This is a genomic window from Mesorhizobium sp. B2-4-3, from assembly GCF_006442815.1.
Taxonomy (GTDB): Bacteria; Pseudomonadota; Alphaproteobacteria; order Rhizobiales; family Rhizobiaceae; genus Mesorhizobium.
On the sequence record NZ_VFVL01000014.1, the window covers coordinates 1 to 57,061 of the forward strand.

Sequence of the window (57,061 nt, forward strand, 5' to 3'; positions counted from 1 at the left end):
CAGTTCCAGCGCTAGCATGGGAAACTGTTCGCGATGTCTTCGCACACCTGTTCGCGATGTCCCCAGTCCATACACCCACAAGTGGGGGAGATGTCCGGCAGGACAGAGGGAGGCGCCGTAGAGCACCCACTTATCCTGAAATCTCCTCCGGAAGGAGCGCCCCATGAACATCCTCGAACGCTACCACGCCATGGAATACGGCCCGGCGCCGGAAGCCCGCAACGAGGCAGATGCCTGGCTTGCTGGGCGCGATTTCTCAAAGGCGCTGTTCATCGACGGCGCCTGGAAAGCGGCGGCCAGCGGCAAGACTTTTGAGACCAGCGAACCGTCCTCAGGCAAGCTGCTTGCCAAGGTCTCGGATGCGGGCGCCGCCGATATCGACGCCGCGGTCGCGGCCGCCGCCAAGGCGCTGCCGAAATGGAGCGCCAGTTCAGGCTACGCCAGAGCAAAAATGCTCTACGCCATCGGTCGCGCCATGCAACGCCATCAGCGCCTGTTCGCGGTGCTGGAATCGATCGACAACGGCAAGCCGATCCGCGAAAGCCGCGATATCGACGTGCCGCTGGCCATCCGCCACTTCATCCATCATGCTGGCTGGGCGCAGACGCTCGAGAAGGATTTTCCCGACCACAAGCCGGTCGGCGTCGTCGGCCAGGTCATCCCGTGGAACTTCCCGCTGCTGATGCTGGCCTGGAAGATCGCGCCGGCTCTTGCCGCCGGCTGCACGGTGGTGCTGAAGCCAGCCGAATTCACGCCGCTCACCGCCATCCTGTTTGCCGAAATCTGCGAGCGGGCGGGCGTGCCGAAAGGCGTCGTCAACATCGTCCAGGGCGGTCCTGAAGCGGGCGCCGCCATCGTCAATCATCCCGGCGTCCAGAAGATCGCCTTCACCGGCTCGTCCGAGGTCGGCAAGATCATCCGCAAGGCGACGGCAGGCTCGGGCAAGAAACTGTCGCTGGAGCTTGGCGGCAAGTCGGCCTTCATCGTCTTCGAGGATGCCGATCTCGACAGCGCCGTCGAGGGTCTGGTCGACGGCATCTGGTTCAACCAGGGCCAGGTCTGCTGCGCCGGCTCGCGCCTCCTGGTGCAGGAGGGCATTGCGGAAGCCCTTATCGCCAAGGTCAAGGTCAGGATGAGCCGGCTGCGCGTCGGCAGCCCGCTCGACAAGAACACCGATATCGGCCCGCTGGTCGACCGCACCCAGCTCGATCGCGTCAAGGGCCTGATCGCCGAGGGCGCGAAACAGGGCGCCGTCTGCTGGCAGCCCGACGCCGCGTTGCCGACAACCGGCTATTATCATCTGCCCACGCTTGCGACGTCTGTTTCGCCGGCTAATATTCTGGCGCAGGAAGAGGTCTTCGGGCCGGTTCTGGCGACGATGAGCTTCCGCAACACCGAGGAAGCGATCGAGCTTGCCAACAACACGCGCTACGGCCTCGCCGCTTCGGTGTGGAGCGAGAACGTCAACCTCGCCTTGCATGTCGCGCCGCAATTGAAGGCCGGCGTCGTCTGGGTCAATGGCACCAACATGTTCGACGCCGCCTGCGGCTTCGGCGGTTATCGCGAGAGCGGCTTCGGCCGCGAAGGCGGCCGCGAAGGCATGTTCGAATATCTCACCGCCAAGCTGCCGGTCGGCCCGGCCATCAAGCCGGCCGCGGCCGGATCGGCCCAGCCCGTCGAGCAGGCCGACGGCACGGCCATCGACCGCACCGCAAAACTGTTCATCGGCGGCAAGCAGGTGCGGCCGGACGGCAACTATTCTCTGGCTGTTGCGACCGCCAAGGGCAAGCTGGCCGGTGAAGTCGGCCTCGGCAACCGCAAGGACATCCGCGACGCCGTCGCCGCCGCGCGTGCCTGCAAGGCCTGGCCGGATGCGACCGCCTATAACCGCAGCCAGGTGCTCTATTATCTTGCCGAAAATCTTTCCGGCCGCGCCGACGAGTTCGCCGCGCGCCTTGTCCAGTTGACCGGCGTGACGGCGAAGGCCGCGCGCGAAGAGGTCGAGCAGTCGATCGAGCGGCTGTTCCTCTATGCCGGCCTCGCCGACAAGTTGGAGGGCCGTGTTCACCAGCCGCCGGCCCGCGTCGTCACCTTGGCGCTGCATGAGCCTGTCGGCGTCGTCGGCATCGTCGCGCCGGACAATCAGCCGCTGCTCGGCTTCATCTCGTTGGTGGCGCCGGCGCTCGCCATGGGCAACGCCGTGGTCGCCGTCCCATCTGAGCGCCACCCGCTTTTGGTGACCGATCTCTACCAGCTGATCGAATATTCCGACATTCCGGCCGGCGCCATCAACATCGTCACCGGCCGCAGCGCCGAGCTCGCCGGCGTGCTGGCCAAGCATGACGATGTCGATGGGTTCTGGGTGTTCGTCGATGCCGACACCTGCGCCAAGGCGGAAGCCGACTCCATCGGCAACTTGAAGCGCGTCTGGACCGGCAATGGCCGCACGCTCGACTGGGCGTCGGGCGAAGCCGCCGGCGAGGCTTTTCTGCGCCGCGCCATCGAGGTCAAGAACGTCTGGGTTCCCTATGGCGACTGAAGCCCCTTCGCACGAGGCGCGTCCGCAACCTTGCGGCAACGATAGTCGGCGCGCCGGAGCCGGTCTGGCTGCTGCCGCGAAGGTGATGGCGTTCGGGCTTGACGCTCGCGCACGTGTTCTTTAACGAGAAAAAACATCTTTATCTGTGAAGCAGGGACTTAGGCCGCACGATGCTGGCGGTCTGGCACACGACGCAGGGGCTGGCCATCGATAGACGCGGACGCACGAAAGCAATTTCAGGAAAAGTGTGAGCGGCTTTCCGTCCGGAACTGCGTCAAGACAAAGAGATAGAGCGGTTCGCCGTTTCCGTGAAACGGTGAAGGCTCCAGGCAGGCGAGGAGAAGAACATGGCGGATTTGGCAGGCAAGGTGGTCGTCGTCACCGCGGCGGCGCAAGGCATCGGCCGGGCGAGCGCGCTGGCCTTCGCCAAGGCGGGCGCCACCGTTTATGCCACTGACATCAACGAGACGGTCCTGGCCGAGCTTGCAAAGACCCCCGACATCAAGACCCGCAAGCTCGATGTGCTGAACGACGCGGCCGTCGCTTCCGCCTTCGCCGAGATCGGCCGGGTCGATATGCTGTTCAACTGCGCCGGCTTCGTCCATGGCGGCTCGATCCTCGAGATGAAGGACGAGGATCTCGACTTCGCGCTCAACCTCAACGTCCGTTCCATGATCCGCACCATCCGTGCCGTGCTGCCCGGCATGCTGGAGCGTGGCGACGGCTCGATCATCAACATGGCGTCGCTTGCCAGCTCGCAGAAAGGCGTGCCGAACCGCTTCGTCTACGGTCTGACCAAAGCAGCCGTGGTGGGCCTGACCAAAGCGGTCGCCGCGGACTACGTCGCCAGGGGCATACGCTGCAACGCCATCTGCCCGGGCACGGTCGAAAGCCCGTCGCTGCAGGACCGCATGCATGCGCAGGGCGACTACGAGGCGGCCCGAGCGGCCTTCATCGCCCGCCAGCCCATGGGCAGGCTTGGCACGCCGGAGGAAATCGCCGATCTCGCCGTCTATCTTGCCGGCGCCACCTACACCTCGGGGCAGGCCTATAACATCGACGGCGGCTGGTCGATCTGAGGGATCGGAAAGGGCTGGCGGGAGATCGGGTCCTGCATCGATCAGTCTGAAAATCCCTTTCGCCAGATCGCCCGATGCGGCGTTCGCGCTTGCCGGGGATCAGGTCGATGGCTACGGTCCGCCCGGCTCTCGCAACGTCGCCCCAAGCGAAACGAATTTTGCAAAATGGCTTTAGGCCGCACCTTAGGAGAAGAATGATGAAGTTGTTGCGCTATGGCGAAGTCGGCAGCGAAAAGCCCGGCCTGCTCGATGCGGATGGGACGATCCGCGACCTTTCGGCTCATGTCGCCGACATCGCCGGCACGACGCTCCATCCGGCTTCGCTGGAGATGCTGTCGAAGCTCGATCCGAAGTCGCTGCCGGTGGTTTCCGGCAAGCCGCGCCTGGGCGCCTGCGTCGCCGGCACCGGCAAATTCATCTGCATCGGCCTCAACTATTCCGACCATGCCGCCGAGACCGGCGCGACGGTGCCGCCCGAGCCGATCATCTTCATGAAGGCAAGCTCGGCGATCGTCGGGCCGGATGACGACGTGCTGATCCCGCGCGGCTCGGAAAAGACCGACTGGGAAGTCGAGCTCGGCGTGATCATCGGCAAGACGGCGAAATATGTCTCGGAAGACGACGCGCTGGATTACGTCGCCGGCTACGCCGTCGCGCATGACGTGTCCGAGCGCGCCTTCCAGGCCGAGCGCCAGGGCCAGTGGACCAAGGGCAAGTCCTGCGACACCTTCGGCCCGACCGGCCCGTGGCTGGTCACCAAGGACGAGGTCGCCGACCCGCAGAACCTGAAGATGTGGCTGACCGTCAACGGCAAGACCATGCAGAACGGCTCGACCAGGACCATGGTCTACGGCGTGAAGTATCTGGTCTCCTATCTCAGCCAGTTCATGTCGCTGCATCCGGGCGACATCATCTCCACCGGCACCCCGCCCGGCGTTGGCCTGGGCATGAAGCCGCCGATGTTCCTGAAGGCCGGCGACGTCGTGGAGCTGGGCATCGAGGGGCTCGGCCAGCAGAAGCAGACGTTCAAGGCGGACGTGTAAGGCGCAGACCTCCCCTTCCCCCCTTGTGGGGGAAGGTGGCCGCGAAGCGGCCGGATGAGGGGTGTTGGAAGGATCTCGGCGCGGCAGGACCAAGCGGCTCGGGTCCTTCGATTTTGAGGGCGCACTCCGCTGGATCACCCCTCATCCGTCTCGGCGCTGCGCGTCGATCCACCTTCTCCCACAAGGGGAGAAGGGGAAGCTGCCGCTACTTCAACACCTTCCCATCCGCCCCAAAGCGATACGTCTTCGCGGCGTCCGGCGTCGCGTAGAGCGTCGAGCCCGGCTCGGCATTGTAGACGCCGAAGATGCGTACGGTGATCAGTCCGGCCGTCTCGCAGTCGAGATAGAGGTTGGTGTCGGCGCCGAGATGCTCGGCGTGCACGACGGTGCCTTTCCAGGCGCCGGACTTCGTGTCGACCGTCAGATGCTCAGGCCGCACGCCGATGGTCTTGGCCGTTTCGCCGAGCCTGGCGCCGTCGATGAAATTCATCTTCGGCGAGCCGATGAAGCCGGCGACGAATTCGTTGGCCGGCGCATTGTAGAGCTCCATCGGGCTGCCTATCTGCTCGATGCGACCGGCATTGAGCACGACGATCTTGTCGGCCAGCGTCATCGCCTCGACCTGGTCGTGGGTGACGTAGATCATCGTCGCCTTGAGGCGGCGGTGCAGCTGCGCGATCTCAAGCCTGGTGTTGACGCGCAAGGCGGCATCGAGGTTGGACAACGGTTCGTCGAAGAGGAACAGCTTCGGCTCGCGCACCACGGCGCGGCCGATGGCGACGCGCTGGCGCTGGCCGCCCGACAGCTCCGCCGGCCGGCGCTCGAGATAGGGCTCGAGCGACAGCATGGCGGAAGCGATCTTGATGCGCCGCTCGATCTCGGCCGCCGGGGTGCCGGCCTGCTTCAGGCCCAGCGCCATGTTGTTCTTCACCGTCAGATGCGGGTAGAGCGCATAGGTCTGGAACACCATGGCGATGCCGCGTTTCGCGGGCGGCGTGACGGAAACGTCCGCGCCGTCGATCAGCACGCGGCCGGAGGTCGAGTCCTCCAGCCCGGCGATGACGCGCAGCAGCGTCGATTTTCCGCAACCGGACGGGCCGACGAAGACGACGAATTCGCCGTCCGTCACCTCGAGGTCGATGCCCTTCAGCACCTCGACCGGCCCGAAAGCCTTCTTCACATTCTCGATCTTCAGCGAGCCCACGGCTTCGTTCCTGTTCTAGAGTTTGACGGCGTTGCCGGTGCGCACGCTCTCGTCGGCGGCAAGGCAGACGGCGAGCGATTTCACGGCATCGTCCATGTGGCGGGTGAGGTCGATATTTTCGCGGATGGCCTTGAGCAGGAAGGCCTGCTCCAGGTCGCAGAGCTCCTGGTGGCCGGGCTCGCCTTCCATCGACAGCAGCTGATCTTCCTTGGCGAATTTGCCGTCTGGCCCGGTCGCCGCGCTGTGCAGCCGGATGGTCGAGGTCTTGGTATGGGTGTCGATGTCGTCGGACTTGACGCCCTCCTTCATCACGATCGACACGCAGCCCTTGGGCGACATGACGTCCTTCACGAAGAAGGCCGTCTCCGAGATCATCGGCCCCCAGCCGGCCTCGTACCAGCCGACCGAGCCGTCCTCGAACAGCACCTGCAGGTGTCCGTAATTGTACATCGAGGGCGCCACCTCGTCGCTCAGCCGCACTCCCATGCCGCGCACCTCGACGGGTCTCGAGTCGGTGATCTGCAGCATCACGTCGAGATAATGCACGCCGCAGTCGACGATCGGCGACGTCGTCTGCATCAATTGCTTGTGCGTCCCCCAGGTGGGCCCGGAGGATTGCTGGTTGAGGTTCATGCGGAAAACGTATGGACCGCCGAGCTTGCGCGCCTCGGCGATCAGCCGCACCCAGGAGGGATGGTGGCGCAGGATATAGCCGATCACCAGTTTTTTGCCGTTGGCCTTGGCGGCATCGACGACGCGTTGCGCGTCGGCAACCGTCGTCGCCAGCGGCTTCTCGACGAAGACATGGCAGCCGGCCTCGAAGGCCCTGACCGCATAGTCGGCATGGCTGTCGGAATAGGTGGCGATCGCCGCGACATCCGGCTTCTCGTCGCGCAGCGCGTCCTCGAAGGAGCGTCTGATGCCGTAGCTCCCGAGCCCGTCCGGCAACGGCACGTCGGAACGGTTGACGAGTGCGGCGATCTCGAAGCCCGGATTGGTGTGATAGGCGAGCGCATGGCTGCGGCCCATGTTGCCGAGCCCGGCGACAACAACGCGAAGGGGTTTTTCCGAACTCACTTGACGGCTCCCGACGTGATGCCGCGGATCAGCTGCCGCGAGAAGATGACATAGAGGATCAGCACCGGCAGGATCGCCAGCGACAGCGCCGCCAGGATCGCGTTCCAGTTGGTGACGAACTGGCCGAGGAACAGCTGCGCGCCGAGCGTCACGGTCTTGGTCTCTTCCGAAGGCGCCAGGATCAGCGGGAACCACAGATCGTTCCAGATCGGGATCATTGTGAAGACGGCGACGGTCGCCATCGCCGGCCGCACCAGCGGCAGCACAAGGCGGAAGAAGATCGTGTATTCCGAGAGCCCGTCTATGCGGCCTGCGTTCTTCAGGTCGCTGGACACCTGCCTCATGAATTCCGACAGGATGAAGATCGCCAGCGGCAGCCCTTGCGCCGTGTAGACCAGGATCAGCGCCGTCAGCGTGTTGACCAGCCCGCTCGCCACCATCAATTGCAGAATGGCGACGGTGCCGAGCCTGATCGGGATCATGATGCCGAGCGCCAGGTAAAGACCCATCAGCGTGTTGCCGCGGAAGCGGTATTCCGACAGCGCGAAGGCGGCCATCGCCCCGAACAGCAGCACGAAGAACAGCGAGGCGACGGTGACGACGAGGCTGTTCTGGAAATAGTGGAAGAAATCGCCCTGGCCGAACACCGTGGTGTAGCCGATCAGATCGAAGGTCTTCGTCGTCGGCGGCGTCAGCGGCGCGCCGAAAATGCCCGCGCGAGACTTGAACGAATTCATCACCACCAGGATCACCGGAAACAGCGCGATCGCCGTATAGGTCAGAAGGATCGCATGCGCGCCGATGGTGCGGGGAAGCGAACGGGTGGCTGTGCTCATGGCGCGCCTCAGAACTGGTAGCGACGCAGGCGCGTCTGCACGAGGAACAGGTAGACGCAGACGCCGGCGAGGATGATCAGGAACATGATGGTGGCGATCGCGGCGCCCATGTTGGGGTCGCCGACCTGCAGTTGGAAGCCGAAGAAAGCGCGGTAGAGGAAGGTGCCGAGGATGTCGGTCGAATAGTTCGGTCCGGCGAGCGCGCCTTGCGCCGTGTAGATCAGGTCGAAAGCGTTGAAATTGCCGACGAAGGTCAAGATCGAGATGATGCCGATCGAGGGCAGGATCAGCGGCAGCTTGATCTTCCAAAACTGCGCCATGCCGGTGACGCCGTCGCATTCGGCCGCCTCGATCACCTCGTCGGGGATCGACAGAAGCGCCGCGTAGATCAGCATCATCGGGATGCCGACGAACTGCCAGACCGAGACCAGGCTGAGCGCGGTGAGCGCATATTGCTCCTTGCCGAGCCATGGCGTGAACAGGCTCTTCAGGCCGACGAAATCGAGCAGATGCGGCGCCACGCCCCACAGCGGCGACAGGATCAGCTTCCAGGCAAAGCCGACGATGACGAAGGACAGGATCGTCGGCACGAAGATCGCCGTGCGGTAGAAGGCCGCGAAGCGCAGCCTGGGGCTGGAAAGCAGCGCCGCCAGGAGCACACCGATCGGGTTCTGCACCAGCATGTGGATGATGAAGAACCAGACATTGTTCCTGAGCGCATTCCAGAAATTCACCGACCAGTTCGGATCGCCGAACAGCGTGCGGAAATTGCCCAATCCGACAAACACCTGGGATTGTTCGATGTTGCGGAACAGCGAGAGCTGGAGGGTGCCGAACAGCGGCAGGATCATGAAGGCGGTGTAGACCAGCACCGCCGGCGCCAGGAAGACGCCGACATGCCACCGGATCGGTCTTTTCGCTCGCGTTTCTGCAGCCATGAGTTCGGTAGCCATGAGTTCGGTTCCCCGCCGTCTCTGGGTTCCAGTTCGGTTGATGCTAGCTGATGCCTCGATGCACGGCTTGGCTGTCCCCTTCGAGGAGAAAGACAAGGCCAGCGACAGATCGGCTCCGTCTTCCCCGCAAGGTGAGGGTAAGACCGGGAGGCTGCGCCGACAATCGCTATCTGGAACTCGTTTGAATACCGGCCGGGCATATGCCCGGCCGGTCCGTTGCCTGAGCTTGTTACTTCGCCGGCTTGTACCAGCTGTCGAGACCGGTCTGCAGCTTCTTGGCCGCGGCCTCCGGCGTGTCGGTGCCGTTGATCACATTGGCCGATTCAACCCAGGTCTCGTTCTCGAGGTTCGGCGTGCCGCGCGACAGGATCTGGTAGGTCGAGCGGATCGTCGACTTGCACTTGCCGCGCCAGGAGACGAATTCCTGAGCCAGCGGGTCTTCCATCTTCACCGGCGAGGAGTTCAGGCTGAAGAAGCCCGGCAGCGCGTTGGCGTAGATGGTGGCGAAATCCGGCGAGGCGACCCAGGACAGGAACTTCTTGGCCTCTTCCGCATGCTTCGATGCCGCATTCAGACCCATGCCGATGTCGGTGTGGTCGGAGATGTAGCAGGTGTCGCCGGCCTTCTCGACCGGCGGCGGGAAGGCGCCCATCTTGAACTGCGCCTGGGTGTTGAACAGGCCGATTTCCCACGAGCCGGCCGGGTAGATGGCGGCGCGGCCGAGCGTGAACAGGTTCTGGCTGTCCGGATAGGTCTGCGCCTCGAAGCCGTCGCCGAGATAAGGCTTCCACTTGGCCAGTTCCTCATACGGCGCGACCCAGTCCTTGTCGGTCAGCTTCTGCTCGCCCTTGATCAGCGCCGCGCGGCCGTCCTCGCCCTTCCAGTAGTTCGGGCCGATGTTCTGGTAGCCCATGGTCGCGGCTTCCCAGAGGTCCTTGGTGCCCATCGCCATCGGGATGTAGGTGCCGTCTGCCTTGATCTTGTCGAGCACGGCGAAGAACTCGTCGCGGGTCGTCGGCACCTTGAGGCCGAGCTTGTCGAAGGCATCCTTGTTATAGATGAAGCCGTGGATGACCGAGGCCATCGGCACGCAGAAGCTCGACTTGCCGTCGTCGGTCTGCCAGGCGGACTTGGCGACGGGCGAGAAGTTCTCCATGCCCGGCAGCGAGCTCAGGTCGGCGAGGTTGCCCTTCTTGAACAACTCAAGCGACTTGTCGAAGGGGCGGCAGGTGATCAGGTCGCCCGCCGAGCCGGCGGCGAGCTTGGCGCCGAGGGCCGCGTCATACTCAGTCGGGGCCGAAGGCGCGAACACCACCTTGATGCCGGGGTTCTTGGCTTCGAAGGCCGGGATCAGCTTGTCCTTCCAGATGGTCAGGTCGTCGCCGCGCCAGCTTTCGATGTTGAGCGTCACGTCCTCGGCCAGCGCCATCCCGGTCGTGCCGAGGATGCTTGTGCCGAGCAGAAGGGCCGTCAGTAGTTTGGTCGTCATCTTCAGTCTCCCTGTTGACCTTTTTCAGGTTCCGTTTTGAGAACAGGGGCTCAGCGCCCCTTGCTCCCCTCGCAAGCCCGTTTCACCTCGATGGAAATCGGGATGAAACAGGCCCTACTTCTTTGTTAGGGCAAGATCTTTTCCGAAAAGCGGGTTCCACTTTTCGGGATCATGCCCCAGCGCGGAAAGCGCCGGCCGAAGCTTCTGGCCGGTTCCTTCCAGTATCTTCTCGGCCGCGTCGGCGTTGGCGGCGCCGGCGGCGAGCAGAATGGCGGTCTTGACGACGCCACCGCTTTCCTCGAGCAGGCGGGCGGCGTCGTCGCGGCTCTTGCCGCTGATGGCGGCGACCATGCGCACGGCGCGGTCGCGCAGCTTGATGTTGTCGGCGGTGAGATTGACCATGTAGCCGTCATGGACATGGCCGAGATGGATGGCGGCGAGCGTCGACAGCATGTTGAGCGCGATCTTCTGCGCGGTGCCCGCGCCCATGCGCGTCGAGCCGGCGATCAGCTCCGGCGGCGTTTCGAGCAGGATGGCGACATCGGCTCGGCTGAACAGCGCGGCGCCGCGGTTGTTGGCGATGGCGATGGTGGCGGCGCCCCGGCGCCGCGCGTCCTGCAGCGCCTGGACCGCATAAGGGGTCGAGCCGCTGGCTGAAATGGCGATCAGGCAGTCGCCCTTGCCGATATCGGCCGCTGCGACGGCCGCCGCCGCTTCCCCGGTGTCGTCCTCCGGGCCGCCTGCCAGCGTGCGGAAGGCCTCGTCGCCACCGGCGATCAGGATGGCGATGCGGTCGCGCGCAATGCCGAAGGTGCCGGGCAGTTCCAGCGCATCGGCAACCGCCATCAGGCCGGAGCTGCCGGCGGCCGCATAGGCGAGCCTGCCGCCGCTCTTCAACTGCTTCGCGATGAGTTCGGCGGCAACGGCGATTGCCGGGATGGCGCCGTGCACGGCCTTGCTGGCCTCGATCTGGGCATTGGCCAGGAACGCCAGAATGGCTTCTGGAGCCTGGACATCCAGCCCCTCGGCATTCTGGTGGAGCGCTTCCGTGCGCGTCTCGGCCATCCATTTTCCTCCAACTGAGCGAACAATACCAAAAAAATACCACTTGTCCACACGCATTAACGAATTTCAGGTACGGGAACTTGCTTTCCGGCAAATTACCGTGAGTTTTCAATAAAATACGGGTTAATCTTTTTGAACCGAAATTAACTCTTGGCTATTGGTACTTTATTGGTATTATCTCGACCGAGGAGAAAATCGCGTGAAATTCGTGCTTGGCATCGATGGCGGCGGCACCAGCTGCAGGGCGGCCCTTGCGACCGTCGACGGCGCTGTCGTCGGCCGCGCCAAAAGCGGCGCCGCCAACATCCGCACCGACCTTACCGGCGCTCGCGCCAACATCGTCGAGGCGGCCAGGCAGGCATTCCTCGCCGCCGGCCATGATCCGGAGCTGATCCCGCAAACGCCGGCGATACTCGGTCTCGCCGGCGCCAATGTCGGCACCTACCGGCAGCAGCTCGAAGCGATCCTGCCTTTCAGCCGGAGTCGCGTCGAAACCGACGCCGAGATCGCGCTCGAGGGCGCGGTCGGCTCTGGTGACGGCGCCATGGCCATCCTCGGCACCGGCACCGCCTATATGGCGCGTAAAGCGGGCAAGTCGCGCGCCATCGGCGGCTGGGGTTTCCAGGTAGGCGACCAGGGTAGCGGCGCCCGCATCGGCCGCGACCTGCTCGAGCAGACGCTGCTTGCCTATGACGGCATCCGTCCCGGCTCGCCCTTGACGGACGCCATGCTCGCCGTGTTCCGCAACGATCCGGAAGACGTGGTCGAATTCACCACCAACGCCAAGCCGGGCGATTTCGGCGGCTTCGCGCCGAAGGTCTTCGAGCATGCCGAAAAGGGCGATCTCGTCGCCAACTGGATCCTCGGCAAGGCGGTGGCCGATGTCGAGGCTTCGCTCGGCGCGCTCGATCTCGCCGAAGATGCCCCGCTCTGCCTGCTCGGCGGCCTGGCGCCGCTTTACGCGCCGCGCCTGTCGGCGCGCTATCAGGCGCTGCTGAAAGCTCCGCTCGACGACGCGCTCGGCGGCGCCGTGCAGATGGCCTTGCGCATCTTCGCCAGGGGTTCGGAGGTCGGCCAATGAGCGCCGCCGATAAGATATTCGCCATGCTGCCGGAGGCGCCGCGATGAGCGCCGCCGACCAGATCTTCGCCATGCTGCCGGAGGCGCCGCGATGAGCGCCGCCGACCAGATCTTCGCCATGCTGAAAGAATCCTCCCAGAGCGGTGCGCCGCTCTATTTGCAGCTGAGGAGAAGCATCGAGGAAGCGGTCAATCGCGGCCTGATCGGCCCCGGCGACGCGCTGCCGTCCGAGCGCGACATCGCCAGCAAGGCCGATATCTCGCGCGTCACCGTGCGCAAGGCGGTGCAGGACCTGGTCAAGGGCGGCATCCTCGTGCAGCGCCACGGCTCGGGCACCTTCGTGGCGCCGCGCATGGAGCGCGTCGAGCAGTCGCTGTCGCGGCTCACCTCCTTTACCGAGGACATGGCGCGCCGCGGCATGAACGTGCGCTCCGTCTGGCTCGATCGCGGCCTCTATGCGCCGTCGCCGGACGAGATGATGGTGCTGGGCCTGTCCTCGACGGAACTGGTGGCGCGCGTGGCGCGCCTGCGCATCGCCAACGACACGCCGCTGGCGATCGAGCGCGCGGCGCTCTCGGCCAGCGTCCTGCCCGACCCCGAGGCGATCGGCTCCTCGCTCTATGCGGCGCTGGGCACGACCGGCAATCGCCCGGTACGCGCCGTGCAGCGCATCTCGGCCACCAATCTTGGCGACGCCGATGCGCGCATGCTGGAAGTGCCGCCGGGGGTTGCCGGACTGCAGATCGAGCGCATTTCCTATCTGGCGAGCGGCAAGGTGATCGAGTTCACCCGCTCGGTCTACAGGGGCGACGCCTATGATTTCGTCGCGGAACTCCGGCTGACCGGGCCGGGAGAGGAGATCCGGCCATGATGGCAAACACCACTCATATGCGACGCGAGATCGACGAGATCCCGGAAGCCGCCGCCCGCCTTCTCGACGGCTCGGCTTCGGCGCTGGCCGAGGCCGGTCGCGGCCTGCGCGAGCGGGACCCCCATTTCGTCGTCACCGTGGCACGCGGCTCGTCCGACCATGCGGCGACCTTCATGAAATATGCCGTCGAGCTGACTGCCGGCCTGGCGGTCGCCTCGGTAGGCCCCTCGATCGCGTCCATTTATGGCGCGAAGCTCAGGCTGCGCGGCTCCGCATGCCTGGCGGTCTCGCAGTCGGGCAAAAGCCCCGATATCGTCGCCATGGCCGAAACGGCAAGAGCCGGAGGAGCGCTTACTGTCGCCATCACCAACACGGCCGACTCGCCGCTGGCGCGCGCCTCGGACTATGCCATCGACATTCTGGCGGGGCCGGAACGCTCCGTCGCGGCCACCAAGACCTTCGTCAATTCGGCCGTCGCCGGCCTTGCGCTGATGGCGCATGCCACCGATGACCAAGCACTGCTTAAGGCGCTCGCCGGCCTGCCCGGCCATTTCGAGAAGGCGATTGCCTGCGACTGGATGGCGCTCGCCGGCGCTCTGGAGAACCCGCAATCGCTGTTCATCCTCGGCCGCGGCCCGTCCTTCGCGATCGCCAGCGAGGCGGCGCTGAAATTCAAGGAAACCTGCGCCATGCATGCCGAGGCCTACAGCGCCGCCGAGGTCATGCATGGGCCGCTGGCGCTGGTCGGACCGGGGTTCCCGGTCCTGGCGCTTGCCGCGCGCGATGCGTCCGAACCCTCGGTCGCCGAGGCGGCCGACGGCCTGATGGCCAAGGGCGCCGCCGCCTTCATCACCTCCGACAAGGCGAAGGCCGCGCGGTTGTTGCCGCATGTCGCAACTGGCCATCCGCTGACCGATCCGCTGCCGCTGATCGTGTCCTTCTACGGCTTCGTCGAGGCCTTCGCGCGCCATCGCGGCCTCGACCCCGACACACCGCGCAACCTGCGCAAAGTGACGGAAACCGTATGAACGACCGTTTCGCACTCACCGGCGCCCGCATCTTCGACGGTGCCGACTGGCACGACAACGCCGCCCTTGTCGTCAAGGGCGACACGGTCGAGGCCATCCTGCCCGCAGGCGCGATTCCGTCCGGCGTTCCGGCGGTCGAGACCGGTGGTGGCCTGCTGGTGCCTGGTTTCGTCGACATCCAGGTCAATGGCGGCGGCGGCGTGATGCTCAACGACCATCCCGACGTCGCCTCGATCGAGACCATCTGCCGGGCGCACGCGCCCTTCGGCACCACCGCGCTGCTGGTGACGCTGATCACCGACACGCCGGCGATCACCGCCGCCGCCATCGCCGCCGGCGCCGAGGCGGCCAAGAAGAGGGTACCGGGCTTCTTCGGCCTGCATCTGGAAGGGCCGCATCTCTCCGTGGCCCGTAAGGGCGCGCATGATCCAGCGCTGATCCGGCCGATGACCGACACCGACCAGGCCGCGCTCATTGCGGCGCGCAAAGAGCTTCCAGTGCTGCTTACCACGATCGCCCCGGAATCGGTCGAACCGGCCCGTGTCACGGCGCTGGCCAAGGCCGGCGTCGTCGTCAGCCTCGGCCATAGCGATACCGACTATTCGACCGCCAGCGCCTTTGCCGCCGCGGGTGCCACGGTGGTGACGCATCTGTTCAACGCCATGAGCCAGATCGGCAACCGCGAGCCGGGTCTGGCGGGTGCCGCGATCGACGCCGGCGGCTTGTATGCCGGCATCATCGCCGACGGCATCCATGTCCATCCCGCGACGATGGTCCTCGCGCTGCGCGGCAAGCAGGGACCAGGCAAGATCGTGCTGGTCACCGACGCCATGGCGACCATCGGCACCGACATGACATCGTTCACGCTCAACGGCCGCACCATCTACCGCAAGGACGGCAGCCTCAGGCTTGCCGACGGAACGCTGGCCGGCGCCGACCTGGACATGATTTCCGCCGTCCGCTTCGTCCACCGCGTCGTCGGCCTCGACCTCGACGAGGCTCTGCGCATGGCCTCGCTCTATCCGGCCGAGGCAATCGGCCAGGCGCATCGCCTCGGCCGTTTCGCCAACGGCACCGCCGCCGACATTGTCGGCCTGTCGGAGGGGCTGGATGTCAGGAACGTCTGGATCGGCGGCAAGAAGGTCTTTGGCGTGTAACCTCCGCGATTTTCGTCATCCTCGGGCTTGACCCGAGGATCCATTCCGTGACCTTCGCCGAAGAATACAGCGGGAGCAGAATTCTGCAACGTTAGCAGTGCTTTAGCGTCACGGAATGGATTCTAGGGTCTGCGCGCGTCGCTGCGCTCCTTGCTCCGCCCTAGAATGACGAGGCGATGGGCGTCTTGGCTAATCTCCGAGGTCCGCCATCCCTCGCTGGCAAGCCAGTCGAGGTTCGGCCAACCGGTCATCCATTAACCGGCTTTGGCGTAGATATCGTTATACGCCTCGCGCAGGACGTTCTTCTGCACCTTGCCCATGGTGTTGCGCGGCAGCTCGTCGACGAAGATCACCTGCTTCGGATGCTTGTATTTCGCCAGCCGGCCGGCGATGGCGCCGGCAATGTCGGCAGCGCCGATCGTCGATCCCGGCTTGCGCACCACGACCGCGGTGACGCCTTCGCCGAAATCCGGATGGGCGACGCCGATCACCGCGCTTTCGCCAACGCCGTCGAGCGCGTCGATCTCGCTTTCGATCTCCTTCGGATAGACATTGTAGCCGCCCGAGATGATCAGGTCCTTGCCGCGCCCGACGATGTGGACATAGCCGTCGGCATCGATCAGGCCGAGATCGCCGGTGATGAAGAAGCCGTCGTCGCGGAACTCGGCCCTGGTCTTCTCGGGCATGCGCCAATAGCCGGCAAAGACGTTTGGGCCCTTGACCTCGATCATGCCGATCTCGCCTTGCGAGAGAGGATTGCCCGTGTCGGGATCGGCGATGCGCAGCGAGACCCCGGGCAAGGGGAAACCGACCGTGCCGGCGCGCCGCTCGCCGTCATAGGGATTGGACGTGTTCATGTTGGTCTCGGTCATGCCGTAGCGCTCGAGGATGGCGTGGCCGGTGCGCTCGCGCCAGGCCTTGTGCGTCTCGGCCAGCAGCGGCGCCGAGCCGGAGATGAAGACCCGGATGGCGCTGGCCGCCTCCCGCGTCAGGCCGACCTGCTGCAACAGCCGTACATAGAAGGTCGGCACGCCCATCAAAGCCGTCGCGCGCGGCATCAGCGACAGGATGCGCGCCGGGTCGAATTTCTGCTCGAAGAACATTTTCGCGCCGGCCATCAGGATGACGTTGGTGGCCACGAACAGGCCGTGCGTATGGAAGATCGGCAGCGCATGGATCAGCACGTCGTCGGCGCCGAAGCGCCACTGCTCCACCAGCACGAGGGCATTGGAAGCAAGGTTCTCGTGGCTGAGCATCGCGCCCTTGGAACGGCCGGTCGTGCCGGACGTATAGAGGATGGCGGCAAGATCGTCCGGCCCGCGCGCGACATCGCTGAAATCCGTCGCCTGCCGCGAAGCCTGGCTGGCGAGCGTTCCCTGCCCGTCGCGGCTGAGCGTGAGCACCGTCGCGCCGATCGATGCGGCAAGCGGCTCGACGCCCGAAAGTCGGTCCGGATCGCACACGATCAGCCTCGGCTCGGCGTCGCGGAAGAAATAGTCGAGCTCCGGCAGCGTGTAGGCGGTGTTGAGCGGCAGGAAGACCGCGCCGGCGCGCACGGTGGCGAGATAGAGCAGCGCCGCCTCCGGGCTCTTCTCGACCTGGACGGCGACACGGTTCCCGGGCTCGATGCCTGCCTGCACCAGCGCATGCGCCAGTTGCGCCGACTTTGCCAGCATGTCGCCATAGGTGATCGAACGGCCGTCATCCGTCTCCATCAGCAGCCGGCCCGACGCCGGCATATGGGAACGGAAAGCGCCGAAGAGATGATTGGTCATAAAGCGTCCTCGGGGCGTGTCGAAGCCCAATGGCAAAGGCGTTGGCCCGTCTGCGATTATCAGATTTGGCGCCCAGAGCAATTCCAGAAGCCGCACAGCAGTGTTCCGGTCACTATTTGCGGCTGCGCGTGGCCTTGCCGGCGCCGGCCCTCGGATCATAACCCTGGGCGAGGCGTTCCATGCACATCGCGGCGGTGAGGCGGTAATGGTTGAGAAGCGCCTCGACCGCGCCGTCGGCGTCGCCATCCAGCGTGCGCTCGGCAATCATGCGGTGCTCGCCAAGATCGTCGCGCCCCATGCCCGGCGTGTTTTGCGAGATCAGGCGGTAGCGCGAAGCCTGATCGGAAAGCTGATCGCAAAAGCCGATCAGCCAGTGCGACCGGCACGCCGCGATCAGCGCGCGATGGAAGGAGCGGTGCAGCTTCTCCCATTCCGGATTGTTGCTTGCCGGGTCTTCCGGCAGGCGGCGCTCGGCGCGCGCAAGGCGGTGCAGGGCCAGCACCAGCTGCTCTTCCCATTCGGCGGTGCGGTGCGCAATGGATTCGCGCAGCGCTCGCTCCTCCAGCCAGCAGCGCGTACGCGTCAACTCCTCCAGCTCCGCGGCGCTGACCGGCATCAGGAAGAAGCCGCGTTGGTCGTGACGGCCGAGCAGGCCCTCGGCGGCCAGGCGGTTGAGCGCCTCGCGCACCGGCGAGGCGCCGGCGCCATAGCGGGAAACGACCCATTCGACACGCAGTTTCGTCTCGGACTCCAGAGCTCCGCGCAGCAAGTCGTCGCGGAGTTGCTGGTAGACCGAACTGGCAAGCGTGCTTTTGGCGCCCTTGCTCTCGCCCGGCTCGGTGTTTCCGTTTGTCAATCGAACTCCTGTTGCTTTGCCCCTGGTTTGCCAGGGCCCCGCGGCGAAGCAATTCCCGTACATGTATCATACAGCCGGGCAATGAGGTGTCTCAAGCGGAAGATGACGATATTCGACTTTAAGACAAGGCTGGCCGTCTATTTATTTAACAAAGTAGAATCTCGGGAAAAAACGAGGTTCCTGCATCGCTCCATATATTGAACAGTCGTTCAATCGCTGCCGCGGTTGTGCAACTCCCGCGAGAGTTCGGGCCGTTATACGTTTAACTGGCGACCCTGTCGGCAGCCGCTCGAATTGCTTCGATATTTGCCCTATAGGCTTCGACGTTGCCGCCCTTGAAGACTGCGGCGCCCGCTACCAACACATTGGCGCCGGCCGCGGTCACCAGCGGCGCCGTTTCGGCCGAAACACCGCCGTCTATCTCGATGTGGATCGGCCGGCCGCCGATCAGCGCCTTGACCCGTTTCACCTTGTCGACGATCGCCGGGATGAAGGCCTGCCCGCCGAAGCCCGGATTGACGGTCATGATCAGGATGAGGTCGAGCCGGTCGAGCACATACTCGATCGCCGTTTCCGGCGTCGCCGGGTTGAGCGAGACGCCGGCCTTCTTGCCAAGGTTCTTGATGGTTTGCAGCGAACGGTCGAGATGCGGCCCGGCCTCGGCGTGAACAGTCATGCCGTCGCAGCCGGCTTCGGCGAAGGCCTCCAGGTAAGGATCGGCCGGCGCAATCATCAGATGGCAGTCGAAGAAGGCCTTGGTGCGATTGCGGATCGCCTTGATCACCGGCGGGCCGAAGGTGATGTTGGGCACGAAATGGCCGTCCATCACGTCGAGATGGATCCAGTCGGCACCGGCCGCCGCTACGGCCTCGACCTCGTCGCCGAGCTTGGAGAAATCCGAAGCCAGCACCGACGGCGCGATCAGGATCTTTTTGGTCATGGCTCGCCTTTGTCTCGGACGCGAATGCCAGATGCCTAGAGGAAGATGCCGAAAAGGGGAAGCAGCGGATAAGAAAAACCCGCCGGATCGCTCCGGCGGGTTCGTCTTCATCCGTAAGACCGTTACGGCTTGAAGTTCTGGATGTTGGCGCCGTTCGGGTCCTGAATGATCCGCCGCGGCTGGCGCTGCGGCACCAGTTGCTGCAGCACGTTCGGGTTGAGCAGGATGCCGGGGTTGATCTCGACGCCCGGCCGCCTGCGGATCGGCGTGCAGTCCGGGAACCGTCCGGTCGTGCCGACCGGGCAGCGCCGCTTGGTCAGCACCGGCTGGCACTGGCCGTCGACGAGGCGCGAGCCCGGCGCGCATTCCTGCTGCGGCTTGCGGCAGGCGCCGTCGCGGATTTCGGTCCCGCGCGGGCAGACACAGTCGCCCCGCTTGTTGTGGACCTGACCGCGAATGGTGCACTGCTCTTGGCTGGGCTTTGGCGGCCTGCAGGCTTTGCCCTGCACCTCCAGGCCATCCGGGCAGGCGCAGTTGCCGTTGGCGTCGCGCACCTGGCCGCGAATCGGGCATTGCCTCGACACGACCGGCCGGCAGGCGCCGTCACGTACCTCCGTGCCGCGCGGGCAGACGCAATCGCCATCGGCGTTGCGGGACTGGCCACGGATGCGGCACTGGGCGGGCGGCTGCCTGTCGGACACGCAGGCCTTGGCCACCCGGTCGAGATGCGTGCCGTCCGGGCAGGTGCAGCCATTGCCGTTCGAAGTCGGCACGGCGCCGCGGATCGCGCATTTCGGCGGAATGACCTGGCAGACGCCGTTCACCAGCTCGCCGCGGCGGCACACGCAGTTGCCGTCCTGGTCGCGGTACTGGCCCGGACGCAGCGTGCACTGCGGCTCCTGCGGCTCTTCGCCCCGCGCGCACTTGCCGTTCTCCAGATCGGTGCCGCGCGGGCAGACGCAACGTCCGTCCGCAGTCCGGATCTGGCCTTGCAGCAGCACGCAGCGCGGCGGCACGGGCAGTGGCAAGAGCTTGGTTCCGCCGCCTGAGCACTGGCCGTTGCGGAAGGTGGTGCCGTCCGGGCAGGCGCAACGGCCGGCCGAGTTCAGCACCAGCCCATCCGAGCACTGGTTCTTCACCTCATGCCTGATGGTGAAGGGGTGGCACGCATAGGCCTTGCCGCGATCGCCCTGGTTGGTGGTCAGGTCGCGCGACAGCACGTCGCCGCCGCCTTGCACCGGCGTGTTCGGAGGAAGCACGCCGACGCAGTTCTGTCCGTTGACCGAACCCTGCAGATCGGCGAGACGCCCATCCTCGGGAAGGATCACGGTGACGTGGTGGGTGTGGCTTTCGCCGGCGCCCAGCGTCAGGTTGGCGATGCAGGATAGAGGCAGTGTCGTCGGCTCCGGCGAGCAGCCGAAGGGCGGGTCGATCGAGGTGATCTGAACGCCTTCCAGCCGGCCGAGACCCTCCACGCCGATCGCATCGCCGATGCGGACCGGACCGGAGAAGGGGTTCGGCCCATCATTCGCGATGGTGATCTCGAACGAGCAGGGTTCTCCCGGCTGGCACTCGGCATCGCCGGTCTTCTCGACGCGGATGGCGGAAGCGCCGCCGCCCTTCGCGCAAGCCTGTCCGATCGGGTAGACGATGTCGTCGCCGGGCGCCGGCCCGTAGGCGCCGCGCGCGCAGTTCTCGAACGCGCCATTGCCGCTCACCGTCACGTCGAAGTGCCTGGAGGTTCCGGGCGTCATCACGGCGCCGGGAATCTGGCACGGCAGCGTGTTGGCAGGCACCGGTCCGCAGTTCCATTCCGGGCCGTCCGGGGCCAGAGTCTGGATTTGCACCGGCGCGCCCCCCGACACCAGGGCGGCGGCATCGCTGACCCGCACCGGTCCGGTGGGAGCCGCGGTGCCGGCGTTGCTGACGGTGATGCGGCAAGCGACCATTCCGGCGCGCACGAGCTGATCGCCGCCGCAGGTCTTGGTGATGCGCAGGCCAGGCTGGCCGCCATTCGGATGGCGGATGCGCTCGGTCGCGCAGGCCCTGTTGTTGGCGAGGTCGACCTCGCCGGGAATAGCCTTCACCTCGGCGCAGTTCTCTACCGTATCCGGCCGGTAGTTTGCCGGCATCACCGCCTTGACGACGATCGGCGTCGAGGCGCCCGGAGGCAGCGAGATGCCGGCATTGTCGCAGCGGAACTGTCCGGGCCCGTTCGGGCCGCAGGTCCAGGGCGGGCTCGGCCCGAAGGTCGAGGAGGTGGGCGCGCCGCCGGGGTAGTTGTCGATCACCGTCAGCGGCCCGTTATAGGTGTTGGTGCCGTTGTTGATGATGTCGATCACGAAATAGCAGACGCCGTCGGCCGTGCAGACCGGGATGCGGGCGCGCTTCTTCAGGATCAGGTCGACCTTCTTCTCCACCGGAGGCTGGCACTGCGGATCGCGGTCGCCACGGCGGCAGATCGGGATCGAGGCGCAGCCGCGGTCGTTGAGCTGGCTGCCGAACAGCGGCTTGCCGCTGGCCTGGTAGTCATAGGCGGCGCAGTTGCGCAGCACGCTGCCCTGCCAGCCGCCGGCCGGCTTGAAGCCGAGCTTGAGGTTGACGGAAGCGCCGGGGTTGAGCGTGGTCGGCGGATAGGTGCAGGTCATCGGCGTCGTGCCGGGCACGCAGACCCAGGGCGGATTCGGTCCCGATGTCAGCACGGAGCCTGCCGGCAGCGTCACTTCGTCGAGCACGATCTTGCCGTTATAGGGCGCGTCGCCGACATTGGTGACGGTGATGGTGAAGTCGCAGCCGCCGGCCATCGTGCAACGCGGCACGTCGGCATCCTTCTCGACCTTGAGGTCCGGCTCCTTGTCCTTCGGCGGGCATCTGAGGTCACGCGGGATGACGATGTCGATCACCTGCGTGCAGCAGAGCCCCCAGCCCTCCTTCGGCCCGGCATAGGTCTCGATGCCGGTGACGATGAGGTGGATGGCTTCGCCGGGCGAAGCGCCGACGATCTTCCAGTTCAGCACGCCGCCGCCGACCGGCACCTTCTGCGTGTCGGGAACGATGAAGATGCCGGGCGTGGTCGTCGACACCTGCACCCACTTGCCGCCCATCTCCGGGCCGACCGGCATGTGGTAGATGAAGGCGCCGCCGCCGGGCACGCAGTCGATCGTGCCGCGCTCGACCTTGAAGCATTCCTTGCCGGGAGGTGGCGGCGGGTTGCACTTGGTGACGTCGATGTGGATCGTCGTCTTGGCGCCGGTCAGGAAGTCGCCGTCATCCGGCTTGCTCGGATCCTGCGACGGGATGAGGGTCCCCGGGCCGCCTCCCATCGACACCTTGATCTGGCCCTGGTTGTCGACATTGGCCGGCGCGGGAAACGCCGCCTGGTCGATCTTGGCCAGGATCCGGAAGGTGATGGTTCGTTCGTTCGGCGCGCCCGAACCGTCGAGATCGGAGGCGGAAATCCGGAAATCGGACACCGTCGCCGTGTCGTCGGGATTGGCCGAGCTGCTGATCGCAGCCGCCGACAGCGGTCCGCCGGAAGCGTCCGTGCCGTCGCCGGTCACCTGCGCGCTGACGATCTTCAGCCCATGCGCAAGCTGGTCCTTGAAGTCGATCCTGGCGTTCTTCAGCGCGTTGGCCAAAGCCGGGTTGGCGAAGGCTTGCGCATTGCCGCGCAGGCCGAAGGTCAGCGTGTAGTAGACATAGTCGCAGCCGCGCTGGCCGCCCGTCTTGGTGAAGAAAGGCACGATGCGGCCGGGTTCGGGATTGATGACCCGCGGGTTGTCTAGGTCGAGCCTGGGCTCCGGTCCGGCGACTTCGGTGAGCTTGGCCGGAGCGGTGTCTTCGGCAAGCGCCGGCAGCGCCGGCAGCATGGCGACCGCGATACCGGCCGCCATCAGCCAGCGCGCGCCGCGCCTGGCGTATGACAGGGGTTTCATGATCGTCTCCATGACGGTTTTCGTGTTGCGCGAAGCGAGGTGGGAAAGGGCGAGATTTGTCATCTGTCCCTCCCTCAACGTTCGCAGCTGACGGCTGGCGTTCTGAGCGGCAGCGTCATCTTGCAGCAAGGGTAGTAGCCACCCTTGTCCTGGTCGGATTTGCGATAGAAGCAGAGCCCGACATTGACGGTGTCGCCCGGATCATGGCCGGTGATGTCGACCGTGTAGGGCTTGCCCGGGACATGCGACATAGGGGTCGATACCCCGACACCGGGCGTCCTGGACTGCGCCTTGATCGAATCGCCGCCGAAGCCGGCGTGGTCATGGAGAGTGAGTTCGGCCTGAAGCCCGCGCGGCGTGCAATAATAGTGCACGTCCACGATATCGATGCAGGGTGGCAGGTTGCCGGGCGGTGGGAAGTCCGGCGGATAGAACGGAGGCAGATAGCCGCCGCCGGGGATTTCCTCATAGTAGCCGGCGCGGCCCTCACAGGGGCGCCAGACCCTTACGTCGCCGACATGGCCTTCGACCTCCGGGTCTTCGAAATAGCCGTCGAAGTCGACGAACCATGAGCCGAAGGGCGGCACGTTCGCCGGCTTGACCAGCGCGCTCGGCGTCAATTGCACGCCATGCACGGCAAGCGGCCCGCCGGCGGCGAGCCGCTCGGCCAATTCAGGATTGTCGCGCAATTTGTCGCCGGTATTGACGACCGTGTCGGTGCAGACGCTGGTGTCGATATTGCCGTCGGCATCATAGCCATATTGCAGGTCGACGCCGCCGGCCGACTGCCGGCTGCCTTGCGGAAAGCCTACTGCATATTCCTGCGGCACCTCGACCCAGGCCGATTCCGTCGCCGGATCATCCGGGTCCTCCTGCCAGTAGCGGATCAGCTCGCCTTTGCCGGAATCGGCGAAGCGGCTGTAATCGTAACGGTTTTCGACCGGGCCGCGCTGGGCGAGATACATGAAGCCCTTGTTGTCGAAGGCGATGTCGGTGACGGCGTAATCCTTGTCGGCCTTGACCGTCAGTTCCCAACGCGGATCGCCGGCGAACGTGCCGTCGCGCGCAATGCCGACCGACCAGATCTCGGATTTTTCGCCGACCGAATAATACAGCCGGCCGCCATGATAGGAGACCGCCCAGACACGGCGCTCGCCCTGCGTATAGCCCCAGGTCTCGGGGTCTTCGGTATCGAAGGCCGCGCCCTGTATGTCCATGACCGCGCCATCGTCGGCGACGGGGCCAAGCCCATGCGCCGGGCGGCCGGCGACACCATGGTCGAACGTGTCGATCGGATGGCCGGTGGCGTCGATGCGGTGGATCAGGCCGGTGTCGAGATCCGAGGCGAAGAACTGGCGGTGGATGGGGTCGAAGGCGAGGTTGCCGATGCCCGGCCCGCTGTTGGTGTCGATGTCGGCGAATTTCGAGACGGCGCCCGTGATGCCGTCGATCTTCCAGATCGTGCCTGGACCGCCGCCATTCTCGGTGCCGAACTGGCCGTCCATGAAGGCAGCACCCGCGGCGCCGCGGCGCTGCCGCTCCGGACGCCCGTCGTCGTCGGCGTCCGGCGTGACGATCTCGACACCATGCAGCGAGGTCGCGGCGGCATAAAGGTTGGGAATGCCCGACGGCACGCCATCACGCACGCCGTCGTCATAGGTCAGGCCGAACACCTCGCCGATCTGCCCGGCGCTTACCTCGAAGGGCGGCGGCGTGTTGACGAGCTGGCCGGAGGCCGGCCCGCCGAGATGCGAGACGTCGAAAATGCGCAAGGATGCCCGCGAGGTGTCGATGAAGGTCTCGTCGACCAGATCGGCGCCGGGCGGCAAGCCCTGATCGAAATTGGGGATCACGGTGCCGGGGAAGCCGGTGACCGCCATCGAGCCGGGATAGATGATCTGGGTTTCCTGCGCATTCGCCACGCCGCCAAGCCAGAGGCCGGCGGACAGCGCCACGGCAAGAATTCCGCTGGTGGATGCTATTGCGCGGCACAAACGGCCACTACGGGAACGCAGGAACGAGCCGCGAACGCCAGACATTGAACTCCCCCCGAAGCCGCTGGGAGGAACGTCTGGCTCTACCGCGCCAACCAGGGCAAGGCGCGGCGTTGCGGCACGTTCTTCCCCGATCAAGTTGTCTGCTTTCCTCGTCGTGACGATACGCCTGCTCCTATGCAGGGTCAACGGAATCAGCCGGAAGCCCAGCGCGTCGACCCCTTCCCGAAGGCGGTGATCGCGCTGGACTCCCGTTGTTCCCGGAGACCGAGGAGCCTCTGGGTTTCTGGTCATGGGGCTTTCCCTTTCCGGGCCGCACCATTGCGGCGCCTGGCCATCAGTCGCTGGCCGGCGTGGAAAGGTTCATGGGCGGAGCGGAAAGCGCTCGCGGCCGTCAGGCGCTACCAGATCCAGTCGCCTCGGCCGAGCGCCGATACCGCCTCGACGATGCGGGTGAAGCTCGTCCGTGCCCGGCCGACCATGTGGCGGGCTCTGAGATAGCCATGCACCAGGCCCGGCTCCTCGAACCAGGTGGCGCGTCCGCCGGCCGCGACGATGCGATCGCGATAGGCCTCGCCGTCGGACGACAGCGGGTCGCATTCGGCGGTGATCAGCACCGTCGGCGGCAAATAGGCGAAATCGGCGTCGGCGAGCGGGTAGAGCGTGATGTCGCCGGTCCGGTCGACGCCGCCGGTGCGGATATGCTTGTAGAAATCGAGGTCGCGCACGGTCAGCATCGGCGCCTCGGCATGGGTCAGATAGGAGCCTTTCGAGTGGTCGCCGCCGAGGCCAGGATAGATCAGCATCTGGCCGGCCGGCTTCTTTTCATGGCCGCGCGTCGCATGCGCTATCGCTGCGCAGAGATTGCCGCCGGCGCTGTCGCCGCAAAGCACCACCGGGCAGTCATAGGTCTCGGCGGCCCATTCGAAGGCGTCCATGGCGTCGTCGAAGGCGGCCGGATGCAGATGCTCCGGCGACAGCCGGTAGTCGACCGAAACCACCTCGTAGCGGGTGCGGGCACAAAGCTCGGCGCAGACATCGTCATGGCTGTCCAGCCCGCCCAGGATGAAGCCGCCGCCATGGAGATAGAGCACCATCGCGCCATTGTTCGGCTCCGCGTTACGGTAGATGCGGATCGGGATGCCGTCGGCGATGCTTGTCGTCTCGGCGGTCACGCCTTGCGGATAGCCGGCAAAGAACTCCCGGCACATCCGGTCGTAGATCGCGCGCTGCTCTTCGATCGTGTAGTCGATCGTGTCCGGCGGATAATAGGAGTTGGTCTTCTCGATGAAGGCCCAGGTTTCCGCATCGATGAGGGTTTTGTAGTCGGTCATCGTGTCTGGGCTACTTGTGAAAGTTGAGCCCAGGCACCCCCCTCTGTCCTGCCGGACATCTCCCCCGCAAGGGGGGAGATTGGCAGCGTCGGGCTCGGCGCCATTCTTGCAGCGTGGGAGATTGGCGAAAGCCTTCGCGGCATCCGATCTCCCCCCTTGCGGGGGAGATGCCCGGCAGGGCAGAGGGGGGTGCGAAGGAACGCCATCGTCTCGGGTTTATCTGCCCTTCCAAACCGGGTCGCGCTTCTCCGCGAACGCCCGGAACCCCTCCATATTGTCTTCCGACCCGTAAAGCGTATCCACCGTCGGCAACTGCCGGCGTGTCACCTTGTTCATGGCGTCCTGGAAGGTCAGCGCCTCCGCCACCCGCGCCGTCTCCTTGATCGACGCGAAGACCAGCGGCGGACCGCTGGCCAAGAGCCTTGCGATCTCCCAGACGCGCTCTTCCAGCTTGTCCTTCGGCAGCACCTCGTTGACCAGGCCCCAGCGATGCGCCTCGGCGACATCCATCCAGCGACCGGTGAACAGAAGGTCCATGGCGATATGGTAGGGAATGCGCTTCGGCAGCTTGATGGTCGCCGCGTCGGCCAGCGTGCCGGCGCGGATCTCCGGCAGCGCGAAGGAGGAATGGTCCGAGGCGTAGATGAGGTCGCAGGACAGCGCCAGCTCGAAGCCGCCGCCCACCGCCATGCCGTTGACACAGGCGATCACCGGCTTGTTCAGGTCGCGCAACTCCTGCAGCCCGGCAAAACCGCCGACGCCATAGTCGCCGTCGACCGCGTCGCCGGCGGCGGCTGCCTTCAGGTCCCAGCCGGCGCTGAAGAACTTGTCGCCTGCGGTCTTGACGATGGCGACGCGCAGGCCCGGATCGTCGCGGAACGCCTTGAAGGTCTCACCCATCAGCCGCGATGTCTTCAGGTCGATCGCGTTGGCCTTCGGCCGGTCGAGCGTGACCTCGAGGATCGTGCCTTCGCGGCGGGTGGTGATGATTTCAGCCATTCTTCTTTTCTCCAAGCACCAGCAAGGCATCCGCGATCCAGGCGCCCTTGCCTTTGGCGCAGACAATCAGCGGGTTAATGTCGAGTTCCTCGATCTCGCCTTCGTTCTTCTGGACGAAGTCGGCAATGCCGGCGATGGCGTCGATGGCCGCATGGACATCGGCCTTCGGCCGGCCGCGATAGCCTTCGAGCAGCGGATAGAGCTTCAATCCACGCAATGCCGCCTCGATGTCGTCGCGCGTCGCCGGCAACATCAAGGTCACGCTGTCGCGCAGCAGCTCGACCAGCACGCCGCCGGTGCCGAGCGTCATCACCACGCCGAACATCGGGTCGCGGGTGAAGCCGACGATCAGCTCGGCGACGCCGTCGCGGACCATTCGCTCGGCATAGAGCCCGGTGCCGAGCGGCAGAAGGTCATGCGCGGCGGCGCTGACCGACTCGGCGTCCTTGAGATTCAGCCTGACAGCGCCGACTTCCGACTTGTGCGTGACGCCGAGCGCCTTCAGCGCCACCGGGAAGCCCAGCGTCATCGACGAGATCACCGCCTCGACCGCGTTGGAGGCGCGCTCGCCCTTCGGCACCGGCAGGCCGGCCTTGATCAGCCTTTCCTTGGCTTCGGCCTCGTCCGGCGTCACGTGTCTGGCTTCCGACGCGCCCGCGGCCGTGGTGTCGACAGGTTGCGCCTGCGGTTCGCGCCAGGCCCAGCCGATGAAGGCGGCGGCTTGCGCGGCGTCCATCGCTTCCGAGATGCCGAACAACGGCACCATTCCGCGCGCCATCAGCCCGGCGGTGTATTCCTCCGGCAGGTTTTCCGGCAGCGAGGAGACGATCGCGCCCTGCGCCTTGTTGGTCTTCAATGCCGCCTCGAAGGCGCGCAGCGTCGCCCACCAGTCGACGTCCGAGCAGCGGTCGGGGCGCGGGAAGTCGAGCACCAGCATGTTGAGGTCGAAGCCGCCCGACACCATCGCGGTGAAGGTGGCGGTCATCGCCGGCTCGTTGTTCCAGATGAAGGTGTGGTAGTCGAGCGGATTGGCGACCGCGACCAGAGGTCCGAGCGTCGATTTGACATGCGCGCGGTGCTGATCGGCAAGCGCCGGAAAATGCACCCAGCGGCCCTCGGCGCTGTCGGCCATCACCGAAGCCTCGCCGCCCGAGCAGCTCATCGACGAAAGCCTGTAGCCGGGCAAAGGACCGGTGACGTGCAGCAGCTTCAGCGCCTCGATGAAGGCGGGAATCGAATCGACACGCGCAATGCCGAGCCGCTTCAGGAACGCGCCGGAGGCGGCGTCCGAGCCGGCCAGCGAGGCGGTATGCGAGACGGTCGCCTGCCGCGCCTGCTCCGAGCGGCCGACCTTCATGGCGATGATCGGCTTCTCCAGCTCGCGGGCGCGCGCCGCCAGCCTTTCGAAGCCGGCTACGGAGTCGAAAGCCTCGATATGCAGGCCGAGCGAGGTGACGCGCTCGTCCTCGATCAGGCCGAGCGCCATTTCCGACAGGCCGGTCTGCGCCTGGTTGCCGGCCGTCATCAGGAAGGCGATCGGCAGGCCGCGCTTCTGCATCGTCATGTTGATGGCGATGTTGGACGACTGGGTGATGATGGCGACGCCCTTGCCGCCCTCGACCAGGCGGATGCCGCCATGCTGGTCGGGCCACAACAACGCGCCGTCGGCATAATTGATCAGGCCGTAACAGTTCGGGCCGATGATCGGCATCTGGCCGGCGGCGGCAACGAGCTCGGCCTGCAGCCGCTCGCCGTCCTCGTCATAGGCCTCGGTCTCGAGGAAGCCGGCGGCGAAGCAGACGGCGCCGCCGGCGCCGCGCTCGGCCAGCGCCTTGATCACCTCGATGGTGAGATGCCGGTTGACGCCGACAAAGGCGGCGTCCGGTGCTCCGGGCAGGTCGGCGACGGAGCGGTAGGCCTTGCGGCCGGCGACCTCGTCCTTGGTCGGATGCACCGGCCAGATTTCGCCGGCAAAGCCCATCTTGATCGACTGCGCCACGACGGCGGCGGCCTGCGCCCCACCGAACACGGCGATCGATTTTGGGCGCAGGAGACGTTCGAGTTTATGCATGGCCATCTTTTCGTTTGAGCCTGATCTTTCCCCAAAACCGGTCCCCGGTTGAGGTAATCATGCTCTAAGCTCCGAACGGACGCAGCAGCGCCCGCGAAATAATATGTCGCTGAATCTCCGATGTGCCTTCCCAGATGCGCTCGACGCGGGCATCGCGCCAGATGCGCTCCAGCGGCAGGTCGTCCATCAGACCCATGCCGCCATGGATCTGGATGGCTTCGTCGGCGACAAAGGCCAGCATCTCGGTGGCCTTCAGCTTGGCCATCGCCATGTCCTGGTCGGTGACGGTGCCCTGATCGTACTTCCAGCCGGCTTCGAAGACCATCAGGTCGGCGGCCTTCAGTTCCGTCGCCATGTCGGCGAGCTTGAAGGAGACGCCCTGGAACTTGCCGATCTGCTGGCCGAACTGCTGGCGCTGCGCGGCATATTCGATGGCGTGCGACAGCGCGCGCTCGGCGCGGCCGAGGCAGGTTGCGCCGACCTGTAGCCGCGTGGCCCCCAGCCACGAATTCGCGACATCAAAACCCTTGTGCACCTCCCCGAGCACCTGGGACGCCGGCAGCCGGCAATCGTCGAATTCGAGGATCGAATTGGTGTAGCCGCGATGCGAGACATTGCGGTAGCCGTCGCGCACCGAAAAACCCTTGGTGCCCTTGTCGACGAAGAAGGCGGTGATCTTCTTGCGCTTGCCGCGCGGCGAATCCTCTTCGCCCGAGGCCATGAAGACGATGGCGAAGTCGGCGATGTCGGCATGCGAGATGAAATGCTTGGTGCCGTTGAGCACCCAGTCCGAGCCGTCCTGCACCGCGGTCGCCTTCATGCCGCGCAAGTCGGAGCCAGCGCCCGGCTCGGTCATCGCCAAGCAGTCCCACTTCTCACCGCGAATGCAGGGGAAGAGGTATTTCTCGCGCTGCTCCGGCGTGCCGGCAAGCAGGATGTTGGACGGACGCGCCACGCAGGTCCAGTGCAGCGCGTAGTTGGCGCGGCCGAGCTCCTTCTCGTAGAGCAGCCAGCTCACCGTATCGAGGCCGGCGCCGCCGACATCGGCCGACATGTTGGCGGCGTAGAGCCCGGCACCGATCGCCTTGGCCTTCAATTCGTCGATCAGCTCGCGGCGCAGCACGCCGGTGCGCTCCACCTCGCGCTCATGCGGATAAAGCTCGTTCTCGACGAAGGCGCGCGTCGTCTCGACGATGAGCTTCTGTTCTTCCGAAAGACCGAAATGCATCGCCTCAGCCCTTCTTCTTGCTCTTCTTCGCCTTGTCGGCCTTCCCAGCTTTTGTCGGCTTTTCAGCCTTTGCCGGCTTCGCGGCTTTCTTCGCCGGCTTGGTCGCCTTGGCCTTTGCGACGGCCTTGGCTGGGGTCTTCTTCGCCGCCAGCTTGGCGAGCTGCCTGGTATAGTCCTTGTGCAGCGCGCCGGCGCCCCAGCCCTTGCCCTTGTTCTGTTTCGACAGTGCTTCCATGATCGCGACCAGATTGTCGTCGCGGATCTTCTCCAATTCGCGGATCGAAAGGCCATGCGCCTGCTCGTCCGACTGCGTGGCGATGAGGTCGACCAGCTCGTCGTTGAATTCCGGCACGTCCATCAGCTTGGTCCACGGCCATTTCAGGCAGGGTCCGAACTGCGCCATGAAGTGGCGCATGCCGGCCTCGCCGCCGGCGACGCGATAGACCTGGAACATGCCCATCTGCGCCCAGCGCAGGCCGAAGGAATAGCGCATGATGTCGTCGAGTTCCTCGACGGTGCAGATGCCGTCCTTGACCAGCCACAGCGCCTCGCGCCAGGCGGCTTCGAGCAGGCGGTCGCCGACGAAAGCCTCGATCTCCTTGCGCACCACCACCGGCTTCATGCCGATCGAGGCGTAGAGCTCCTTGGCCACCTCGATCGCCTCGGGGAACGTCTGCTCGCCGCCGACGATCTCGACCAGCGGCAGGAGATAGACCGGGTTGAACGGATGGCCGACCACCAGCCGCTCCGGGTGCTTCTTCATCGCCACCTGCATGTCGGTCGGCTTGATGCCGGAGGTCGAGGAACCCACAATCGCATTGGCCGGCGCATGCGCGTCGATCTCGGCCAGCACCTTGTGCTTGAGGTCGAGCCGCTCCGGCACGCTCTCCTGGATGAAATCGGCGTCGGCCACCGCCTCGGCGATGGTCTTGGCGAAGGTGAGCTTGCCTTCCTTGGGCAGGCCGCCGGCCAGCATCTGCTTGTAGGCGCGGCGCGCGCCTTTCATGACCTCGCCCACCTTGCGCGACGCTTCCGGATCCGGATCGAAGATCGACACGTCGATGCCGTTCAAGAGCAGCCGCGCCACCCAGCCAGCGCCGATGACACCGCCGCCGATGGCGGCCGCCTTGTTGATGATGCTCATGCTCGTCAGGCTCCGGTTCTCGTCTTGGCTGTTTCGGGATCTGTGAGGGCCACGCGCTCGCCGGCACGGATCACCGCCGGGTCGTAGGCCTTGCGGGCGAAGACTTCGAGCACGAAGGGCCGGAAGAACTCGACCGGCAGCGTCTCGTAGTCGGGGTCGAAGCTCGACTGGTCCCAGCGCTCGCAGAACCGGTCGCAGTCGTCGAAATAGAGGTGGCCGGCGAAGCGGTCGCGCGCGTGCGGGTTGCCGCCCAGATGATGCGCGTAATAGAGCCGCTGGAAGTCGCCGTGCTTTTCCACCACCCAGGTGCATTGCTCGCGCACGAAGGGTTTCAGGATCGCAGCCGCATATTCGTCATGATTGTAGGGCGCGTAGATGTCGCCGATGTCGTGCAGGACAGCGCAGGCGATCCAGTCGGTGTCGGCGCCGTCGCGCCAGGCGCGCGTCGCCGCCTGCAGCGAGTGGCCGAGCCGGGTGATCTTGTAGCCCGACAGGCCTTCATCGAGCTGCACAAGCGCGTCGAGCAGCCGGTCGCCGGTCTTGGCGGCGTAGTCGATCTCATGGGCGGTCAGGAATTCATAGTCTTCCTTGTCGCCATCCTTCATCGCGGTGAACTTGACGGTTGTCATCTGCGACTCCCTCCAATCACGCTGCGATCGGTGCCCGCTTGGTGAGGTTCAGCTTCTTGCGCACTTCCTCCGGCCCGAGCACGCGCGCGCCGAGATTGGTGACGATGCTCGCCGCGCGCTCGACCAACTGCGCGTTGGTCGCCAGAACGCCCTTGTCGAGCCACAGATTGTCTTCCAGGCCGACGCGGACATTGCCGCCGGCAAGCACGGCCGCCGCCGCATAGGCCATCTGGTTGCGGCCGATCGAGAAGGCCGACCAGTTCCAGGTCGAGGGCACGTTGTTGACCATCGCCATGAAGGTGTTGAGGTCGTCCGGCGCACCCCACGGCACGCCCATGCAGAGCTGCACCAGCGCATCCGGGTTGAGGACCTTTTCCTCGACCAACTGCTTGGCGAACCACAGATGCCCGGTATCGAAGGCCTCGATCTCCGGCTTGACGCCCAGCGCCGTCATCATGCCGCCCATGGCGCGCAGCATGCCGGGCGTGTTGGTCATCACATAGTCGGCCTCGGCGAAATTCATCGTGCCGCAATCCAGTGTGCAGATCTCCGGCAGGCACTGGCGCACATGCTCAATGCGGTTGGTGGCGCCGCCCATGTCGGTGCCCTTCTCGTTGAGCGGCAGCGGCGCTTCCGGCGAGCCGAACACCATGTCGCCGCCCATGCCGGCGGTGAGGTTCAGCACGACGTCTACGTTCGCCGCGCGGATGCGCTCGGTCACTTCGCGGTAGAGATGCACGTCGCGCCTGGGCTTGCCGGTCTCGGGGTCGCGCACATGGCAATGGACGATCGCCGCACCCGCCTTGGCCGCGTCGATCGCCGAATCGGCGATCTGCTTGGGCGAGCGCGGCACGTGCGGGCTGCGGTCCTGCGTGCCGCCGGAACCGGTCACGGCACAGGTAATGAAGACCTCGCGGTTCATCGCAAGCGGCATCTTGATCCTCCCAGATTCGATCGGCCGTGCATGCCACCCAGAAGCGGGAGCCGACAACGGCACGGCATGCGCGGGGAATTCATCAAGAATGCCCGACTTGCCGAAAACTGTTTTGCGTTTTACGAAGCTCTCATGATCAAAAGCGAAAAGCCGTCCATCTTTCGCTCCGAGCCGGAGAAGCTCAAGGTGACGTTCCTGGTGTTCTCGGGCTCGTCCATCATGTGTGTCGCCTCGGCCGTCGACCCGTTGCGCGCCGCCAACCGCATCTCGGGCGAGACGCTGTTCGACTTCAAGCTGGTGTCGGTCACGGGCGAGGCGCCGGTCACGACATGCGGCCTTCCGGTGGCGGTCAGCGGGCGCTTCGACGCGGCCGAGCCGACCGATATGCTGGTCGTCGTCGCCGGCTTCGGCACGCAGAACTACGCCACTTCGGCGTTGCTCGCCGGCCTTCGCCGCGCTGCTCGCGCCGCCCGCGCCTGCGGCGGCGTCGAGGCCGGCACCTGGCTAGTAGCGCGCGCCGGCCTGCTCGAGGGGCGCAGCGCCACCACGCACTGGGAGGACATGGAGGACTTTTCCGCCGCCTTCCCGGGCGTCGACGTGCGGCCGGACCGCTATGTCATCGACGGGCCGGTCTTCACCTCCGGCGGCGCTTCGCCGACCTTCGACCTGATGCTGCATCTCATCCGCACCCGGCTCGGCATGGCCGCCGCGCTCGATGTGGCGAGCGTCTTCATCTACGACCAGGCGCGCGCAGCGACCGACGCGCAGCCGCTGGTCTCGCTCGGCCGGCTCGACGGCTACGATCCGCGGCTTGCCCAGGCGATCCGGCTGATGGAAGCGCATGTCGACCAGCCGCTCACCATCGACGCGGTGGCCAGGCGCGCCGGCGTGACGGCGCGGACGCTGGAAAGCATTTTTCGCAAATCGATCGGCGAGACGCCGGGCGCTTATTATCTGAGACTGCGCCTCAGCGCCGCCCGCCGTCTCGTCGTCGACACGCGCATTGCCATGGCCGATATTGCCGGGCGTACAGGCTTTTCGTCCGCCGCGGCATTTTCCAGGGCATTTTCGAGAGCGTTCGGCGAGGCGCCGGTCAGGCTGAGGCGCGGCTGATTATCCAGTCGGTCGCTGCCGCCAGATCGTCGACCAACGCCGTGGGCGCCGGATCGAAGCGCGTTTCGTCGCCGGGGCGGTATTTGCCCGTCCGCACGAGCAGCGCCGCGCCAAGCCCGGCGCTGAACGCGCCGGCGACATCGCTCTCCGCGTCGTCGCCGACCATGACCGCATCGGCAGCCGGGCAGTTCAAATCGGCAAGCGCCGAATGGAAGAAATCCGGCGACGGCTTGCCGAGCACGACAGGGCTTCGGCCGCTGGAGAATTCGAGGGCCGCGACGAACGCGCCGGCGTCGAGGCTGAGCTGGCCGTCGGCATCCTTGAAGGTGCGGTTGGTGGCCAAAGCCACAAAATCGGCGCCGGCGATCAGCTCGCGGAAAGCCCGGTTGAGGCTGGCGTGGTCGAAGGACTCCCCGGCATCGCCGACGACGACAGCGCGGCCGTTACCGCCCTCCAGGCCCGAAAACTCGGCTTCGAGGTCGGGATGGACGAGCAGATGCGGCTGGCGCCCATGCCTGCGCAACCATTCGATCGCAGCGCGCGCCGGCGTCAGCAATTCTTCATCCGCAACTTTGATGCCCATTGCGGCAAGTTGCGCGACGATCTTGCTGCGCGGCGAGCGTGTCGTGTTGCTGACAAAGCGGAGCGGCAGCCCGGCCTTGCGCAAACGCTCGACCGCAGTCACAGCACCTGCGATCGGGGTATCGCCATCATAGACGACACCCACAAGATCAAGCAGCACCGCGCGTATCATCGGTGCAGGATGGAGAAGCCACCTCTTTTCGTCAAATCGTGGGGATTGTCAGGCGGCGTCGCGGCCTTCGCCGACGATGCGCGTGCGCATGCTCTTGGCCAGCGCCGTTTCCAACCGCGCGGCGACCGCGCGGTCCCATTCATTTGTCTTGTGTCCGCCGTCTTTCGAATGCGGCAACGCCATCAGCCGGTCGATGATCGATCCGGTTTCGCCGGACGAAAGCAGGGCGTCGATTTCGCGTTCATGCTGCATATCGGTTCGCCTCCTTCTTCTTCACCCGCCACAGGAGCCACGTTTATACGAGTTCCGTGACGGCTGTTTGAAGGCAAGAGCGGGGCGATTAAGGGGCGGCTCAGGGCAAAACCTTGTCGTGAAGTTCTGCCCCGCGCCAATGCAATACGGTCGGGCATCCCGCCTGAGCGATCAGACGTAGCGGTTGACGATGTTTTCGAGCAGTTCCTGCCGGCCGGAGCGCGGCTGCGGCTCGATCTTCTCCTTCACCACGCGCGCGGCGATCTCCTCCAGCGTGCGCTCGCCCGAAAGCATCGCCTTGCCTTCGGCGGCGCTCCAGCCGGCATAGCGCTCGGCGAGCGGGCCGGACAGCGCCTTGTCCTCGATCATCTTGGCCGCAGCTTTCAGACCGCGCGCGCAAGAATCCATGCCGCCGATATGACCGATCAGGAGGTCGTCCGGGTCGAGCGACTGGCGCCTGAGCTTGGCGTCGAAATTGGTGCCGCCGGTCTTGAAGCCGCCGGCCTGCAGCACCTGGTAATAGGCCAGGGCCATTTCCGGCACGTTGTTGGGGAACTGGTCGGTGTCCCAGCCCGATTGGTAGTCGTTGCGGTTCATGTCGATCGAACCGAAGACGCCGAGCGCATTGGCCAGCGCCAGCTCATGCTCGAAGGAGTGGCCGGCCAGAATCGCGTGGCCTTGCTCGATGTTGAGCTTGACCTCCTTCTCCAGCCCGAAGCGCTTGAGGAAGCCGTAGACGGTGGCGACGTCGTAATCATACTGATGCTTGGTCGGCTCCTGCGGCTTCGGCTCGATCAAGATCGTGCCCGTGAAGCCTATTTTGTGCTTGTAGTCGACGACGAGGTTGAGGAAGCGGCCGGCCTGCTCCTGCTCGCGGGCAAGGTCGGTGTTGAGCAGCGTCTCGTAGCCCTCGCGCCCGCCCCACAGCACGTAGTTCTCGCCTTTCAGCTTCTTGGTGACGTCGATGCACTTCTTCACCGTCGCCGCCGCATAGGCGAATACGTCCGGATCGGGATTGGTGGCCGCACCCGACATGAAGCGGCGGTGCGAGAAGAGGTTCGCCGTGCCCCAGAGCAGCTTGACGCCGGTCTGCTTCATCTTGCCGGCAAAATAGTCGGCGATCTCGTCGAGGCGCGCGGCGCTCTCCGAAAAATCCTTGCCTTCAGGGCGCACGTCGGCGTCGTGGAAGCAGAAATAGGGCGCGCCGAGCAGCGAGAACATCTCGAAGGCGACGTCGGCCTTGAGCTTGGCCAATTCCATCGTGTCGAAGCCGCCCGGCTTGGCGAACCATGGCCGGTCGAAGGTCTGGCCGCCGAACGGGTCGCCGCCCGGCCAGGCGAAGGAATGCCAATAGGCGACGGCGAAGCGCAGATGGTCTTCCAGCCGCTTGCCGGCCACCACCTCATCGGGGTTGTAATAGCGATAGGCCAGCGGATTGGTCGAATCCGGCCCTTCATATTTGATTGTCTTGATGTCGCCGAAAAATCCGCTGCTCATGGTTTCCTTCCTCTCCAAGTGCTTTTCCCGATTACCTCAGGCGTAATTGGTTTCACTCTTTTGCGGGGCGAAAAGCGTCAGGTCGAAACGATCCAACGAAGGATGATGACCATGACCGACCTCAACACGATCGCCCGCAACTACATCACCGCCTGGAACGAGAGCGATGCGACGCGCCGCAAGGCGCTGCTCGACGCGGCCTTCACCAAGGATGTCAGCTATCGCGACCCGGTCATGCAGGGCGACGGCCATGCCGGCGTCGCGGCGCTGATCGACGGCGTGCAGCAGCGCTTTGCCGGCTTTCGTTTCTCGCTGAAGGGTGAGCCGGACGGTTTCGCCGACCGCATCCGTTTCTCGTGGAATCTTGGACCCGAAGGCACGGAATCCGTCATCGAGGGCACCGACATCGGCGTCATCGAGAACGGTCGCCTGAAGAGCGTCACCGGGTTCTTGGACAAGGTGCCGGCGCAGTGAGGTTAAATGGGTAAGAGGGGCGCGAGGCACCCCCCTCTGCCCCGCCGGGCATCTCCCCCGCAAGGGGGGAGATTGGCAGCTTCGGCGCTGCCACGCTTTTTTCAATGCTGGCGATTGGCGAAGGTCCGCGTGACAGTCAATCTCCCCCCTTGCGGGGGAGATGGCCGGCAGGCCAGAGGGGGGTGCCTCGCGCCGACTCACGCAGTTACCGCCCTTATTGCCGGATAGAGCGCACGATACCTCTGATAAGCATCGGCAAAAGCGCCACCAAGCCCGGCGTCCGGCTCGATCGTCGCATCCGTCGCCGGCGCGGTGCAGACGGCGATTGGATCGGCGCCGGTCGCGGCAATCAAACCGAGCCTTGCCGCGCCGAAGGCGGCGCCGAAATCGCCGTCGGCGGGGATGTCGACCGGCACCTGCAGCGCGGTGGCGATCGCCTTCAGCCAATAGCGCGAGCGCGAGCCGCCGCCGATCGCGGTCACCCGGGTCAGCTCTGTGCCGGCTTTCTTCAGTGCCTCGAGACTGTCGCGGAAAGCGAAGGCGACGCCTTCGAGCACCGCCTGCGTCAGCACGGCCTGGTTCGATTCATGCGCGATACCGGTGAAGGAGCCGCGGATGGCGGAATCATTGTGCGGCGTGCGCTCACCCGAAAGATAGGGCAGGAAGGTGACGCCCGTCGGCGCCTTCAGCGCATCGCCGAGTTCACGCGTCAGATCGCCGGCGCCCTTTCCGGTGATTTCCGATAGCCAGTTGAGCGAATCGGTGGCCGACAGGATGACGCCCATCTGGTGCCATGTGTCGGGCAGCGCATGGCAGAACGTGTGCACCGCGCTTTCCGGGTTGGGCAAATAGGAGGCATTCGCCGCGAACAACACGCCCGACGTCCCGAGCGAGACGAAGGCGTGGCCGGCGCCGACAGTGCCCATGCCGCAGGCCGAGGCCGCGTTGTCGCCGGCGCCGCCGGCAACCGGAATGCCGGCCGCGATGCCCCATTTCGAGGCGAGCTCGCCGCGCAAGGCGCCGGCCTTCGCGGTGCCTTCGACCAGCAAGGGCATGTGCTTTTCGTCAAGCGACGTCGCCGCCAGCAATTCGGCCGACCAGCTGCGCTTGCCGACATCGAGCCACGAGGTGCCGGCCGAATCCGACATTTCGGATATATGCTCGCCAGTCAGCCAGAGCCGCAGATAATCTTTGGGCAGCAGCACCTTGGCGACGGCGGCGAAGATCTTGGCTTCGTGTTCCTTCACCCAGGCAAGCTTCGGCGCGGTGAAGCCCGGGAAAACGATGTTGCCGGTGAGCTTGCGGAAGCGCGGATCGGCATCGAGCGCGGCCGCCTCGACATGGCTGCGCGTGTCGTTCCACAGGATGCAGGGGCGCAGCACCTTGTCCGATGCATCGAGCAGGGTGGCGCCATGCATCTGGCCGGAAAGGCCGATGCCCTTGACCGCGGCCAGCTCTTTCGGATGCGAAGCCTTGAGTTCGGCAATCGCCGCCTCGCAGGCCTCGATCCAATGCGCCGGATCCTGTTCCGACCAGCCCGGATGCGGCCGCGAGACATCGAGCGATCCGTGGCCGGAGCCGATGACCTTCTGGCCGCCGTCGATCAGCAGCGCCTTGACGCCCGATGTGCCCAGGTCGAGGCCGAGATACATGATTTCCTCCCAATGCCGTTAATTTTTTCGGATCTCGAAAAAATCTGGCTTGGCCAGTTTTTAGGGCAAGATCCGTCCCGGGTCAATTCTCTGACAAGTCGGCGGCGCGCCGCGTGAACAGCGCCGACAGCGGGCTTTCCGGCCGCGTCAGCTGGCGCTCGGCGGTCAACGCCCGCGCGAGCGCCGTATCGCCGGCGCGCAGAGCGGCCTCGATCAGCGTCAGGTCGATCACGTCGCGCTGCGCATGGCTGCCGCCGAAACGATGCGCGATCGAGCGGATCGGCCGGATCAGGCGCACTGCCTCGTCGTGATTGCCGTCGCCGAAGGCCTTGATCGCAAGCGTCAGCGGATGTCCGACATCGCGCGTGAAGGCGGCGTTGTCATCGCTGCCGCGCATCGCTTCGCGCTGCGCCTCGAGCAGCGTCTTGGCCGGCGCTTCCAGTCCGGCGCCGACAAAGGCCATCATCGCATGCGCGTCGTTGAAGGCGTAATTGCTGGCGGCGGCTTTCGGGATCCAGTTGGCGGCGAGCGCCGCCCAGCGGTCGCCGACATCGGCGCCGCCCAGAGTGAGGCGCCACAGGATCGCCGAGGCATCGACCATGTTGAGCGCCAAGGTCGAGCGGTCGCCATAGATCGGTCCGTCATAGAGCCTGAGCACCTCGTCGGTTTCGCCGAGATCGTAATGGAACAGCGCTAGGTGCCACCAATTGTGGATCTGGAGAAAACTCTCCTTCGTCCATGCTTCCGGGTCGGCGCGCATCCAGGCGATGCCGTCTCGTTGCCGGCTTTGCATTTCCATGACATGCGCGACCGCATGCTGCGCCCAGCCATCGCGCGGTTCGATCTCCACAGCCTGTCGGCCCAGGGTTTCGGCACGGGCGTAGTCGCCCATTTCCTCGAGCCCGAAGGCCTGCATGCCGAGAATGGCGTGGTAGCCCGGCATGTCTTTGTGCCAGGCCGGCAGCGCCCGGCCGATGCGGTCGCGCAGCATGCGCGCATTGCCGGTGAAGAAATCGATCTGATGCCCGACCTGCAAAGCCAGCGCATCGTGCGGGCTGTCGATCGCGATGTCCTCGAGGATGCGCGCGGCCTCATGCCATCGCCCTTCGGCGAGATGGCCGAGCGCCGCGACATGCGCCTGTTCGCGCGTGGTGCCGGCAAGCGGCTGGGCCGCCGCATGACAGGATCGCACGACGGCCATCGCCTCCCGCTCCGTGGCAAGGCCGAACAGATAGCCTTTGAACACATGCGCCATCACGAAGCCGGGATCGTCGGCGATGGCACGGTCGATTGCAGCGACCGGGTCGCCGATGAAGCATTGCAATTCATGCACGGCGCGGGCGTAGGACGAGAACCCGGCTTCGGTCGCGCCCGAGCAAGTCAGGCCGAATGCGTCCTTCAGCGCCATTGGGTGCCCTTCGACGATCGCGAATTTGCTGTTCGGAGCCCGATCCTAAAGCATCGGCGCGGAGCGTGCCAACGGGTGCCTCGATCAATCAATACTCAGGTCTATCCGCCCAAGATTGCAGTTCATCAACCATAGAGCGCAGAATAGGCTTTGAAAACCGAGACAAATTATGGCCTTATTGCGGCCGGGACGGGGCGGCTTGAATCGCGAATTGCGAGGACGCGATGCGGCGCTTTGGAAATTCTCTCCCGAGACTGTTCTCGGAAGATAAAGTTATATCAGCAAATGCTGATCGACAGATGAGAGGCCTGGATCATCCTTGGATGCTTGGCCTTCTGGCGTCGACTGCACTTACATTGCTGCCAGGCTCCCAGGCTTTTGCCGCATGCGTGCTGAGCCCGCCCGCCGGCAATACCGCCTATGTCTGCGACAGCGGCGATTCCGGCGGCAGCCTCACCGACACCAGCGGCGACAACACGCTGACCTTCCCCTCCGGCGGCACCGGCCAGCTCAGCGGCAACGTCACTTTCGGTCCCGGAACGGACCGCATCGACATGCAATCCGGCACCATCACCGGCGCGGTCGACCAGGGCGACGGTACCGATTTCTTCACCATTGGCGCCGGCACCGTTGCCGGCAATGTCCAGCAGGGTGCCGGCATCGACGATTTCAACATGAGCGGCGGCCAGATCGGCTCGCTCAACCAAGGCGATGGGCTCGACACCTTTACCATGAGCGGCGGCCGCATCGTCGATTTCTTCGACGATGGCGACCGCGCGGTGATGACCGGCGGCCGCATCGGCCGGGTCAACATGAAGCTCGACAAGAACTACTTCAACATGTCGGGCGGCGTCATCGACCGCAATCTTGTCACCGGCTTCGACACCGATACCATCATCCTCTCCGGGGGCACGATCGGCGGCAACATCAGCGTCAGCGGCGGCAACGACAGTGTCACGATCACCGGCGGCACGGTCGGCGGCGACGTGCTGATGAGCTTCGGGTCCGACAATTTCGTCTGGGACGGCGGCGGCATCATCTATGGCAGTGTCGACCTTGGCGCCGACAACGACACCGCCAAGCTCAGCAACCTCACCAAGGCCAATCTCGGCGGCGCCGACGCCTTGAATGGCGGCCTTGGCACCGACACGCTCACCTTCGACAACGTCAAGCTCGACGGCATCGCCAGGGTGCAGAACTGGGAAACGATCGACGCCACCAACGACACGCAGCTGATCCTCGACGGCAACCTCGTGCTGGGCGACTCCGGCACGGGCACCGGCACGCTCAATGTCGACCAGGCGAGCACGCTTTATGGCGGTGGCTTCAACGCTTCGATCCAGGCCTTCACGTCCGGCCAACTGGCCAACGTATTCAACGCCGGGCGCATCGACCTGACCAACGGCAATACGGGCGCCACCGACCGGCTGACGATCAACGGCAATTATACCGGGCTGGGCGGCCTGTTGCTGATCCAGACCGAGCTTGGCGACGATTCCTCCGCTTCCGATCGGCTCGTCCTGTCGGGCGGTACCGCCTCCGGCTCGACCGGCATTGCCGTCATCAATGACGGCGGCGCCGGCGCCGAGACCACGGCAGACGGCATCATGGTGGTGCAGGCGGTCAACGGCGCCACCTCCAGCGCCAACGCCTTTGCGCTCGACGCGCCGGTCGCGGCCGGTGCCTTTGAATATTATCTCTTCAAGGGTGGCGTCAGCGCCGGCAGCGGCGAGAACTGGTACCTGCGCTCGACGCTGATCACGCCGACATCCCCGGCTGCGGCTCCGTCCGCGTCCGAACCCACGCCAGCGCTGGAGCCGGAGCCGCCGGCCACCGAGCCGCCACCGCCGCCCTCCGACCTGCCGCCTGTGCCGGTGCCGACCGAAGGCGACGTCAACAATCCGCCGGTCGATCCGACGCCGCCGGTGCAGGCGAGCGATCCGGAACCCGAGCCGCCGCCGCCACCGCTGGAGGCGCCGCCGGCCGACCCGCCGCCGCCGCCGCCCCCGGTGCCGACCGCCGTGCCGGATCTGCCCACGCCAGCGCCCGGGCAGGAAATCCTGCTCTACCGCATCGAGGTGCCGGTCTATTCGGCCGTACCGCCGGTGGCCGAGCATCTGGCGATGGCGACGCTCGGCACCTTCCACGAACGCCGCGGCGAGCAGAGCCTGTTGTCGTCCGACACCGATTTGCAGCCGGTCTGGGGCCGTATCTTCGGTCAGGACGCCAAGATGGGCTGGTCGGGAACGGTCTCGCCCTCCTTCGACGGCACTTTGTTCGGCCTTCAGGCCGGTTTCGATCTTTTCGGCCGTGAAACCGCCTCCGGCTCGGTCGACCGCGCCGGTCTGTTCCTCGCCTATGGCAGCATGAACGGCGACCTGCGCGGCCAGGCGCTGGGTCAGGATGGGCTCGCGGTCGGCAGCCTCGACGTCAGCGGCACCAGCGTCGGCGGCTACTGGACACGGCTAGGCAAGTCCGGCTGGTACCTGGACGGCGTGCTGATGGCGACCTTCTTCGGCGGCTCGGCCTCATCGTCCCGCGACATCGGTATCGATGTCGGCGGAACCGGCGTCACCGCGTCGCTCGAAGGCGGCTATCCGGTCGCACTCGGACAAGGCTGGACGTTGGAGCCGCAGGCGCAACTGGTCTGGCAGCATTTGTCGCTCGACGACGCCAGGGACCGGTTCTCCTCGGTATCGTTCGATTCCGACGATGACGTCACCGGCAGGATCGGGCTGAGGCTGCAAGGCGAGACCGTCCTCAACGGCACGCCGCTGCAACCCTACCTCAAGGCCAATCTCTGGCATAATTTCGGCGGCACCGACCGCGTCGATTTCGAGGGCACCGACATCTCGACCGAGAGCCGGTCCACCTCCTTCGAATTCGGCGGCGGCGTGGTCGCCAAGGTGACCGACAAGGTCAGCGTTTTCGCCACCGGCGACTACACGACCAATCTCGGCGGCGACAAGCGCCGCGTGCTGGAAGGCAATCTGGGCGTCAGCGTGAAATGGTGAAGGTGTGTCGATATTCAGGTGAGGCCGGCCTGCAAATGGCGGCTTCCTGCGCTTCCGGTGCTCACGTACTTTAAGTACGCTCCGCTCCGGTTCTCGGAAGTCACCATTTTCGGCTCAGCCTGACCTGAATCTCGACACACCTTAGGGCAGATCAGTTCCCCGACCGCATCGCCACCGTGGCGATGCCGGCGCCGACCAGCAGCGTGCCGCCGGTGCGGTTGAAGATGCAGATCGCCTTCGGGTTGCGCACGATCGCCCGGGCCCTGGATGCGATCAGCGCATAGCCGAACGCGTTGGCGAAAGCCAAGGTCAGGAAGGTCGTCTCGAAGATCAGCATCTGCGGCCAGAAGTCGGCGTGCCGGTCGAGGAACTGCGGCAGGAAGGCGACGAAGAAGGTGATGCTCTTCGGGTTGAGCGCCGTCACCAGCCAGGCATGCGCCATCATCCTTGCCGCCGAGACCGCGTCGGTGCGCGGCTCGGCCTTCAGCGCGCCGCCGGCACGGAACAGTTTTATGCCGAGATAGATGAGGTAGCCGGCGCCGATCACTTTGAGCACGGTGAACACGGTGGCCGAAGCCGCCAGCAGCGCGCCGATGCCCAGCATCGACAGCGTCATGGCGGTGAAGTCGCCGAGCGCGACGCCGACCGCCATCGGCAGCGCGGTGCGCCAGCCTTGCCCCAGCGCGTAGGAGACGACCAGCAGGATCGTCGGGCCTGGAATGACGAGAAGGATGGACGAGGCGGCGGCGAAGGCGGCCCAGTTTTCGAAGGACATTTCCCTGCTCCTTGAGCGCAAAGAAAAGGATAAATCCTGGGGTCGCCGGGAATGTAAAGGGGCCGTTGGAAAAATCTTCGGCGCCCGTGCCGTAGGCCCATCCGCCGCAACGATCCGTTAGGGTTAAGCCGTACTCTCGCGCTTTCACCATTTTTCAACCATGAGTGGCGAAAATGCCTGCGATCCGGCCGGACCGTGCTTCCCGCCGGCAGCGTAGGGTTTGGTGCATGCGCGAGTTGCCGCAAAGTCTGACGCCGCCTTCTAGCGGCGCCGCAATCGATACTGAAATTCAGCTTTCCCGCCGCGCCGTGCTTTCCGGTGCCGGCGCCATGGCGCTGCTCGGCCTGGCCGGCTGCAGCACCACCGACACGCTCGACCTGCCGCAAATGCAGCTCGACAACACTGTCACCGGTTCCGTGCCGCCCATGCGCCCGGCGATCAGCGTCGACAAGAACATCACCGGCCCCGACGTCATGTACGCCTCGCTCACCGATGACGGTTTCCAGGTGCCGGAGGTGCCGTGGCAGAAGGTCAAGCCGCAGTTCCGCCGCCAGATCGTGGTCGACAAGACCGGCGAGGCTCCCGGCACCATCGTCGTCCATCTTGAGGAGCGCATGCTCTATCTGGTCCAGCCGGGCGGCGACGCCATCCGCTATGGCGTCGGCATCGGCAAGGACGGCTTCCGCTGGTCGGGCCGCGCCAACATCCAGTATGGCCGCGAATGGCCGGTCTGGACGCCGCCGCCGGAAATGATCCAGCGCAAGCCGGAACTGGTGAAATGGCAGGGCGGCCAGCCCGGCGGCCTCACCAATCCGCTGGGCGCCCGGGCGCTCTACATCTACCAGGACGGCAAGGACACCGGCTACCGCATCCACGGCTCGCCCGAATGGTGGAGCATCGGCCAGGCGATGTCGTCGGGCTGCGTGCGCCTGATCAACCAGGACATCATCGACCTCTACAGCCGCGTTTCCAAGAAGAACCCGGTCGTCGTCGTCTAATCTCGCCCTCCATCCACTCCCCCGTTGCGCGATGCCGCAAGACAGGCGAAGGTGCTCTGAAAACCTTCGCCCCGGGAGAGAAAAAGCATGGCTGGAACCTTCGTCATCGCGCAGGGTGGCGGTCCGACCGCCGTCATCAACCAGACGGTCGTCGGCGCCACGCTGGAAATCCGCAAGCGTCATCCCGGTGCCAAGGTGCTGGGCTCGATCCATGGCGTGCGCGGCATCCGCGACGGCAACTATGTCGACCTCTCCGCCATCCCCCAGGACCGGCTGCGGCTGATCGCCGGCACGCCGAGCGCCGCCCTTGGCTCGACCCGCGACAAGCCGGACGCCGCCTATTGCGAGGTCATCCTCAACGGCCTGAAGAAGGCCGGCGCCGACGCCTTCATCTATATCGGCGGCAACGACACCTCGGGCACCCAGCAGATCCTGACCGATGCCGCCGGCGGCTCGATCGCTTTCGTCCATGCCCCGAAAACCATCGACAACGACCTCGAGGAGAACGACCACACGCCGGGCTTCATCTCGGCGGCCGAGTTCGTCGCGGGCGCCTTCCTGTCCGTCGACCTCGATTTCCGCGCGCTGCCCGGCATCTATGTCGGCATCGTCATGGGCCGTCACGCCGGCTTCCTCACCGCCGCCGCGGCCGCCTGGCAGCTCGATTCCGACAGCGGCCCGCATCTGGTCTACGTGCCGGAGCGCGCCTTCTCGGCGAAGCGCTTCATCGATGAAGTGCGCGAAAAGCTGGACCGCCACAAACGCTGCATCGTCGCCGTCTCGGAAGGCGTCAGCACCGCCGACGGCAAGGCGCTGGTCGAAAGCCTGGTGCCGCCGGACAAGCTCGAGCGCGACCAGCACGGCAACGTCAAATTGTCGGGCAGCGACCTGCCGGCGGCGCTCGAACGGGCCTTGGCCGAAGGCCTGCCGGGCAAGCGCGCGCGGGTCGACGCGCTGGGCTACATGCCGCGCGGCTATATCGGCGCGATCAGCGCCGTCGACGCCAAGGAAGCCTTCGATGCCGGCGCCTTCGCGGTTGCCGTCGCCGGCGAAGGCGGCGGTTCGGTCGCGATCCAGTATGACGGGTCGAAGACGGTATTGAAGAAAGTGCCGCTGAAGGCGGTTGCCGGCAAGACGCGCCATATGCCCGACGATTTCATGATGCCGGACGCCAACCAGCTTTCGGAAGCCGGCATGGCCTATCTGAAGCGGCTGGTGCCGGAAAAATACAAGGTCGGGAAGCCGTTCGTCTGATGGGTGGCGGCTCGATGCCAGAGCTTGCGGTTGGCGACTGGTTCGGCAAGGCCGTCATCGATGCCGGGACGACGATGCTGACCGAACCCTTCGTGCATGATTTCGTGCGCGCCAATATCTGGCATTTGAAGGGCCGCGACGCGGATCTGCTGGTCGATACCGGCATGGGCATTCGCCCGCTGGCGCCTGAGATCGACACCCCGCCCGGCAAGCCGCTCATCGTCGTCGCCACCCACATCCATCTCGACCATGTTGGCTCGCTGCACGAATTCCCGCTGCGCATGGGGCCGAAGACGAGCGCGGCGCGCTTCGACGCCATGGATGATGCCGTCACCTACGCTTATATGTTCCACAATCTCGACGGCGCCGTCTCGAAGCTGCCGGCGCCGGACTGGAAGGCGGCTGACTATCGCATTCCTCCCGCCCCGCTGACCCGCGCGCTCGACGAGGGCGATATCGTCGATCTCGGCGACCGGAAATTCCGCGTGTTGCATCTGCCTGGACATTCGCCGGATTCGATCGCGCTTTTCGACGAGACCGATGGCCTCTTCTTCGCCGGCGACGCCATCTATGACGGCATGCTGATCGACGACCTGCCGGATTCGGACCGGACGGCCTATTGCCGCACCATGCAGCGCCTGCTCGACCTGCCGATCCGCATCGGCCTGGGCGGCCACGGCCCGATCTTCGATGCCGCCCGCATGCGCGAAATGGCCTCGTCCTACTTGCGCCGCCGAGAGCGGTTCGTAAGCGCTTCCTGAATTAAATCTTCGTAAGGTCGTCCAAAAACCCTAATTCGGGCCATTCGGCGACCTAGATGCTTGTCTGTCGAGACGGCCGGCTGCCATGCACGGCGAGACAGGCAGATCCGACCATCGGCACGTCGACGGACAATCCATTGGGAGTGCCCGCGACGCCGGATCAACTCTCGCCCGGACAGAACGACCATGTCACCCTCAAGCATTCTTCGCAGACATCGCGTCGCCGCCCTGCTGGGCGCCGCGCTGATCATTTCGCCCGTCGTCGTTTCCTTCGCCCAGAACAATGCCGGCCTGAGCACCGTGGCCGCGACGACCCAGACGCCTGTCGCCGGCATCACCGCTCCGAACGGCTCCTTCGCGCCGGTCATCGCCGTCACCAAGCCGGCCGTCGTCACCATCACTTCGGTCATGAAGGCACAGGCCCAGGACGAGGGCTCGCCGCTTGGCGGCAATGTGCCTTTCGACCAGTTCTTCCAGCAGTTCTTCGGCGACCAGGGCATGCCTATGCCGAAAGCGCCACCGCAGCAGCAGTCGCAGCGGCAGGAGGCCCTCGGCTCCGGCTTCATCGTCGGCGCGGACGGCACGATCGTCACCAACAACCATGTCGTCGACGGCGCGAGCTCGATCAAGGTGACGCTCGACGACGGTACCGAGCTTCCCGCCAGGCTCGTCGGTCACGACGCCAAGAACGACCTTGCGGTGCTCAAGATCAAGGCCGACAAGGCATTGCCGACTGTCAAATGGGGCGATTCCAGCAAGTTGATGACCGGCGACCAGGTGCTGGCGATCGGCAATCCGTTCGGCATCGGCACCACGGTCACCGCCGGCATCGTTTCAGCGCGCGGCCGCGACCTGCATAGCGGGCCGTTCGACGACTTCATCCAGATCGACGCGCCGATCAACCACGGCAATTCCGGCGGCCCGCTGGTCGACGTCAACGGCAATGTCATCGGCATCAACACCGCCATTTTTTCGCCCAATGGCGGCAGCGTCGGCGTCGGCTTCGCCATCCCGTCGGACCAGGCTGAGAAGGTCGTCGCCAAGCTGATGAAGGGCGGCGACATCGAATACGGCTATCTCGGCGTGCAGATCCAGCCGGTCACCCAGGACGTCGCCAGCGCCATCGGCCTCGACCATCCGGGTGGCGCGCTGGTCTCGGCGGTCACGCAAGGCTCGCCCGCCGCCAAGGCGGGCATCGAGACCGGCGACGTCATCACCGGCTTCGCCGGCCACGAGGTCAAGGACCCGAAGGATCTGTCGCGGGCCGTTGCCGACGTGTCGCCGGGCGCCAAGGAAACGCTCGATGTCTGGCGCAAGGGCAAGGCGATGCAGATTTCAGCCGATGTCGGCCGCAACGCCGAGGATCAGAAGACCGCCTCGAACGGCAATGAAGGCGCCAACCCTTCGGCCGGGCAGGGCCTGCGCGTGCCGTCTCTCGGCCTCGGCCTGACCGACCTTACGCCCGACATCCGCGACCAGCTCAACCTTGCCGGCAACCAGCGCGGCGCGGTGGTCGAGCGGGTCAATCCGGACAAGGCGGCGTCGGTGGCCGGCATCCAGCCCGGCGATGTCATCGTCGGCGTTGACCAGATGCCGGTGAAGACGGCCCGGCAGGCCAACCAGGCGATCGCCGAGGCTGGCAAGTCCGGCAAGAAGTCGGTGCTTTTACTGATCGATCGCGGCGACGCGCAGATATTCGTCGCCGTGCCCTTCGCCGCCGGCTGACAACGCGTGGCGACCCGCCGCTATCCGGCGGGTCGCCGAGATTCCTGTTGCCCGTGGCGATATCTTCGAGAACACTGCGTCGATCGTTTCTGCCGGCGCAGGAGGCGTCTCGATGGTGACCCGTGGTTTCTTTTCCGGACGGCGTCCTCCTTCCGACACCGACGCGCGCATTCCGCCCGGCCAGTATCTGGAGCAGGGTTTCCCGGTTCTGTCGGCTGGGCCGACGCCGCGGGTGCGCGTCGAGGACTGGTCCTTCACCCTCAAGCAGGGGCCGCGGCCGCTCAAGACATGGAACTGGGCCGAATTCAACGCCCTGCCGCAAAGCAAGATGACGCGCGACATCCATTGCGTCACGGCCTGGACCAAGTTCAACACGCCCTGGCAGGGCGTGATGATCGACGACATCCTCGCCGATGCCGGCATCGAGCCGCCGACCGCCTATACGCTGGCGCTGTCCTTTGACGGCTATTCCACCAATGTGCCGACCAAGGACCTCGTCACCGGCAAGGCGATGGTGGCGCTGCTCTACGAAGGCAAGCCGATCACGCCCGATCATGGCGGGCCGGCGCGGCTGTTGGTGCCGCATCTCTATTTCTGGAAATCGGCCAAATGGGTGAACGGCCTGCAGTTCACCGAGCGCGACGAGCCGGGCTTCTGGGAGCTGCGCGGCTACCACATATATGGCGATCCCTGGCGCGAGCAGCGCTATTCCAGTGACCCGTGAGGGGCGATCTGTGAGCAGCAATCGATGACAGCCGAGCCGTCGCCGCAATCGCCCTGGCAGGCAGCCACGATCACCCGCATCGTAAAGCGCACGCCGCGCGTCACCAGCTTCTGGTTCCAGCCGTCGCGGCCCCTAGCCCATCTTGCGGGGCAGCATGTCGACATCAGGCTGACGGCGCCGGACGGCTATCAGGCGCGCCGCTCCTATTCCATCGCTTCGGCGCCGGAAGCAGGTGGCGGCATCGAGCTCGCGATCGAACGGCTCGACGACGGCGAGGTCTCGCCCTTCTTCCACGACGTGGCTGCCGTCGGCGACGAGATCGAGCTGCGCGGGCCGCTGGGCGGCCATTTCATCTGGGAGGAGAGCGACGGCGGGCCGATCCTTCTGGTCGGCGGCGGCTCGGGCGTCGTGCCGCTGATGGCGATGCTGCGCCATCGCACGCTGCGCAACAATGCGGTGCCCGTCGCGCTGGTGTTCTCGGCGCGGGTCTGGGAAGAGGTGATTTTCCGCGACGAGCTGATCGGCCTCGACGATCGTCGCGACGGATTCGATCTGGTGCTGACGCTGACCCGCGAGCCGGCCAGGCGACCGTCCGACTATTCCCGGCGCGTCGACGCCCGCATGATGGCGCAGGCCATCGAGCGCCTGCCGAAGACGCCGAGGCTCGCCTATGTCTGCGGCTCGAACGCATTCGTGTCGGCCGCCGCCGACGCGCTGATCGGTGCCGGCGTTCCGGCGGGATTGATCCGCACCGAGCGCTACGGCGTTTGATTGAAGCTCCGTTGAAATTTGACCCAAGAGGTAATACCTTTCTTACAATTGGTATTACCGAGAGGCGAAGATGGCCACCACCGTTACAGCAAAAGGGCAAGTGACCATTCCCAAACCGGTCCGCGATCTGCTGGGGATCGTCCCGGGAAGCAAAGTCGATTTCCGGCGCGCCGCCGATGGGAGCGTAGTGCTGGCTCGTGTTGACAGAAAGCAGACGGTGAGCCGCTTCGCCAAGTTGCGCGGTCATGCCGGCGATGGGCTTACGACCGACGCAATCATGGCGCTGACACGTGGTGAAGCGTGACGCTCATCGACACCAACGTCCTGCTTGACCTTGTTACGGACGATCCAAACTGGGCAGATTGGTCGGTTGCCCAGCTTGAGGCGGCGAGCCTCAATGGACCATTGTTGATCAACGATGCGGTCTATGCCGAGCTCGCCGTACGCTACGCCCGCATCGAGGATATTGACGCGTTCCTCGATGCTGCCGGTCTTGAAATGGCTCCCATGCCGAGGGCAGCTCTTTTCCTTGCCGGAAAGGTATTTACACAGTACCGCCGGTCGGGAGGACAAAAGACTGGCGTTTTGCCGGACTTCTTCATTGGTGCCCACGCTGCAGTCGGCCGTCTTCCACTTCTGACCCGCGATGTCGGCCGATACCGAACCTATTTCCCCTCCTTGAAGCTGATCACCCCAGGCTCTTGAACCGTCCCGCTGACGAATTTGATCGAGTGCCATTGTCAGCCGGTCGGAGAAAATCTTGCCGAAACGAGCTGGAAAGGCAGCGCGCCATAGGTGGCGACGGCCTGCTCGTTGTCCCAGACGCGAAACTGCCGTGACGGCCGCGCCTCCAGCACCAGGGACCGTCCCGTCCGCTCAAGCTTCACCTTGCCGCGAAAGTGCAGCATCCGCTCGCCACCGGAACGGCTGATCGCCATCGAGCGCAGCCGGGCCACATGCCGGTCGCCCGCATTGATCTCCATTTCGATGCGTCGCCTCACCGGCGGAACGACGATGCGCACGACGAGATCGAGCATCATCTCGCCGGCTTCGCCCTGCGGCTCGTCCAACGCCTGCGAAAGCACGAACGGCGCCGGCCCGCCGGCTGCCTTTGCCGTCATCGACTTGCCGCGCCACACGATGTTCGGCTCGGTCTGCTTCAGTCGGCCTTTCTTGCGCCGCAGGCGCAGCTGCTTCGCAAATCCCCGCGACAGCCAGGTCAGCGCCCCGAAATCGGTGCGCGGCTTGGCCTGCAGGACGGATGACAGGCGCGCCGCGCCGCGCCGGTCGGCCATGTCCACCACCTGCGCCAGGACGGTTTCCGGCACCGCGATGCCGATCTCCAGCGCGAGGTAGGAAAGCGCCACCGCCGCGGCGACGGCGAGGCCGCGCCTGGCGATGACATCGAGCAATAGCGCCCAGTCGACATCGCCGCCTTCGATGGCCACGGTGCAGTCGACCAGCCAGTCGCTATGCGTATGCGCGTCGAGGCCGCCATGCGCGATGGCGAGCGCGATGCGGTCGGCGGGCGAGGGGACGACCACGCTGACGTCGCTGAACCTGGCAGCGATCGCGCGGCGCCAGATCGCCAGGTCGTCCTCGGCGTTCTGCTGCGAGCCGTCATAGGCGAGTTGATGCAGGTCGATGTCGCCGTAATTGCCCTTGAAGAAATTCATCGAGCGCAGCGATGCCAGCCTTGTGCGCAGATATTGCGGAGAAACGCCGGTGGCGATCTGCCAGCCGCGGTCGCGCAGCACATCGAAAGCCGGCTGCATATCGTCGGGTCGCACCAGTATGTCGATGTCATGCGCCACGCGCCCGCGCTGCGCGGCGGCGTCGAGCGCGATGCGGCTGGCGCCCTTGATCAGCATGACCGCGCAGCCGGCATCGGCCATCGCCTTCAACGCCGGCTCAGCCTCGCGCATGGCCATGCGCGACTTGGTCCACAGCATCTTCTGCAGGCCGACCAGGCGCGGATAGACGGCGTGGCCGGCAAGCTTGCGTCCGAACCTGTCGGAAATCGCGGCAAGCAGGCGGTGCTCCCGGAAGGAGACACGGTCGATGTCGTTCTCGTCCAGCCACCTTTCGGCGCAAAAGCGCGCCGCCTCTTCGTCGGGCAGAAGCGCTGCCTTGAGCAATTGGTCGAGCGAGCCGGTCGGCCAGGACCAGCCATAGTCTGGAAAACGCTTGCCGATGCGACGGATCTTCGCCATCAGCTGGAGCTGGCCTTGCTTTGCGCCCGTCGCAGCATGGCGAGCCGCGCCACTTCCAGGTAGCCGCGGTCGCGTGCCGCATCGCGCCCGTAGGATAGGCTTCCCGGCCTGATGCGTCGCAGCGCCAGCATGTCAGGCATCATGTCGAGGACAAAACCGCTTTCCCGCGCCCGGGCGATCCAGTCGATCATCTCGCCACGGCCGCCCGGCGGATCGATCATCGGTCCGACGCTCTCCACGGCCGCTCGGCGCATCAGCATCGTCGAGCGCGACCAGCCGGGCGTTGCGGTCGGGGCCATCGCATCGGGCTCTCCGTCGCGAAAACTGCGTATATGGGTGAAGACCCCCGATGTCCCGGGAAGCCGTTCGAGATGGGCAAGCTGCGCCGCTATCTTTCCGGGCAGCCAAAGGTCGTCGGCGTCGAGCGTGGCGATGAAGGGCGTCGACAGCGCGGCGATGCCGCGGGTAGTCGCGCTGCCCGGCCCGGCATTGCCCTGGCGCAAAAGTTCGAGCGGCAGGTCGATGCCGCGAACCGCGGCGGCGAGATCGTCGGTCGAGCCGTCATCGACCACCACGACCAGCTCGGGCCGCGTCGTCTGCGCCGCCACCGATCGCAGCGTCTCGGCGATCGTGGCGCTGGCGTTGTAGGCCGGAATGACGACGCCGTATCCGCTCATCACATGAACCGCCAGTCCGCGAGTTTCTTCAGTTCGAAAATGCCTTCGATCGGCTTGAGCGACGGGTTGGCCCTGCGGCGCTTCATCGACTTGTAGATCGCGCGCATGAACTCGCGCGACTGGACGTCTTCCTGCCTCGTCATGTTGCCGGCGTGCCGCCGGTAATAAAGCGCCAGCGTGTCCGGGAGCAGGTATCGGGGGCCGACCTCGAAGCTGCGCAGCAGAAAGTCCGTATCTTCGGCCTGGACGAAGTCCTCGTCGAAACCGCCGATCCGGTCGACCAAACGGCGCGAGAAGATCGCAGCCGACAGATGAATGCCGCGAACGGTGATGCTGTTGCAGTCTGGTGCCGGCTCCAGCGTCTGGTCATCGATCCTGTCGACCAGCATCATCCTGGAATAGGTAAGATCGAGAGCGGGATCCTTCCGGAAAAGCTCTATGTCGGCGGCGAAGCGCCCGGCTGGCGAGATGTCGTCGGAATCCAGAAAGGACACCAGCTCCGCCTCCGGCTCGAGCTGTCTCAGTCCGCTGTTGCGCGCCCGGGTCACGCCCATGTTCTCCTGCTGAAACAGCCGGATGCAGGATGCTTCGTCCATCATCGCGCGCACGGCTTGAGCCGAACCGTCGGTCGAGCCATCGTCGATCACGACGATATCGAGATCGGCGGCGTCGCGCTGCCTGAGCAGCGAGCGGAGCGCCGCGCCGACGTAAGTCTCGCGGTTGTGAACCGGCATGATCACGGAGAGCTTCATCCGTGATCCCCGAACTGTGTTGTGTGGTCCTGCCCCCCGGCGTCCATCACATACCTTGCCAGCCGGGTGGGCTCTTATACTCGAAAATGCCCGGAGCCTCGAGCAGCGACGGATCCGCCCTGCGCCGCCGCATCGCTTTGTGGATCGCCCGCAGATGGTCGCGGAGCCTGCCATCATGCCGCCGTGTCGCGTTCCCTGCATGACGCCGGTAGTAGATCGCAACTTTGTCCAGCAGCTCGTAACGGGGACCCGTTTCGAAGACGCGCAGCAGATAGTCTGTGTCCTCTGACAACTCGAACTCCTCGTCGAACCAGCCGATGCGATCGACAAGCGCCCGGCCGAACAGGGCGGCGCACAGCGAAAGCCCGCGAAGCGTCATGATACGGCTGTTCGCGGCCGGCTCCAACGTCTCGTTGTCGATCCGGTCGACCAGCGTCATCAGCGAGTAGGTCAGATCGAGGCCGGGATGCGTTTCGAAATGAGCGAGGTCGGCCTTGAACCGGCCGGGAAGGGAAATGTCGTCGGAATCGAGGAAGGACACGAAGCCGGCGTCCGCCGGCAATTGCCGCAGCCCGGCATTGCGGGCTCCGGCAACACCCATATGAACGTGTTGGAACAGGCGTATGCAGGTGCTCTCGTCCATCATCGCGCGAACCGCTTCGGCCGACCCGTCTGTCGAGCCGTCGTCGATGACGATGATGTCGAGGTCGGCGGCGTCGCGTTGCCTGAGCAGCGAGCGCAGGGCCGGGACGACGAAGCGCTCGCGGTTATAGACCGGCATGATCACGCTCAGCTTCATCGGGGCGCCCGCGCAAGGAAATCCGCAATCGTGCCGGCGATCTCCTCCGGTTGCGTCCCGAGGTAAAGCCGGTAGCATGGCAGCAAGCGTGTGAGATCGCTGAAGAAGCGAAAACCGCTTTCCCGCTCGCCAGGCATCTGGGCAATGCCGGAGGGCGCCAGCGCGATGAGGGCATCCTTGCGCGAAATCGGTGCGATCGAACTCGTCTTTCCGCCACTGACATGTGGCACCATCAACGCAGAAATGTCCAGACTCGAGCGTACTGGCCGAGACGCGATCTCGTTAATGTGAAAGGCATGCTTGCCTTGCCAGTTGAGCGGTCCGTCGGTTCCCAGCCGCCTTCCCAGCCCGAGCCGGGCGAAACCCTGCGGATCCTGTTTCAGGATCGAAAACAGTGGTCGCGCGGTCACGCCGCCGGAAAGGTCGATCAGCACATAGTCGTCGCCGACGCTGTCCAGCCCGTTGAGCAGTCCCGCAACGACGGTTCCGGATTTTCCCGCGCCCCCGGCACCTGCCAGCAGCACGCCCTTGCCGTCGAAGCCCAGCGTGCCGGCATGGGCAAGGCGCATGCCGCGCGCCGCGTATTCCCAGTGCAGGAAGGCGCGCAGCGGCGTCCCTTGCTCCCAGGGCGGAAACGCGTCGGGGGACCGCATCAGCTGGACGCCGATCCGTCGGTCGGGGTCGTAGACCTGCCAGAAATCCAGATCGTGGTAATGATGGCCGCGCAACCCCGCCTCGGCGAGTTTCTGGGCAAAGCCGTGTTCGGTGAAATGCGCATCGCCCCAGCTTGCCGGCACCGGCATGTCGCCGACGCCTGGATGGCCGATGAAGACATGGCATTGGCGGGAGTCCCGCGGATCGCCGCCGGCTTCGATGAAAGCCTGGCCAAGGGCATCCGCGAGCGCGCCGGGATCGAGATGCGCGATCAATTCCAGCCCTGGCAGGCGGACAGTCCGCTGGACCGGGAACTGCGTGGCCGCGCTCTCGGCGGCGGCGAGGAGGAAGCGGGCGTAGTCAGGCAGGGTCTCGAGTGTCACGCGTGGCATGGTCTATTCCGGCCTGGCCTCGCCCTTCGCCGGTCGCTCAGGAAACCTGCTTGACGGCCGGCCAGCCGAGCGGCTCCTCGACTTCGTGGATCGGATCGACGGTGATGAGGTCAGCAAGATCGTCATGGACGCTGACATTGAGCGGCTCGCGCGCCGCCGCCAGTGCCGCCGGCAAATCGTCGGAAGAGGGCAGCGGCGTTGCGCCGGAAGGCGCCAGCAGCGCAAACTCGACCAACTGCCCAATGAAGCACTCGAGCGCGGCGACGTCGATCCTGGCAGCGCCCGCCGCCGATCGGATCAGCGCCTCGGTACCGACACCCGAGACCAGCGCCTGCCACACCTTGCTGCCGGAATCGGAGAAGCCGAAATACTTGCCGTTGGAGAGGTCGAGCACGACAGCTTCGCCGTCGAAGGATTCGAAGACGATGTCCTTGCTCGCAACGGCATAGACGTCGGAAAGAGGCATGTCGCTGACCCCGCTGCGATTCCAGCCGGCGGCTGCGCCGGTCGTATCGTTGCCTGACCCCTGGACAACGCCTGTAAACACTCGGTCCCTGCTTGGCAAGGCAAGGTGTGCTGGCGCCATCTCCGCCATCTTGGGGTTTAGTTCGCGGTTCGCGTCTCGATCTCGAGCGCCGACAAGGGGGCAGCCGCGGCGCTTTCGGCACGAACGCCGCTTTTGGCCTTCGGTCGGAACACGGTCCCCATGCTGGCCGAATCGGCCCTCGGAACGGGGGTAGAATGGTTAATAGTATCGAAAAGTGACTATTAGGAGATTCTAAAATCGAACTGAACGGTTCGTTTCTGTTGACGGTGCGTGCAGGACGGTGTGAACGCCGGTGCTCCGATACATTTGGTGAGCCAACCGTCAAATTGGAATAAGATGTTGACTTAATTCAATAAAAATAAAGTCATAGGCATGCTTATCAAAACTTCAAGATGTGGATTCATGGTCCAGACGGAAAAACTTCGTGATTGGAATCCGGCAGTCGGCTCACCCAAATCAGCGTTGTCCGAACGACGCGATTTCATTCCCAAGACACGCCGCTAGACGGACTGAATAAAGATACTGGAGTAGCAAAAATGAAAAAGATTGTTCTCACTGCCGCAGCCCTTCTGGCAATTTCTGGCAGCGCCTTCGC

General features: G+C 65.3%; 49 protein-coding genes (1 of these 49 cut by a window edge). 19 read left to right on the forward strand and 30 right to left on the reverse strand.

The window, feature by feature from the left end:
- Nucleotides 1-163 precede the first annotated feature (163 nt).
- The 3 genes from FJ956_RS15230 to FJ956_RS15240 all read left to right on the forward strand — a co-directional run bounded on the left by FJ956_RS15230 (nt 164) and on the right by FJ956_RS15240 (nt 4,661).
- Nucleotides 164-2,539, forward strand: coding sequence for an aldehyde dehydrogenase family protein (locus tag FJ956_RS15230; protein WP_140679174.1), 2,376 nt, complete (start codon nt 164-166; stop codon nt 2,537-2,539).
- 347 nt (nt 2,540-2,886) lie between these two features.
- Entirely contained in the window at nt 2,887-3,618 is a 732-nt protein-coding gene (locus tag FJ956_RS15235) for an SDR family oxidoreductase (protein WP_140679172.1), read from the forward strand.
- 197 nt (nt 3,619-3,815) lie between these two features.
- Complete coding sequence (locus FJ956_RS15240; RefSeq protein ID WP_140679186.1) at nt 3,816-4,661, forward strand: fumarylacetoacetate hydrolase family protein; 846 nt, start codon at nt 3,816-3,818, stop codon at nt 4,659-4,661.
- Nucleotides 4,662-4,866: 205 nt separating this feature from the next.
- On the opposite strand, the gene FJ956_RS15245 is transcribed toward FJ956_RS15240, so the two are convergent.
- The 6 genes from FJ956_RS15245 to FJ956_RS15270 all read right to left on the reverse strand — a co-directional run bounded on the left by FJ956_RS15245 (nt 4,867) and on the right by FJ956_RS15270 (nt 11,285).
- Entirely contained in the window at nt 4,867-5,865 is a 999-nt protein-coding gene (locus tag FJ956_RS15245) for an ABC transporter ATP-binding protein (RefSeq protein ID WP_140679170.1), read from the reverse strand.
- Nucleotides 5,866-5,880: 15 nt separating this feature from the next.
- Nucleotides 5,881-6,942, reverse strand: a complete 1,062-nt coding sequence (locus tag FJ956_RS15250) for a Gfo/Idh/MocA family oxidoreductase (RefSeq protein WP_140679168.1) — start codon at nt 6,940-6,942, stop codon at nt 5,881-5,883.
- Complete coding sequence (locus tag FJ956_RS15255) at nt 6,939-7,778, reverse strand: carbohydrate ABC transporter permease (RefSeq protein ID WP_140679166.1); 840 nt, start codon at nt 7,776-7,778, stop codon at nt 6,939-6,941. Before FJ956_RS15255 ends, FJ956_RS15250 begins: the two co-directional genes overlap by 4 nt.
- An 8-nt stretch (nt 7,779-7,786) precedes the next feature.
- On the reverse strand, nt 7,787-8,716 hold the full coding sequence (locus FJ956_RS15260) for a sugar ABC transporter permease (RefSeq protein ID WP_140679184.1): 930 nt from the start codon (nt 8,714-8,716) through the stop codon (nt 7,787-7,789).
- A gap of 244 nt (nt 8,717-8,960) precedes the next feature.
- The gene (locus FJ956_RS15265) at nt 8,961-10,220 is read right to left on the reverse strand and encodes an ABC transporter substrate-binding protein (protein ID WP_140679163.1); all 1,260 of its coding nucleotides are present in this window, start codon (nt 10,218-10,220) and stop codon (nt 8,961-8,963) included.
- 114 nt (nt 10,221-10,334) lie between these two features.
- A complete protein-coding gene (locus FJ956_RS15270; RefSeq protein WP_140679160.1) occupies nt 10,335-11,285 on the reverse strand; it encodes an N-acetylmuramic acid 6-phosphate etherase in 951 nt (316 codons plus the stop codon).
- A gap of 199 nt (nt 11,286-11,484) precedes the next feature.
- Between FJ956_RS15270 and FJ956_RS15275 the strand changes: the two genes are divergently transcribed.
- The 4 genes from FJ956_RS15275 to nagA all read left to right on the forward strand — a co-directional run bounded on the left by FJ956_RS15275 (nt 11,485) and on the right by nagA (nt 15,421).
- Nucleotides 11,485-12,366, forward strand: coding sequence for an N-acetylglucosamine kinase (locus FJ956_RS15275; RefSeq protein WP_140679158.1), 882 nt, complete (start codon nt 11,485-11,487; stop codon nt 12,364-12,366).
- Nucleotides 12,367-12,456: 90 nt separating this feature from the next.
- A complete protein-coding gene (locus FJ956_RS15280) occupies nt 12,457-13,236 on the forward strand; it encodes a GntR family transcriptional regulator (protein WP_140679156.1) in 780 nt (259 codons plus the stop codon).
- Nucleotides 13,233-14,264, forward strand: coding sequence for an SIS domain-containing protein (locus FJ956_RS15285; RefSeq protein WP_140679154.1), 1,032 nt, complete (start codon nt 13,233-13,235; stop codon nt 14,262-14,264). The genes FJ956_RS15280 and FJ956_RS15285 overlap by 4 nt, the downstream gene beginning before the upstream one ends.
- Nucleotides 14,261-15,421 (forward strand): N-acetylglucosamine-6-phosphate deacetylase, encoded by a 1,161-nt coding sequence (gene nagA, locus FJ956_RS15290; RefSeq protein ID WP_140679152.1) that lies wholly within the window; start codon nt 14,261-14,263, stop codon nt 15,419-15,421. Before FJ956_RS15285 ends, nagA begins: the two co-directional genes overlap by 4 nt.
- A gap of 254 nt (nt 15,422-15,675) precedes the next feature.
- Here nagA and FJ956_RS15295 read toward each other — a convergent pair whose 3' ends face one another.
- The 12 genes from FJ956_RS15295 to FJ956_RS15355 form a co-directional block, all read right to left on the reverse strand.
- A complete protein-coding gene (locus FJ956_RS15295; RefSeq protein ID WP_140679150.1) occupies nt 15,676-17,196 on the reverse strand; it encodes a malonyl-CoA synthase in 1,521 nt (506 codons plus the stop codon).
- A gap of 112 nt (nt 17,197-17,308) precedes the next feature.
- Complete coding sequence (locus FJ956_RS15300) at nt 17,309-18,052, reverse strand: GntR family transcriptional regulator (protein ID WP_246672108.1); 744 nt, start codon at nt 18,050-18,052, stop codon at nt 17,309-17,311.
- Between the two features lie 262 nt (nt 18,053-18,314).
- Nucleotides 18,315-18,992, reverse strand: coding sequence for a ribulose-phosphate 3-epimerase (gene rpe, locus FJ956_RS15305; protein ID WP_140679146.1), 678 nt, complete (start codon nt 18,990-18,992; stop codon nt 18,315-18,317).
- Between the two features lie 122 nt (nt 18,993-19,114).
- Nucleotides 19,115-22,990, reverse strand: coding sequence for a hypothetical protein (locus FJ956_RS15310; RefSeq protein ID WP_140679144.1), 3,876 nt, complete (start codon nt 22,988-22,990; stop codon nt 19,115-19,117).
- An 11-nt stretch (nt 22,991-23,001) separates the two neighbouring features.
- Nucleotides 23,002-24,966 (reverse strand): hypothetical protein, encoded by a 1,965-nt coding sequence (locus FJ956_RS15315; protein WP_140679142.1) that lies wholly within the window; start codon nt 24,964-24,966, stop codon nt 23,002-23,004.
- A 356-nt stretch (nt 24,967-25,322) separates the two neighbouring features.
- On the reverse strand, nt 25,323-26,255 hold the full coding sequence (locus FJ956_RS15320) for an alpha/beta hydrolase (protein WP_140679140.1): 933 nt from the start codon (nt 26,253-26,255) through the stop codon (nt 25,323-25,325).
- Between the two features lie 216 nt (nt 26,256-26,471).
- Nucleotides 26,472-27,254: a carnitinyl-CoA dehydratase gene (locus tag FJ956_RS15330; RefSeq protein WP_140679138.1), complete on the reverse strand. Its 783-nt coding sequence runs from the start codon at nt 27,252-27,254 to the stop codon at nt 26,472-26,474.
- A complete protein-coding gene (locus tag FJ956_RS15335; RefSeq protein ID WP_140679136.1) occupies nt 27,247-29,325 on the reverse strand; it encodes an acetate--CoA ligase family protein in 2,079 nt (692 codons plus the stop codon). Before FJ956_RS15335 ends, FJ956_RS15330 begins: the two co-directional genes overlap by 8 nt.
- Nucleotides 29,326-29,389: 64 nt before the next feature.
- On the reverse strand, nt 29,390-30,553 hold the full coding sequence (locus FJ956_RS15340) for an acyl-CoA dehydrogenase (RefSeq protein ID WP_140679134.1): 1,164 nt from the start codon (nt 30,551-30,553) through the stop codon (nt 29,390-29,392).
- Between the two features lie 4 nt (nt 30,554-30,557).
- A complete protein-coding gene (locus tag FJ956_RS15345) occupies nt 30,558-31,697 on the reverse strand; it encodes a carnitine 3-dehydrogenase (protein ID WP_140679132.1) in 1,140 nt (379 codons plus the stop codon).
- 5 nt (nt 31,698-31,702) lie between these two features.
- Nucleotides 31,703-32,326 carry an HD domain-containing protein gene (locus FJ956_RS15350; RefSeq protein ID WP_140647178.1) on the reverse strand — a complete coding sequence of 208 codons (624 nt, stop codon included), beginning with the start codon at nt 32,324-32,326 and terminating at the stop codon, nt 31,703-31,705.
- A 16-nt stretch (nt 32,327-32,342) separates the two neighbouring features.
- A complete protein-coding gene (locus tag FJ956_RS15355) occupies nt 32,343-33,260 on the reverse strand; it encodes a 3-keto-5-aminohexanoate cleavage protein (RefSeq protein WP_140679130.1) in 918 nt (305 codons plus the stop codon).
- 132 nt (nt 33,261-33,392) lie between these two features.
- Here FJ956_RS15355 and FJ956_RS15360 point away from each other — a divergent pair, with 132 nt between their 5' ends.
- Nucleotides 33,393-34,373, forward strand: a complete 981-nt coding sequence (locus FJ956_RS15360) for a GlxA family transcriptional regulator (protein WP_140679128.1) — start codon at nt 33,393-33,395, stop codon at nt 34,371-34,373.
- On the opposite strand, the gene FJ956_RS15365 is transcribed toward FJ956_RS15360, so the two are convergent.
- From FJ956_RS15365 to xylA, 3 genes are all read right to left on the reverse strand, one after another.
- The gene (locus FJ956_RS15365; protein ID WP_348641080.1) at nt 34,354-35,115 is read right to left on the reverse strand and encodes a TIGR01458 family HAD-type hydrolase; all 762 of its coding nucleotides are present in this window, start codon (nt 35,113-35,115) and stop codon (nt 34,354-34,356) included. The two genes, FJ956_RS15360 and FJ956_RS15365, sit on opposite strands and share 20 nt — an antisense overlap.
- A gap of 60 nt (nt 35,116-35,175) precedes the next feature.
- Nucleotides 35,176-35,379 carry a hypothetical protein gene (locus tag FJ956_RS15370; protein WP_140679124.1) on the reverse strand — a complete coding sequence of 68 codons (204 nt, stop codon included), beginning with the start codon at nt 35,377-35,379 and terminating at the stop codon, nt 35,176-35,178.
- A gap of 171 nt (nt 35,380-35,550) precedes the next feature.
- Complete coding sequence (xylA, locus tag FJ956_RS15375) at nt 35,551-36,876, reverse strand: xylose isomerase (RefSeq protein ID WP_140679122.1); 1,326 nt, start codon at nt 36,874-36,876, stop codon at nt 35,551-35,553.
- A gap of 111 nt (nt 36,877-36,987) precedes the next feature.
- Between xylA and FJ956_RS15380 the strand changes: the two genes are divergently transcribed.
- Nucleotides 36,988-37,350: a nuclear transport factor 2 family protein gene (locus FJ956_RS15380; RefSeq protein WP_140679120.1), complete on the forward strand. Its 363-nt coding sequence runs from the start codon at nt 36,988-36,990 to the stop codon at nt 37,348-37,350.
- A 197-nt stretch (nt 37,351-37,547) separates the two neighbouring features.
- On the opposite strand, the gene xylB is transcribed toward FJ956_RS15380, so the two are convergent.
- A complete protein-coding gene (gene xylB / locus FJ956_RS15385; RefSeq protein ID WP_140679118.1) occupies nt 37,548-39,002 on the reverse strand; it encodes a xylulokinase in 1,455 nt (484 codons plus the stop codon).
- A gap of 82 nt (nt 39,003-39,084) precedes the next feature.
- Nucleotides 39,085-40,410 (reverse strand): tetratricopeptide repeat protein, encoded by a 1,326-nt coding sequence (locus FJ956_RS15390; protein ID WP_140679116.1) that lies wholly within the window; start codon nt 40,408-40,410, stop codon nt 39,085-39,087.
- Nucleotides 40,411-40,733: 323 nt separating this feature from the next.
- Between FJ956_RS15390 and FJ956_RS15395 the strand changes: the two genes are divergently transcribed.
- The gene (locus FJ956_RS15395; RefSeq protein ID WP_246672107.1) at nt 40,734-43,424 is read left to right on the forward strand and encodes an autotransporter outer membrane beta-barrel domain-containing protein; all 2,691 of its coding nucleotides are present in this window, start codon (nt 40,734-40,736) and stop codon (nt 43,422-43,424) included.
- Between the two features lie 151 nt (nt 43,425-43,575).
- Here FJ956_RS15395 and FJ956_RS15400 read toward each other — a convergent pair whose 3' ends face one another.
- Nucleotides 43,576-44,199 carry a LysE family translocator gene (locus FJ956_RS15400; protein ID WP_140679112.1) on the reverse strand — a complete coding sequence of 208 codons (624 nt, stop codon included), beginning with the start codon at nt 44,197-44,199 and terminating at the stop codon, nt 43,576-43,578.
- A 329-nt stretch (nt 44,200-44,528) separates the two neighbouring features.
- Here FJ956_RS15400 and FJ956_RS15405 point away from each other — a divergent pair, with 329 nt between their 5' ends.
- The 8 genes from FJ956_RS15405 (at nt 44,529) to FJ956_RS15440 (ending at nt 51,137) form a co-directional block, all read left to right on the forward strand.
- Nucleotides 44,529-45,197: a L,D-transpeptidase gene (locus FJ956_RS15405; protein ID WP_246672109.1), complete on the forward strand. Its 669-nt coding sequence runs from the start codon at nt 44,529-44,531 to the stop codon at nt 45,195-45,197.
- An 87-nt stretch (nt 45,198-45,284) separates the two neighbouring features.
- Nucleotides 45,285-46,451 carry a diphosphate--fructose-6-phosphate 1-phosphotransferase gene (locus FJ956_RS15410; protein ID WP_140679108.1) on the forward strand — a complete coding sequence of 389 codons (1,167 nt, stop codon included), beginning with the start codon at nt 45,285-45,287 and terminating at the stop codon, nt 46,449-46,451.
- A gap of 14 nt (nt 46,452-46,465) precedes the next feature.
- Entirely contained in the window at nt 46,466-47,212 is a 747-nt protein-coding gene (locus tag FJ956_RS15415) for an MBL fold metallo-hydrolase (protein WP_140679106.1), read from the forward strand.
- A 186-nt stretch (nt 47,213-47,398) separates the two neighbouring features.
- Nucleotides 47,399-48,937, forward strand: a complete 1,539-nt coding sequence (locus FJ956_RS15420; protein ID WP_140679104.1) for a DegQ family serine endoprotease — start codon at nt 47,399-47,401, stop codon at nt 48,935-48,937.
- Nucleotides 48,938-49,049: 112 nt separating this feature from the next.
- A complete protein-coding gene (locus FJ956_RS15425) occupies nt 49,050-49,661 on the forward strand; it encodes a molybdopterin-dependent oxidoreductase (protein ID WP_140679102.1) in 612 nt (203 codons plus the stop codon).
- A 24-nt stretch (nt 49,662-49,685) separates the two neighbouring features.
- Entirely contained in the window at nt 49,686-50,432 is a 747-nt protein-coding gene (locus FJ956_RS15430) for a ferredoxin reductase (protein ID WP_140679100.1), read from the forward strand.
- A 70-nt stretch (nt 50,433-50,502) separates the two neighbouring features.
- Nucleotides 50,503-50,736 (forward strand): AbrB/MazE/SpoVT family DNA-binding domain-containing protein, encoded by a 234-nt coding sequence (locus FJ956_RS15435; protein WP_140679098.1) that lies wholly within the window; start codon nt 50,503-50,505, stop codon nt 50,734-50,736.
- On the forward strand, nt 50,733-51,137 hold the full coding sequence (locus FJ956_RS15440) for a type II toxin-antitoxin system VapC family toxin (RefSeq protein WP_140679096.1): 405 nt from the start codon (nt 50,733-50,735) through the stop codon (nt 51,135-51,137). Before FJ956_RS15435 ends, FJ956_RS15440 begins: the two co-directional genes overlap by 4 nt.
- 35 nt (nt 51,138-51,172) lie before the next feature.
- On the opposite strand, the gene FJ956_RS15445 is transcribed toward FJ956_RS15440, so the two are convergent.
- Genes FJ956_RS15445 through FJ956_RS15470 form a run of 6 tightly spaced genes read right to left on the reverse strand, consistent with a single transcriptional unit; the run spans nt 51,173 to nt 56,385 of the window.
- Entirely contained in the window at nt 51,173-52,645 is a 1,473-nt protein-coding gene (locus tag FJ956_RS15445) for a nucleotidyltransferase family protein (RefSeq protein WP_140679094.1), read from the reverse strand.
- Complete coding sequence (locus FJ956_RS15450; protein ID WP_140679092.1) at nt 52,645-53,322, reverse strand: glycosyltransferase family A protein; 678 nt, start codon at nt 53,320-53,322, stop codon at nt 52,645-52,647. Before FJ956_RS15450 ends, FJ956_RS15445 begins: the two co-directional genes overlap by 1 nt.
- On the reverse strand, nt 53,322-54,074 hold the full coding sequence (locus FJ956_RS15455) for a glycosyltransferase family A protein (RefSeq protein WP_140679090.1): 753 nt from the start codon (nt 54,072-54,074) through the stop codon (nt 53,322-53,324). Before FJ956_RS15455 ends, FJ956_RS15450 begins: the two co-directional genes overlap by 1 nt.
- Nucleotides 54,075-54,120: 46 nt before the next feature.
- Nucleotides 54,121-54,873, reverse strand: a complete 753-nt coding sequence (locus FJ956_RS15460; RefSeq protein WP_181170243.1) for a glycosyltransferase — start codon at nt 54,871-54,873, stop codon at nt 54,121-54,123.
- Nucleotides 54,870-55,919: a serine kinase gene (locus tag FJ956_RS15465; RefSeq protein WP_140679088.1), complete on the reverse strand. Its 1,050-nt coding sequence runs from the start codon at nt 55,917-55,919 to the stop codon at nt 54,870-54,872. The genes FJ956_RS15460 and FJ956_RS15465 overlap by 4 nt, the downstream gene beginning before the upstream one ends.
- 37 nt (nt 55,920-55,956) lie before the next feature.
- On the reverse strand, nt 55,957-56,385 hold the full coding sequence (locus FJ956_RS15470) for a PqqD family protein (protein WP_140679086.1): 429 nt from the start codon (nt 56,383-56,385) through the stop codon (nt 55,957-55,959).
- Between the two features lie 617 nt (nt 56,386-57,002).
- Between FJ956_RS15470 and FJ956_RS15475 the strand changes: the two genes are divergently transcribed.
- Nucleotides 57,003-57,061: the 5' end (the start) of a DUF680 domain-containing protein gene (locus FJ956_RS15475; RefSeq protein ID WP_140679084.1), read on the forward strand. Its footprint extends 148 nt past the window's final position; 59 of the gene's 207 nt are visible here — the first part of the coding sequence; the start codon lies at nt 57,003-57,005; the stop codon falls past the right edge of the window.

Bases quoted from the DNA above. Each gene is read 5' to 3' on its own strand.
- FJ956_RS15230 (WP_140679174.1), top strand. From the start codon at position 164: ATGAACATCCTCGAACGCTACCACGCCATGGAATACGGCCCGGCGCCG.
- FJ956_RS15235 (WP_140679172.1), top strand. From the start codon at position 2,887: ATGGCGGATTTGGCAGGCAAGGTGGTCGTCGTCACCGCGGCGGCGCAA.
- FJ956_RS15240 (WP_140679186.1), top strand. From the start codon at position 3,816: ATGAAGTTGTTGCGCTATGGCGAAGTCGGCAGCGAAAAGCCCGGCCTG.
- FJ956_RS15255 (WP_140679166.1), bottom strand. From the start codon at position 7,778: ATGAGCACAGCCACCCGTTCGCTTCCCCGCACCATCGGCGCGCATGCG.
- FJ956_RS15260 (WP_140679184.1), bottom strand. From the start codon at position 8,716: ATGGCTGCAGAAACGCGAGCGAAAAGACCGATCCGGTGGCATGTCGGC.
- FJ956_RS15265 (WP_140679163.1), bottom strand. From the start codon at position 10,220: ATGACGACCAAACTACTGACGGCCCTTCTGCTCGGCACAAGCATCCTC.
- FJ956_RS15270 (WP_140679160.1), bottom strand. From the start codon at position 11,285: ATGGCCGAGACGCGCACGGAAGCGCTCCACCAGAATGCCGAGGGGCTG.
- FJ956_RS15280 (WP_140679156.1), top strand. From the start codon at position 12,457: ATGAGCGCCGCCGACCAGATCTTCGCCATGCTGAAAGAATCCTCCCAG.
- FJ956_RS15285 (WP_140679154.1), top strand. From the start codon at position 13,233: ATGATGGCAAACACCACTCATATGCGACGCGAGATCGACGAGATCCCG.
- nagA (WP_140679152.1), top strand. From the start codon at position 14,261: ATGAACGACCGTTTCGCACTCACCGGCGCCCGCATCTTCGACGGTGCC.
- FJ956_RS15295 (WP_140679150.1), bottom strand. From the start codon at position 17,196: ATGACCAATCATCTCTTCGGCGCTTTCCGTTCCCATATGCCGGCGTCG.
- rpe (WP_140679146.1), bottom strand. From the start codon at position 18,992: ATGACCAAAAAGATCCTGATCGCGCCGTCGGTGCTGGCTTCGGATTTC.
- FJ956_RS15310 (WP_140679144.1), bottom strand. From the start codon at position 22,990: ATGACAAATCTCGCCCTTTCCCACCTCGCTTCGCGCAACACGAAAACC.
- FJ956_RS15315 (WP_140679142.1), bottom strand. From the start codon at position 24,966: ATGTCTGGCGTTCGCGGCTCGTTCCTGCGTTCCCGTAGTGGCCGTTTG.
- FJ956_RS15320 (WP_140679140.1), bottom strand. From the start codon at position 26,255: ATGACCGACTACAAAACCCTCATCGATGCGGAAACCTGGGCCTTCATC.
- FJ956_RS15330 (WP_140679138.1), bottom strand. From the start codon at position 27,254: ATGGCTGAAATCATCACCACCCGCCGCGAAGGCACGATCCTCGAGGTC.
- FJ956_RS15335 (WP_140679136.1), bottom strand. From the start codon at position 29,325: ATGCATAAACTCGAACGTCTCCTGCGCCCAAAATCGATCGCCGTGTTC.
- FJ956_RS15340 (WP_140679134.1), bottom strand. From the start codon at position 30,553: ATGCATTTCGGTCTTTCGGAAGAACAGAAGCTCATCGTCGAGACGACG.
- FJ956_RS15345 (WP_140679132.1), bottom strand. From the start codon at position 31,697: ATGAGCATCATCAACAAGGCGGCCGCCATCGGCGGCGGTGTCATCGGC.
- FJ956_RS15350 (WP_140647178.1), bottom strand. From the start codon at position 32,326: ATGACAACCGTCAAGTTCACCGCGATGAAGGATGGCGACAAGGAAGAC.
- FJ956_RS15355 (WP_140679130.1), bottom strand. From the start codon at position 33,260: ATGCCGCTTGCGATGAACCGCGAGGTCTTCATTACCTGTGCCGTGACC.
- FJ956_RS15360 (WP_140679128.1), top strand. From the start codon at position 33,393: ATGATCAAAAGCGAAAAGCCGTCCATCTTTCGCTCCGAGCCGGAGAAG.
- FJ956_RS15370 (WP_140679124.1), bottom strand. From the start codon at position 35,379: ATGCAGCATGAACGCGAAATCGACGCCCTGCTTTCGTCCGGCGAAACC.
- xylA (WP_140679122.1), bottom strand. From the start codon at position 36,876: ATGAGCAGCGGATTTTTCGGCGACATCAAGACAATCAAATATGAAGGG.
- FJ956_RS15380 (WP_140679120.1), top strand. From the start codon at position 36,988: ATGACCGACCTCAACACGATCGCCCGCAACTACATCACCGCCTGGAAC.
- xylB (WP_140679118.1), bottom strand. From the start codon at position 39,002: ATGTATCTCGGCCTCGACCTGGGCACATCGGGCGTCAAGGCGCTGCTG.
- FJ956_RS15390 (WP_140679116.1), bottom strand. From the start codon at position 40,410: ATGGCGCTGAAGGACGCATTCGGCCTGACTTGCTCGGGCGCGACCGAA.
- FJ956_RS15395 (WP_246672107.1), top strand. From the start codon at position 40,734: ATGCTTGGCCTTCTGGCGTCGACTGCACTTACATTGCTGCCAGGCTCC.
- FJ956_RS15400 (WP_140679112.1), bottom strand. From the start codon at position 44,199: ATGTCCTTCGAAAACTGGGCCGCCTTCGCCGCCGCCTCGTCCATCCTT.
- FJ956_RS15405 (WP_246672109.1), top strand. From the start codon at position 44,529: ATGGCGCTGCTCGGCCTGGCCGGCTGCAGCACCACCGACACGCTCGAC.
- FJ956_RS15410 (WP_140679108.1), top strand. From the start codon at position 45,285: ATGGCTGGAACCTTCGTCATCGCGCAGGGTGGCGGTCCGACCGCCGTC.
- FJ956_RS15415 (WP_140679106.1), top strand. From the start codon at position 46,466: ATGCCAGAGCTTGCGGTTGGCGACTGGTTCGGCAAGGCCGTCATCGAT.
- FJ956_RS15420 (WP_140679104.1), top strand. From the start codon at position 47,399: ATGTCACCCTCAAGCATTCTTCGCAGACATCGCGTCGCCGCCCTGCTG.
- FJ956_RS15425 (WP_140679102.1), top strand. From the start codon at position 49,050: ATGGTGACCCGTGGTTTCTTTTCCGGACGGCGTCCTCCTTCCGACACC.
- FJ956_RS15430 (WP_140679100.1), top strand. From the start codon at position 49,686: ATGACAGCCGAGCCGTCGCCGCAATCGCCCTGGCAGGCAGCCACGATC.
- FJ956_RS15435 (WP_140679098.1), top strand. From the start codon at position 50,503: ATGGCCACCACCGTTACAGCAAAAGGGCAAGTGACCATTCCCAAACCG.
- FJ956_RS15445 (WP_140679094.1), bottom strand. From the start codon at position 52,645: ATGGCGAAGATCCGTCGCATCGGCAAGCGTTTTCCAGACTATGGCTGG.
- FJ956_RS15450 (WP_140679092.1), bottom strand. From the start codon at position 53,322: ATGAGCGGATACGGCGTCGTCATTCCGGCCTACAACGCCAGCGCCACG.
- FJ956_RS15455 (WP_140679090.1), bottom strand. From the start codon at position 54,074: ATGAAGCTCTCCGTGATCATGCCGGTTCACAACCGCGAGACTTACGTC.
- FJ956_RS15460 (WP_181170243.1), bottom strand. From the start codon at position 54,873: ATGAAGCTGAGCGTGATCATGCCGGTCTATAACCGCGAGCGCTTCGTC.
- FJ956_RS15465 (WP_140679088.1), bottom strand. From the start codon at position 55,919: ATGCCACGCGTGACACTCGAGACCCTGCCTGACTACGCCCGCTTCCTC.
- FJ956_RS15470 (WP_140679086.1), bottom strand. From the start codon at position 56,385: ATGCCTCTTTCCGACGTCTATGCCGTTGCGAGCAAGGACATCGTCTTC.